40 protein-coding genes (2 of these 40 cut by a window edge) are annotated in these 57,671 nt (G+C 61.1%); 25 read left to right on the forward strand and 15 right to left on the reverse strand.

Features of this window, described 5'->3' with window-relative positions; all coding sequences use genetic code 11:
• The 10 genes from ACQKI2_RS09215 to ACQKI2_RS09260 all read left to right on the forward strand — a co-directional run.
• Window positions 1–635: the 3' portion of an acetyl-CoA C-acyltransferase gene (locus tag ACQKI2_RS09215; RefSeq protein WP_427379404.1), read on the forward strand. It extends 631 nt beyond the left edge of the window; only the last 635 of its 1,266 coding nucleotides appear in the window; its start codon lies off the left edge, out of view; the stop codon is at window positions 633–635.
• A 334-nt stretch (window positions 636–969) separates the two neighbouring features.
• Window positions 970–3,987: a response regulator gene (locus ACQKI2_RS09220; RefSeq protein ID WP_427379527.1), complete on the forward strand. Its 3,018-nt coding sequence runs from the start codon at window positions 970–972 to the stop codon at window positions 3,985–3,987.
• A complete protein-coding gene (locus ACQKI2_RS09225; RefSeq protein ID WP_427379405.1) occupies window positions 3,984–4,847 on the forward strand; it encodes a CheR family methyltransferase in 864 nt (287 codons plus the stop codon). The genes ACQKI2_RS09220 and ACQKI2_RS09225 overlap by 4 nt, the downstream gene beginning before the upstream one ends.
• The gene (locus ACQKI2_RS09230; protein WP_427379406.1) at window positions 4,837–6,672 is read left to right on the forward strand and encodes a response regulator; all 1,836 of its coding nucleotides are present in this window, start codon (window positions 4,837–4,839) and stop codon (window positions 6,670–6,672) included. The genes ACQKI2_RS09225 and ACQKI2_RS09230 overlap by 11 nt, the downstream gene beginning before the upstream one ends.
• 296 nt (window positions 6,673–6,968) lie before the next feature.
• Window positions 6,969–7,601, forward strand: coding sequence for a TetR/AcrR family transcriptional regulator (locus tag ACQKI2_RS09235; RefSeq protein ID WP_427379407.1), 633 nt, complete (start codon window positions 6,969–6,971; stop codon window positions 7,599–7,601).
• A gap of 148 nt (window positions 7,602–7,749) precedes the next feature.
• The gene (locus tag ACQKI2_RS09240; protein WP_427379408.1) at window positions 7,750–10,026 is read left to right on the forward strand and encodes a TonB-dependent receptor; all 2,277 of its coding nucleotides are present in this window, start codon (window positions 7,750–7,752) and stop codon (window positions 10,024–10,026) included.
• Between the two features lie 4 nt (window positions 10,027–10,030).
• Window positions 10,031–11,398 (forward strand): spinster family MFS transporter, encoded by a 1,368-nt coding sequence (locus tag ACQKI2_RS09245; protein WP_427379409.1) that lies wholly within the window; start codon window positions 10,031–10,033, stop codon window positions 11,396–11,398.
• Between the two features lie 5 nt (window positions 11,399–11,403).
• Window positions 11,404–13,041 carry a carboxylesterase/lipase family protein gene (locus tag ACQKI2_RS09250; protein ID WP_427379528.1) on the forward strand — a complete coding sequence of 546 codons (1,638 nt, stop codon included), beginning with the start codon at window positions 11,404–11,406 and terminating at the stop codon, window positions 13,039–13,041.
• Window positions 13,038–14,639 (forward strand): AMP-binding protein, encoded by a 1,602-nt coding sequence (locus tag ACQKI2_RS09255; RefSeq protein ID WP_427379410.1) that lies wholly within the window; start codon window positions 13,038–13,040, stop codon window positions 14,637–14,639. The genes ACQKI2_RS09250 and ACQKI2_RS09255 overlap by 4 nt, the downstream gene beginning before the upstream one ends.
• Window positions 14,640–14,672: 33 nt before the next feature.
• Complete coding sequence (locus ACQKI2_RS09260) at window positions 14,673–17,204, forward strand: FG-GAP-like repeat-containing protein (RefSeq protein WP_427379411.1); 2,532 nt, start codon at window positions 14,673–14,675, stop codon at window positions 17,202–17,204.
• A gap of 85 nt (window positions 17,205–17,289) precedes the next feature.
• Here the strand turns inward: ACQKI2_RS09260 and phnE are convergent, their stop codons facing one another.
• The 3 genes from phnE to ACQKI2_RS09275 are packed head-to-tail and all read right to left on the reverse strand — an operon-like array spanning window position 17,290 to window position 20,002.
• Complete coding sequence (phnE, locus tag ACQKI2_RS09265; RefSeq protein WP_427379412.1) at window positions 17,290–18,300, reverse strand: phosphonate ABC transporter, permease protein PhnE; 1,011 nt, start codon at window positions 18,298–18,300, stop codon at window positions 17,290–17,292.
• Window positions 18,297–19,082 carry a phosphonate ABC transporter ATP-binding protein gene (locus ACQKI2_RS09270; RefSeq protein WP_427379413.1) on the reverse strand — a complete coding sequence of 262 codons (786 nt, stop codon included), beginning with the start codon at window positions 19,080–19,082 and terminating at the stop codon, window positions 18,297–18,299. The genes phnE and ACQKI2_RS09270 overlap by 4 nt, the downstream gene beginning before the upstream one ends.
• On the reverse strand, window positions 19,079–20,002 hold the full coding sequence (locus ACQKI2_RS09275) for a phosphate/phosphite/phosphonate ABC transporter substrate-binding protein (protein ID WP_427379414.1): 924 nt from the start codon (window positions 20,000–20,002) through the stop codon (window positions 19,079–19,081). The genes ACQKI2_RS09270 and ACQKI2_RS09275 overlap by 4 nt, the downstream gene beginning before the upstream one ends.
• Before the next feature lie 203 nt (window positions 20,003–20,205).
• Here ACQKI2_RS09275 and ACQKI2_RS09280 point away from each other — a divergent pair, with 203 nt between their 5' ends.
• Entirely contained in the window at window positions 20,206–21,108 is a 903-nt protein-coding gene (locus ACQKI2_RS09280; RefSeq protein ID WP_427379415.1) for a MurR/RpiR family transcriptional regulator, read from the forward strand.
• Between the two features lie 5 nt (window positions 21,109–21,113).
• Here the strand turns inward: ACQKI2_RS09280 and ACQKI2_RS09285 are convergent, their stop codons facing one another.
• Window positions 21,114–21,881 (reverse strand): HAD-IIA family hydrolase, encoded by a 768-nt coding sequence (locus tag ACQKI2_RS09285; protein WP_427379416.1) that lies wholly within the window; start codon window positions 21,879–21,881, stop codon window positions 21,114–21,116.
• Window positions 21,882–22,109: 228 nt separating this feature from the next.
• On the opposite strand from ACQKI2_RS09285, the gene ACQKI2_RS09290 reads away from it, so the two are divergent.
• Together ACQKI2_RS09290 and ACQKI2_RS09295 are read left to right on the forward strand one after the other, a co-directional pair.
• Complete coding sequence (locus ACQKI2_RS09290; protein ID WP_427379417.1) at window positions 22,110–24,713, forward strand: TonB-dependent receptor plug domain-containing protein; 2,604 nt, start codon at window positions 22,110–22,112, stop codon at window positions 24,711–24,713.
• Between the two features lie 116 nt (window positions 24,714–24,829).
• Window positions 24,830–26,368 carry an alkaline phosphatase D family protein gene (locus tag ACQKI2_RS09295; protein ID WP_427379418.1) on the forward strand — a complete coding sequence of 513 codons (1,539 nt, stop codon included), beginning with the start codon at window positions 24,830–24,832 and terminating at the stop codon, window positions 26,366–26,368.
• Between the two features lie 160 nt (window positions 26,369–26,528).
• On the opposite strand, the gene ACQKI2_RS09300 is transcribed toward ACQKI2_RS09295, so the two are convergent.
• Window positions 26,529–27,842, reverse strand: a complete 1,314-nt coding sequence (locus tag ACQKI2_RS09300; protein WP_427379419.1) for a ferredoxin reductase family protein — start codon at window positions 27,840–27,842, stop codon at window positions 26,529–26,531.
• Window positions 27,843–28,230: 388 nt separating this feature from the next.
• Here ACQKI2_RS09300 and ACQKI2_RS09305 point away from each other — a divergent pair, with 388 nt between their 5' ends.
• Both ACQKI2_RS09305 and ACQKI2_RS09310 read left to right on the forward strand, forming a co-directional pair.
• Entirely contained in the window at window positions 28,231–28,671 is a 441-nt protein-coding gene (locus ACQKI2_RS09305; protein WP_427379529.1) for an HU family DNA-binding protein, read from the forward strand.
• Between the two features lie 249 nt (window positions 28,672–28,920).
• Complete coding sequence (locus ACQKI2_RS09310) at window positions 28,921–29,460, forward strand: ECF-type sigma factor (protein ID WP_427379420.1); 540 nt, start codon at window positions 28,921–28,923, stop codon at window positions 29,458–29,460.
• A gap of 4 nt (window positions 29,461–29,464) precedes the next feature.
• Here the strand turns inward: ACQKI2_RS09310 and ACQKI2_RS09315 are convergent, their stop codons facing one another.
• The 3 genes from ACQKI2_RS09315 to ACQKI2_RS09325 all read right to left on the reverse strand — a co-directional run bounded on the left by ACQKI2_RS09315 (window position 29,465) and on the right by ACQKI2_RS09325 (window position 37,535).
• A complete protein-coding gene (locus ACQKI2_RS09315) occupies window positions 29,465–31,861 on the reverse strand; it encodes a protein kinase domain-containing protein (protein ID WP_427379421.1) in 2,397 nt (798 codons plus the stop codon).
• Between the two features lie 362 nt (window positions 31,862–32,223).
• Entirely contained in the window at window positions 32,224–33,918 is a 1,695-nt protein-coding gene (locus ACQKI2_RS09320) for a class I adenylate-forming enzyme family protein (protein WP_427379422.1), read from the reverse strand.
• Between the two features lie 110 nt (window positions 33,919–34,028).
• Window positions 34,029–37,535 carry an autotransporter outer membrane beta-barrel domain-containing protein gene (locus ACQKI2_RS09325; RefSeq protein ID WP_427379423.1) on the reverse strand — a complete coding sequence of 1,169 codons (3,507 nt, stop codon included), beginning with the start codon at window positions 37,533–37,535 and terminating at the stop codon, window positions 34,029–34,031.
• A 443-nt stretch (window positions 37,536–37,978) separates the two neighbouring features.
• Here ACQKI2_RS09325 and ACQKI2_RS09330 point away from each other — a divergent pair, with 443 nt between their 5' ends.
• The 7 genes from ACQKI2_RS09330 to ACQKI2_RS09360 all read left to right on the forward strand — a co-directional run bounded on the left by ACQKI2_RS09330 (window position 37,979) and on the right by ACQKI2_RS09360 (window position 46,921).
• Window positions 37,979–38,539, forward strand: coding sequence for a DUF2141 domain-containing protein (locus tag ACQKI2_RS09330; RefSeq protein ID WP_427379424.1), 561 nt, complete (start codon window positions 37,979–37,981; stop codon window positions 38,537–38,539).
• Window positions 38,484–39,227 carry a response regulator gene (locus tag ACQKI2_RS09335; protein WP_051612242.1) on the forward strand — a complete coding sequence of 248 codons (744 nt, stop codon included), beginning with the start codon at window positions 38,484–38,486 and terminating at the stop codon, window positions 39,225–39,227. The genes ACQKI2_RS09330 and ACQKI2_RS09335 overlap by 56 nt, the downstream gene beginning before the upstream one ends.
• Window positions 39,224–40,786, forward strand: a complete 1,563-nt coding sequence (locus ACQKI2_RS09340; RefSeq protein ID WP_427379425.1) for a HAMP domain-containing sensor histidine kinase — start codon at window positions 39,224–39,226, stop codon at window positions 40,784–40,786. The genes ACQKI2_RS09335 and ACQKI2_RS09340 overlap by 4 nt, the downstream gene beginning before the upstream one ends.
• A gap of 153 nt (window positions 40,787–40,939) precedes the next feature.
• Window positions 40,940–43,489: an outer membrane protein assembly factor BamA gene (bamA, locus tag ACQKI2_RS09345; RefSeq protein ID WP_427379426.1), complete on the forward strand. Its 2,550-nt coding sequence runs from the start codon at window positions 40,940–40,942 to the stop codon at window positions 43,487–43,489.
• A 98-nt stretch (window positions 43,490–43,587) separates the two neighbouring features.
• Window positions 43,588–44,394 carry an enoyl-CoA hydratase/isomerase family protein gene (locus ACQKI2_RS09350; RefSeq protein WP_427379427.1) on the forward strand — a complete coding sequence of 269 codons (807 nt, stop codon included), beginning with the start codon at window positions 43,588–43,590 and terminating at the stop codon, window positions 44,392–44,394.
• 127 nt (window positions 44,395–44,521) lie between these two features.
• Window positions 44,522–45,646 carry an acyl-CoA dehydrogenase family protein gene (locus ACQKI2_RS09355; RefSeq protein ID WP_427379428.1) on the forward strand — a complete coding sequence of 375 codons (1,125 nt, stop codon included), beginning with the start codon at window positions 44,522–44,524 and terminating at the stop codon, window positions 45,644–45,646.
• Window positions 45,647–45,661: 15 nt separating this feature from the next.
• Window positions 45,662–46,921 (forward strand): acyl-CoA dehydrogenase, encoded by a 1,260-nt coding sequence (locus tag ACQKI2_RS09360; protein WP_427379429.1) that lies wholly within the window; start codon window positions 45,662–45,664, stop codon window positions 46,919–46,921.
• 42 nt (window positions 46,922–46,963) lie between these two features.
• Here the strand turns inward: ACQKI2_RS09360 and ACQKI2_RS09365 are convergent, their stop codons facing one another.
• Window positions 46,964–47,557, reverse strand: coding sequence for a TetR/AcrR family transcriptional regulator (locus ACQKI2_RS09365; protein WP_427379430.1), 594 nt, complete (start codon window positions 47,555–47,557; stop codon window positions 46,964–46,966).
• 90 nt (window positions 47,558–47,647) lie between these two features.
• Here ACQKI2_RS09365 and ACQKI2_RS09370 point away from each other — a divergent pair, with 90 nt between their 5' ends.
• A complete protein-coding gene (locus ACQKI2_RS09370) occupies window positions 47,648–48,484 on the forward strand; it encodes a metal-dependent hydrolase (RefSeq protein ID WP_427379431.1) in 837 nt (278 codons plus the stop codon).
• A 74-nt stretch (window positions 48,485–48,558) separates the two neighbouring features.
• Window positions 48,559–49,110: an NADPH-dependent FMN reductase gene (locus ACQKI2_RS09375; RefSeq protein WP_427379432.1), complete on the forward strand. Its 552-nt coding sequence runs from the start codon at window positions 48,559–48,561 to the stop codon at window positions 49,108–49,110.
• 10 nt (window positions 49,111–49,120) lie between these two features.
• Here the strand turns inward: ACQKI2_RS09375 and ACQKI2_RS09380 are convergent, their stop codons facing one another.
• The 6 genes from ACQKI2_RS09380 to ACQKI2_RS09405 form a co-directional block, all read right to left on the reverse strand.
• Window positions 49,121–50,101, reverse strand: a complete 981-nt coding sequence (locus ACQKI2_RS09380; protein WP_427379433.1) for an NADPH:quinone oxidoreductase family protein — start codon at window positions 50,099–50,101, stop codon at window positions 49,121–49,123.
• 80 nt (window positions 50,102–50,181) lie between these two features.
• Complete coding sequence (locus ACQKI2_RS09385) at window positions 50,182–51,822, reverse strand: MFS transporter (RefSeq protein WP_427379434.1); 1,641 nt, start codon at window positions 51,820–51,822, stop codon at window positions 50,182–50,184.
• Between the two features lie 72 nt (window positions 51,823–51,894).
• On the reverse strand, window positions 51,895–52,221 hold the full coding sequence (locus ACQKI2_RS09390; RefSeq protein ID WP_427379435.1) for an ArsR/SmtB family transcription factor: 327 nt from the start codon (window positions 52,219–52,221) through the stop codon (window positions 51,895–51,897).
• Complete coding sequence (locus ACQKI2_RS09395) at window positions 52,202–55,486, reverse strand: efflux RND transporter permease subunit (RefSeq protein ID WP_427379436.1); 3,285 nt, start codon at window positions 55,484–55,486, stop codon at window positions 52,202–52,204. Before ACQKI2_RS09395 ends, ACQKI2_RS09390 begins: the two co-directional genes overlap by 20 nt.
• Before the next feature lie 6 nt (window positions 55,487–55,492).
• Entirely contained in the window at window positions 55,493–56,485 is a 993-nt protein-coding gene (locus tag ACQKI2_RS09400; RefSeq protein ID WP_427379437.1) for an efflux RND transporter periplasmic adaptor subunit, read from the reverse strand.
• Entirely contained in the window at window positions 56,472–56,831 is a 360-nt protein-coding gene (locus ACQKI2_RS09405; protein ID WP_035594707.1) for a rhodanese-like domain-containing protein, read from the reverse strand. The genes ACQKI2_RS09400 and ACQKI2_RS09405 overlap by 14 nt, the downstream gene beginning before the upstream one ends.
• Window positions 56,832–56,968: 137 nt before the next feature.
• Between ACQKI2_RS09405 and ACQKI2_RS09410 the strand changes: the two genes are divergently transcribed.
• Window positions 56,969–57,671, forward strand: the 5' portion of a protein-coding gene (locus tag ACQKI2_RS09410; protein ID WP_427379438.1) for an NAD(P)/FAD-dependent oxidoreductase. It continues 569 nt past the right edge of the window; 703 of the gene's 1,272 nt are visible here — the first part of the coding sequence; its start codon is at window positions 56,969–56,971; the stop codon falls past the right edge of the window.

Below are 57,671 nucleotides of genomic sequence, written 5' to 3' on the forward strand. Positions count from 1 at the left end.
TTGTCATTCCCGTCGGCGCATTTGCGCGCGATGGTTTTCCGCGGGCGGATACCTCACTGGAGAAGCTCGCGCGGCTCGGGCCGGCATTCGACAAAACCAGCGGCCAGGGGACGCTGACGGCGGGCAACTCCTCACCCCTGACCGACGGGGCCGCAGCAATCTGGGTGGCGACCGATGCCGGCCTTGGCAGGCTCCCCGCCGCGACCCCAAGGGTAAAACTGGTTGATTACGAGGTAACGTCGATCGATCTGCACAATGAGGGTTTGCTGATGGCCCCGGCTTACGGAGTGCCACGTCTCCTTGCGCGCAACGGCCTCAAATACTCGGATATTGATCTCTGGGAAATCCATGAGGCGTTTGCCGCTCAGGTGCTGTTCCATATCAAGGCCTGGGAAGATGCAGCATTCCGGACGTCGAAAGCCGGAGTTGAGGCTGATCCGGGAGCCTTCCCTGTAGACCGCATGAACCCTACCGGCGGCAGCCTTGCGCTCGGCCATCCTTTTGGCGCGACGGGCGCGCGCATTCTCAGCCAGGCTGTCAAGGAGCTTGCCGGAATGGGCAAGGGCACACGCGCTATAGTCAGCATCTGCGCCGATGGCGGGCAGGGGACGATGGCCCTGCTTGAGGCAGGCTGATACGCCCGCTTACAGAAAACATGCGTCAAGGCTGAACCGCCACTCACCCGATCAGCACCGCCCCCGAAAATTTTAGATATAGCCCGGGAACCGGGAGCAGACTTCTGCGTTTAATCTCGCGTTTAATAAATATTTGCATGGGGTCATTTCAGATTTTTTCCTTACTTTTCAGGACCGTGCCGGCGAGTCTGGTGTGGCGGAAGGGGTGGATGGGCTGAGCCACCGGCAATTTAATCAGGATGGGCCGGTGCAGATTTTACCTGAAGACCGCAGACAATTTGGCGCTTTGGCGGGGATCTTCGCATGCCTTGCCGGTGTCTTCATTCTGGATCTGATGACCCCGCTGGGGTTCGCTGTATGGATTCTGTACCTCCTCCCACTGCTGCTCGCTTTTCGCGGCAATGAGCCCACGGCGCCCGTAGTTGTGGCCGCCATCGTGTGGGTCGCTCTGGCAACGGGTTATTATCTGGGCGCCGATGGCATCAATCCGGAGATTGCCGGGATAAACCGGCTCATGGCTGCCGTCATCGTGGCCGGCGTTGCGCTTGCCGGCAGGGCCTTGATACAGGGCCGCAACCGCTTGAGGGATGCCGACTGGGTGCAGAAGGGCGAAGTGGACATTGCCCGCGCCGTTCAGGGAGACCTGACGCCCCGCGCCCTCAGTAACCAGGCACTTGAAGTCCTCGGCGCGCGTCTGGGTGTCCGGGCGGCCGTCATCTATGAGTGCGGAGCGAGAGGCCTTGAGCGCGTGGCCGTCTGGGGCGCCAATGCCGATGCGCTGCCCGAAGTGGTCCGGCCGGGCACGGGACATCTCTGGCGTGCCGTCAGTGAAGAGCGGTTAATCGAGATCGAAGCGACCCCCGAAACGGCGCTTGGTTGGATGTCCGGACTGATGCAGGGCCGGGCCGCCTACAGCGCCCTGGTGCCCCTGCACGATGACAGCCAGATCAATGCGGTCCTTGAGCTCGGCATGGACAGAGCACTTACCGAGCGGGATCGCCGGATGCTGGAGCGTGTCGCCGAAAAGGTCGGTATTGCATTCCGGTCGGCGCTTTACCGGTCCCAGTTGCAGGAATTGTTGGAGGAAACCCGCCGCCAGTCCGAGGAGCTTCGCAGCCATGGCGAGGAACTCGCCGCGACCAATGAGGAGCTGGAAGAGCAGACCCAGGCGCTGAAGGAAAGCCAGCGTATGCTGGAGGAGCAGCAGTCCGAGCTGGAGGAGCAGAACGCCCAGCTGGAAAGCCAGACGCAGGAATTGGAAGAACAGCGCGATGCGCTGGTCCGCTCGCGCCAGGCGCTGGCCGAACAGTCGGAAACCTTGGCGCGCGAGAGCCGTTACAAGTCTGAATTCGTGGCGAACATGTCCCACGAACTGCGCACCCCGCTGAATGCCCTCCTGATCATGTCGCGTCTGCTCGCCGAAAATCGCGGTGGGACGCTGACCGAGGAACAGATCCGTTGGGCCCAGACAATCGAAAGCTCCGGAAAGGACCTTCTCGCCCTCATTAATGACATTCTGGATCTCTCGAAGATTGAAGCCGGCCGGATGGACCTCTCCCTCACCGAGGTCGATCCGCAAATGGTGGCAAGGAAACTGGTGCGCGGCTTTGAGGCGCAGGCGAGGTCAAAGGGGCTCAGTATTGCCGCGGAAGTCGCCGCCGATGTTGGTGTGCTGCATACGGATGAAATTCGACTGGAACAGGTGCTTCGTAACTTCCTGTCGAATGCCCTCAAATTCACCGAAAAGGGCAGGGTGACGCTCGCTGTGCGCGCCCAGGGCGGGGATATCGCCTTCTCGGTGAAAGATACCGGCATCGGTATCGCGCAGACACAGCAGGATACTATTTTTGAGGCTTTCCGTCAGGCTGATGGGACAATTTCCCGCCGCTACGGGGGCACCGGTCTGGGCCTGTCCATTTCCCGGGAACTTGCCGATCTGCTCGGCGGCAAGATTACGCTGGACAGCACGCCTGGCAAGGGCAGCACCTTTACCGTGACCGTCCCGCGGAACATGGCCGCTCAGGCCAGTGCGGCCCCCGAAGTAGTGCCGCCGCCGTTACGTGAGGGGATCGCGAATGGTCCGGCCAAGGAAATACCTGATGGCGGTGTCCCGTTGCATGCGCTTGCTGGGCTGGAGGATGACCGGGCACGCCTTGGCGAAGGTGACCGGGTCATGCTGGCGGTGGAGGACGATCCGGCCTTTGCGCGGGTCTTGTATGAACTGGCGCATGAGCTGAAATTCAAATGCATTTGCGTTGGCCGGGCAGATGATGCGATCCGGGCTGCGCGGAAATACCTGCCACAGGCTATTGTGCTGGATGTCGGCCTCCCTGACCATTCTGGCCTGACAGTTTTGGACCAGCTGAAGCGCGACCTGGCTACGCGGCACATCCCCGTTCACATGGTATCGGCCGACGACTACACCCATGAAGCGCTTTCGCAAGGCGCCATCAGCTATATGCTGAAACCCGTCCAGCGCGCAGATCTGTCCCAGGCGATGCAGAAGCTGGAGCGGCGCCTTGAGCAGAGAATGCGCAGTGTGCTGATCGTGGAAGATGATGAAATTCAACTTGAGGGGCTCCAGGCGCTGCTCGGCAATGACGGTGTTGAGACCGTGGGCGCGACAACGGCCGCAGAAGCCCTGACCGCGTTCCGTGAGCGCAATTTTGATTGCATCGTCCTCGACATGACGCTGCCAGATGCCACCGGGCTCGACCTGCTCGAAAAGCTGGCCAGCGATGATGATACGAGCTTTCCGCCCGTGATCATCTATACCGCCCGCACGCTCAGTGAGGCGGAGGAGCAGCGGCTGCGCCGATACTCCAAATCCATCATTATCAAGGGGGCAAAATCACCCGAACGCTTGATTGATGAAGTGACGCTGTTCCTGCATCAGGTGGTGTCGGATCTGCCGGCCAAGCAGAGGGAAATGCTGGCCGCCTCGCTCAACCGGGACGCGCTCCTGGAAGGGCGCCGCATCCTTGTCGTTGAGGACGATATTCGCAATGTTTATGCGCTTACCGGCATATTTGAGCCGCATGGAGCGACTGTCCAGATCGCACGCAATGGCCGCGAGGCGCTGGATGTCCTTGGGCGGATCGCTGATGGCGCGCAGCCACGGGTAGACCTCGTGCTGATGGATGTGATGATGCCGGAAATGGATGGCCTCACCGCCACCCGCGAAATCCGCAAGATTGACCGGTGGAAATCCCTGCCGATCATCATGCTGACGGCCAAGGCGATGGCCGACGACGAAAACCAATGCCTTGCCGCCGGCGCAAATGATTATCTGCCCAAGCCGGTGGATGTCGATAGGCTTCTCTCATTGACCCGTGTGTGGATGCCCCGATGACGACTGCGGCGATTACTTCCGCATCGGTGGAAATGGTCGAACTGGACCTGTTCCTCGAAGCTCTTTTCCGACGATACCATTACGACTTCAGGTCGTATTCGCGGGCCTCGTTGCAGCGCCGGGCGGAGGTCGCCTGTATGCGTCTCAATTGCGCAACCCTGTCCGACCTGCAGCGCCGTCTTTTGCATGAGCCTGAGGTGCTGCCGGAGGTGATAGACGCAATGACGGTTCAGGTTAGCGCCCTGTTCCGCGATCCTGAATTCTATCTGGCCCTGCGGCAGGGTGTGATCCCCTATCTGCGCACTTTTCCCTCGATCAAGGTATGGGTCGCGGGCTGCGCGGATGGGGAGGAGCTCTATTCGCTCGCCATCCTCTTTCGGGAAGAAGGCCTGTTCGAACGGACCGTGTTCTACGCCACGGAAATCAATCGCCGTGCGTTGGCGAAGGCGGAGACGGGTGTTTACGACATAAGCCGGATGACGGAGTTTTCCCAGAACTATCAGCAATCGGGCGGGCGCTCCTCACTGTCGGATTACTACACTGCCGGGTACGGCCGCGCTGTGTTCGACCGCACTTTGCGCAGCCGGACGGTTTTTACAGAGCATAATCTGGCGACGGATCAGGTTTTCTCGGAAGTCCATCTCGTATCCTGCCGGAATGTTCTCATCTATTTCGATAATGCGCTTCAGGAACGGGCGATTGGCCTGTTTGCAGAGTCTCTTGCGCGGGGGGGATTCCTTGGTCTCGGTGCGCATGAGACATTGAGATTTTCCGGCCACGCACAGGCCTTCATCCCATTTGACGAGACCCAGCGCATCTGGCGCCGCACTGCCGTTCAGGAGGTAAACCATGCCCGATAGAGCCATCCGCTTCCTGATCGTCGATGATATGACCGAGAATCTGATGGCGCTGGAAGCCCTGCTCCGCCGGGATGGGCTGGAGGTCCATCAGGCGCAGTCAGCTGCGGAGGCGCTGGAACTTCTGCATGTCAATGATTATGCCCTCGTGCTTCTCGACGTGCATATGCCGGAGACGGACGGTTATGAACTGGCAGAACTGATGCGCGGGGCAGAGCGGACGCGCCTTGTGCCGATCATTTTTGTGACTGCTGTGGAAAAGGACGAAACACGCCGTTTCAGAGGCTATGAGGCCGGCGCCGTCGATTTTATCTTCAAGCCGATTGATCCTGTTATTCTGAAGTCGAAGGCAGAAGTTTTCTTCCGAATTGGTCAACAGGCCCGCGATCTTGCAAAGCAGCGCGATGAAATGCGCGCCATCGCCCAGCACCGGGACCAGGCAATGGCCCGGCTGAAGGCGCATACGGATAATTCTCCGCTCGGCTTTGTCGAATTGGATGGCGGCCTGGTGATGCGAAGCTGGTCACAGGGCGCGGAACGGATATTCAGCCGGCTTGCGCGCGATATGCTTGGTCAGACCCTTGAGGCGAGCGGATGGCTTCCGGCCGAAGCCACGACAGTGTTGAAGGGGTGGGTCGATGAGCACAGCGACTCTGATCGCTCGCTGCGACATAGCCTCGAGGTGGTTGCGAGAACGGCTGATGGCCGTGAAGTGACCTGCGAGGTTTATGGATCTGTGCTGATTGAGGCGGATGGGCGCCATCGCTCGCTGAGCCTGCAAGTGCTCGATATCACCGCGCGGCGGCAGGCCGAGGAAGTACGCTCGCTGCTCATCGGCGAGCTTAATCACCGGATCAAGAATACCCTCGCCAATGTTCAGGCGATTGCGCGTCAGACGTTGCGCCAGTCCGCAGATCTTGCGGAGTTCGACCGCAGCTTTTCAGGGCGGCTCCAGGCCCTCGCGCGCGCGCACTCAATCTTGTCAGACGCAACCTGGTCGAGCGCGCCTCTGGATGATCTTATTGAAGACCATATCCGTGCTGGCACGCTCGCGGCTGACCGCCTGCGCCGCACGGGCCCGCGGGTCGAAATTTCTCCTGAAAATATGCTCCGTATGGCGCTCACTCTGCATGAGCTGACCACCAATGCGCAGAAATATGGTGCTCTCTCGGTGCCTGGCGGCGAGATTCATCTCGACTGGGCGCTGGAAGGAGAGGGGCTTGTGCTGCGGTGGCAGGAAAAGGGTGGCCCGCCCGTGACGGCGCCTGCCCGCACGGGGTTTGGTCTGACGTTGATTGCGTCCAGTGCCGGGGGCGAGGAAGGAACCGTTGCCGCCGAATGGAGCCGCGAAGGTGTCAAATGGACCATCCGTCTCCTGAGGGGTGTCTCACCCCTTAAGGGCTCCCCAGCGGCGGCCCGGCCTGATTCCGCCGTGGCCGTTGCCGCCGGGGCGGAGTTGGCCGGTCTCCACGTCCTAGTGGTCGAGGACGAGCCGCTGGTTGTGCTCGACCTGACACATGAAATTGAGGATGCGGGCGCGGAAGTGGTCGCTGTCGCAAGAACGCTTTCCGAGGCCCTTGATACCGCCAGTGGGGACGGAATAGATCTGGCTATCCTTGACGGTAATCTCCGCGGCGAGAAGGTGGACGCCGTCGCAGAACTGCTGGCAGGGCGCGATATCCCGTTCTGCTTTGTGTCCGGCTATGGCCCTGAGCATCTTCCGAGTGCCTTCCGCTCCGTTCCGGTCATACAGAAGCCATTTAGTTCAGCGGGTCTGCGCGCCGTCTTGCGCCGCTTGGCGAAGCCTCGGGAAGCTCAGGTGGCCTGATAGGCTTCCGGGACCTCGATCCATGGGCTGCTAGCGCGAGCGAAACCCGGATCAAGGTGACGGAAACTGAGGCGTGGAGGCTGTGTTTTCGTAAATCGGCTTCAACATAGACCCGCTTGATTTTCCTTACGGATACGTGGGTAATCAGATGGAGAAACCTGATACGTGCAGGTGCAGCCCTGTCGGCCAGACATCCGGGCGGCCCCTGTTCCTGTTGAACTGACGCCGGAGAAGGCATGACATCCGAAACTAAAAAGCCACCAAGACGGTCGAAGAAGGCCGAGCAAAGAGCAGAGATGACCGAACAGATTCTCGATGCTGCCGAGTATCTGTTTTCCATCCACGGTCTGCATGGTGTCACGCTTCGGGATGTCGCCAAACGTGTTGGCGTCCACCACAGCCTGCTGAACTATTACTTCACCGACAAGCGCGAGCTGTTTGACGAGGTATTCAAACGGCGCGCCGAAGTGACCCGGTCGCTGCGTATGAAGGCGCTGGACGAATATGAGGCCTCTTGTGGCGGAAAGCCGACTGTGGAGGGCGCGCTGCGGGCGTTCCTGGATACTGACCTGGATCTCTACATCCAGGGCGGGGAAGGCTGGCAGAACTTTGCCAGCCTTGGCGCTCAGGTGGCCAATACGCCGCTCGGCGCCGAACTGTTCGACGAACATTTCGACGAGTTGGTGCTGCGCCTGGTGGGCATTCTCAAGCAAGCGCTTCCGGAGTGCGATGATGTGGATATCTTCTGGGGCTATCACTTTGTCACCGGCGGATTGATGCTCACCCTGGCCCGGACCGGCCGGATTGACCGCTTGTCGGGCGGGCTGTGCAAGTCCGATGACTTCGCGGCAGTCAAAGAGCGGATGGCCCGTTTCATGGCGGCGGGCTTCATCGACATCTGCAGACAGTCGGCCGCTTCGCGCAGCTGACGGCGGTGTCGGAGCGCTCGCAAGATGAATGGTTGGACCGGCTTGAAAATAATATTCACTCACGGGTGAGTGAATATTGACAGTGCGCCCGGAATGGCGCACCAAACTCCCAAGCGCCCATCAACGAGGCGCCTCAGGGAGGATCATCATGAAGATCAGAATTCTCGCTTCCGCGAGCGCGGCGGCCGTTCTTTCCATGCTCGGAGGCGCAGGCGCCCAGGAAGCCGAGCAGGCACCCGTCCGGTCAGAAGAGCCGGAGGCGCAGCGTAGCCTCGACAAGGTGGTGGTTACGGCCACCCGGCGTGAGGAAAGCCTGCAGGACGTACCCCTCAGTGTGACCGCCTACCAACAGGAAGCGCTGACCGAGAAGGGGATTGTCAGCTATGATGGCCTTGCCCGCGAAACACCCGGCGTTGTGATCAACCAGCCGACCGCCAACTTCAACAACTTCACGACCCGTGGCATCGCCACCAATGGCTATGGCGCCAATCTCCAGGCGGCCACCGCCATCTATATTGATGAACTCCCGATTTCGTCGAACGGCAACTCGACCATCCTTGACCCCACACTCTACGATGTGGAGCGTGTGGAAATCCTGCGCGGTCCGCAGGGCACGCTGTTTGGCGCGAACTCGCTGTCCGGTGCTGTCCGCATCCTGACGAAAAAACCCAACACCAAAGAATTCGAAGCTTCCGCCCTGGTTGATTATGGCCTGACAGACGGCGACGCCTTCCGCCAGCGCTATAACGGCATGGTCAACATCCCGCTGGCTGAAGATAAGCTGGGCCTGCGCGTCGTTGGCTTCTACCGCGATGAGGAGGGCTGGGTCGATAATATCGGCACCGGAATCGAAGGCGCCAACTCGCTGACCTCCTATGGCGGCCGCGCCATCCTGCGCTGGGAACCGACCGACGCGCTCGATATGCAGCTGATGGTTATCCATGAAAACAGCCAGCCGGATGATTCCGGGCTGACCAATCCGAACCGCGGAGAGTTTGTCCGCCTGACGGACCAGCCGGACCTTTTCCAGTCTGATTTCACCACTTACAATTTCGCGCTCGACTATGATTTCGGCTTCGCCAACTTCACCAGTTCATCGACTTACTCGAACATCGACGGGAAATTCATCGTCGACCTGGCCGGCACGTTCGGCCAGCTGATTCCGTTCGCTCTGGATGCGGTCGGTTATGATGAGACGTTCGTGCAGGAGGTCCGCCTTGCTTCGGCAGATGGCGGCAACTGGGACTGGATCATTGGCGGCTTCTATTTCAACAAGCGCCGCGACATTACCTATGACTACCGCTCGTCTCAGGAATTCCTTGATACACGCGGTCTAACCGGCCTGCCGGATGAATACTACCTCCGCTTCACCAGCTATTTCGACCAGTTCGAAACAGCGGGCTTCGGCGAGCTCACCTACCGCTTCTCGGACCAGTTCTGGGTGACCGGCGGCGCGCGCTACACTACGACTTCCGTGCAGAGCTTCACCAATGAAGGCGGCTATAACAGCAACTATCTGGCGCTCGCCCTGGGCGGAGCCACCAATGTTCCGATCACGGTGTTTCCTGTCGCCGCGGTGGAAGGCCTGAAGGTCGAAGGTGACAAGCTCTCTTACAAGCTCAGTGCTTCCTACAAGCCTGTCGATAATGTCACGACCTATGCGTCCATCTCGACCGGCTTCCGCTCTCCGGTGGCCAACGCACGCGCCGGCGCTGTCAGTATCGTCGACCCGAGTGATCTGGTCATCCCGAATGGCGCAGACTCCGATTCGCTGACGAACTATGAAATCGGTGCGAAAGGCTACTGGCTGAACGGCAAGCTGGCGGCAAATGTCGCGGCCTACTACATCGACTGGCAGGACATCCAAGTTCAGGCAAACCGCCTGTCGGACCAGGTTCAGTTCGCCACCAATATCGGCGGCGCGGTCAGCAAGGGCCTTGAGTTTGAAATCGCTGCTTATCCGGCGCAGAATTTCAGCTTCTTCCTCAACGGATCGCTGAACGATTCCGAAGTCACCGACGTGACGCCGACAGAGGCTGCCATGTCGGGCGCCGAAGAAGGCATCTCGCTTTCCTTCCCGACCTTCCAGGGTTCCGCCACGGTCCGCTATGACTGGAGGATGGGGGGCGACACCGATGCGTTCGCTGCGGCAACTGCGGCTTATGTCGGCGATTTCCCGGGCATGTTCCCGAACGTGCCGGGCAACCCGAACGTTGTCGCGCCAACCTTCGACTATACGGATGCCTACACGGTCGTGAACCTTCAGGCCGGTATGTCGCGCGACCAGTGGAAAGCTGTAGCCTATATTGAGAACCTTCTGGACGACAGTTCCATCACCTATGTGCATCCGGAGGCGTTTCTCGATGGCCGTTATGCAAGGCTCCGTCCACGGACAGTTGGTGTCCGTCTGAGCTATGAGTTCTGAGCCGATGTCCAGCCCCGACAGTGCGGTACAGGCCGCCTCCCCGCCCGGAACCGCTGTCCCGCCGGCCGCGCCTTATGCGCGGCCGGATGGGAAGGCCTGGTTCGTTCTCGCCGTTCTGTGTTTTGTCTATGTGCTGAACTTTCTGGACCGGCAGATCATTTCCATCCTTGCCAAGCCCATTCAGGATGAACTCGGCATCACGGACGGTCAGCTGGGCCGCATAACCGGCCTCTACTTTGCGCTGGTCTATTGCATCCTGGGCATTCCTGTCGCCTGGATTGCAGACCGCACGAACCGGGTGAAAGTGCTGTCGGTTGCCTGCGCCATCTGGAGCGCAGCAACGCTTTTCTGTGGCCTGGCGCGCAGCTATCCGCAATTGGTGGTGGGCCGGCTGGCGGTCGGCGTTGGAGAGGCGGGCGGCGTGCCGCCATCCTATGCCATTATCTCGGACTATTTCCCTCCGGGGCGGCGCGGAACAGCGCTGGCCTTGTTCAATTTCGGGCCCCCTATCGGCATGGCGCTTGGTGTGGCGTTCGGCGCCTCTATGGCGGCGGCATTTGACTGGCGCATCGCGTTCATCTCGCTCGGCATGGTGGGAATAACCACCGCGCTCTTCGTGTATTTCTTCGTGCCTGAGCCGGAAAAGGGAAGGCTTGATGCCCCGCCATCTGCACCGGCCCTTGAGCCATCAGTAGGCAAAATACCTTCTGCGGGCTCTGGCTTCTGGAGCACGATGCGGATGTTCTTTACACGGCCGGTTTTGATCCTCACGGCGTTGGCCAGCGGCGCTATCCAGTTTGTCACCTATGCCACGCTGAACTTCACGACGCTGTTCCTGATGCGCGAGAAGGGCATGACGCTGCAGGAACTGGCACTGTACTATTCGATCCTGCTCGGGGTCGGGGTTGCTGCGGGCATGTATGTATCTGGTTGGCTGGTCGACCGGTTTGGCCAAAAGTCAAAAGTTGCCTATGCGCTGGTGCCGGCTATTGGTTTGGCGGCGGCCATCCCCTTTTTCCTCGGCTTCGTCTGGGCGCCTGGCTGGCCGCTTGCGCTGCTGTTCCTGATCGGGCCGACTTTCTTCAACTATTTCTATCTCTCGCCAGCCGTCACCCTGGTGCAGGAAGAGGTCCGCCCGGATCAGCGCGTGCTGTCCGGCGCGCTGCTCCTGCTGATCATGAACCTTATCGGCCTCGGTCTTGGGCCGACCTATCTCGGCATGGCGAGTGACATGTTCAGGGCGGAAAATCCGGAAAACTCACTTCAATTGGCATTCTACACACTGACTCCATTTTACGTCCTGGCGGTCATCCTGTTTCTCTGGCTGGCCCACGCGATCCGGAAGGAAGAAGCCCAGAGGGTAAAGTCATGACGCGCATGAGTTCTATTCTTGCAGGCCTCACGGCCATGTTTCTGGCTACCGCGTGTGCAACGCAGGCGGGGGCCGCTGGTCCTGTCATCAGCGCTCCGGCTGGCATGATATCGGGAACTGTGTCGGGAGATGTCGTTGTCTACAAAGGTATTCCGTATGCGGAAGCGCCTGTCGGGGAGTTCCGCTGGAAGCCACCTGTTCCTGCCGCCCCCTTCGAGACGGTGTTTGCAGCCTCTGACTTCGGTCCGGCCTGCATCCAGCCGCGCCCCAGAGAAGGCAGCATTTATGCCAATCCGCCCGAAACGGTGAGCGAAGACTGCCTGACACTCAACATCTGGGCGCCGGCAGACGCCGCATCTGCGCCTGTGATGGTGTGGATACACGGCGGCTCTCTCACCGCGGGTTACTCGGGTGAACCCCTCTATGACGGAACAGCCCTGGCTGAGGCTGGCGTGGTGCTGGTGTCGATCAACTACCGGCTGGGCGTGCTGGGGTATCTCGCGCACCCGGAACTCAGCGCCGAATCGCCTGAGGGTGTGTCCGGCAATTACGGCCTGCTGGATCAGATCGAGACGCTGCGTTGGGTCCAGCGCAATATTGCAGCCTTTGGCGGGGATCCAGGGAATGTCACGGTTGCTGGCGAGTCTGCCGGGGCGCTGAGCGTGATGTATCTCATGGCGGCGCCGGATGCCCGGGGACTTTTTCACAAGGCGATTGCCCAAAGCGCCTATCTCATTCCGACGCCTGAATTGAAGACGGCGCGATATGGTCATTTCGCGGCGGAGGATGTGGGCAGCTACATTGCCCAGGCCACTGGCGCAAACGATCTTGCCGGTCTTCGCGCGCTGGATGGCGAAATCTTGACGGCCGCAGCGGCGGTAGCAGGGTATGCGCCCTGGGGCACAGTTGATGGCAAAATCCTGAAACGGCAACTCGTTGATACATTTGATGCCGGCGAGCAGGCTGGCGTGCCCATTCTTGCCGGGTTCAACAGCGGGGAAATCCGGTCCATGCGGTTCCTGATGTTACCCGTGCCGGTAAGCGAAGAGGTGTATGAGGAGGCCATCCGTGAGCGGTATGGGGATCTGGCCGATGCGTATCTTCGGCTTTATCCGTCCTCAGATCTTGTAGAATCTGCTCTCGCGGCACCGCGCGATGCGCTCTATGGTTGGACGGCCACACGGCTCGTGCGGGATCAGGCTGCACTTGGCGAAGCGGCCTATCTTTATCATTTCGATCATGACTATCCGGCCGCATCGGCGCTGGATCTGAAAGGGTTCCATGCCGCCGAGATTCCCTATGCGTTCGGAACTCTCCGGAAGACGCCGCGTTTCTGGCCCGAAATACCTGAAACCGCAGAAGAGCAGGCGCTTTCCGATGCCATGCTTGGCTATTGGGTTTCATTCGCGCGGGACGGCCAGCCTGCAGTGGAAGGCGCTCCAGAATGGCACCCCTTTGCGCCCGGCAAGGCGTATATGAGCTTTGCTGGCTCGCCCCAGCCCGCCAGCGATCTCGATCCAGGCATGTTCGACCTGCATGAGACCGTCATGTGCCGGCAGCGCGCGGAAGGGCTGCAGCTGTGGAGTTGGAATATCGGCGTGAAGGCACCTGTCATCCCGCCCGCAGGAAATGACTGCCCATGAATATAGACAGTATGCAGGCCTATGACCTGACCCTTGATAAATTCCTCACCCATGCCGCCAAATGGCATCCGGACACGGAGCTTGTCACGGCTGGAGATACGCCAGGTGTGGCGAGTGACAGGGCCGGCTATGCCGCGCTGGAATCGCGGTGCCGGGCCGTTTCAGGCCTCTTGTCTCGCTTGGGCGTGAAGCCCGCAGATCGTGTGGCGACGCTTGCCTGGAATACGCGGGCGCATGTCGAGGCATGGTACGGTATCATGGGAATGGGGGCCGTGTGTCATACGCTGAACCCGCGCCTGACCGCCGACCATCTTGCCGCGATGGTGACCCAGTCTGAAGCCCAGATACTGATCGTGGACGGCGATCTTGTGCCCTTGGCCCGCCAAGTGGCCGAGCGGGTGCCCGGGATCAGGCAGATACTGGTCATCAATACGCCTGAGGCGGAGGAAAGCCCGGAAGCAGGCCGCGCAACGGTCGCGTTATTGGAGACGCTGCTGGCCGAAGGAGCGAACGAGCCAATGGCCTGGGGGGACTTTCCCGAAACTGCGCTCTCGGGCCTCTGCTTTACTTCCGGCACAACTGGGGCGCCCAAAGGCGTCGCCTACACTCATCGTTCCAGCTATCTCCATACGCTCCGTGTCCTGCAGGCCGACGTCATGGCGATTACGGCGCAAGATGCTGTGCTCGCCATGGTTCCGATGTTTCATGCCAATGCCTGGGGGCTGCCTTTTGCGGCCCCTGCGGTGGGCGCCAAACTCGTCCTCCCGGGCCGGCGCAGTGACGGCGCCAGCTTGGCCCGGCTTATCAGTGAAGAAAGGGTGACCCTCGCTGTCGGCGTGCCCACCGTCTGGCTGGGGCTGATGGATTATCTGGATGAAACAGGCCTGAAGCTGCCCTCCCTGAAGCGGATCATTGTGGGCGGCGCGCCCATGCCGCCCGCGTTGATGGAGCGGCTGGAGCAGGGGCTGGGCATAGTAGTTCAGACAAGCTGGGGAATGACGGAGCTTTCTCCGCTCGGTGTGATCATGCCGCCAGATGCGCCCTTGCGCTCTCCCGAGTTCTCCGGGCGCCCTGCCATCGGCATGGATCTCCTCCTTACGGATGCCAGCGGGACCCCTCTGCCACAGCAACGCGGCGCCGAAGGGCATCTCAAAGTGCGCGGCCCATCTGTGGTGGAGCGGTATCTTGGACAGGACCAGTCTGCTGCCGGTGATGACGGATGGTTCCCAACCGGCGATCTGGCGCGGATTGATGAAGACGGACATCTTATCATCACCGGGCGTGCCAAGGATCTTATTAAATCTGGCGGAGAGTGGATAAACCCTGCGGAAATAGAAGCAATCATCAGCGCATTGCCGGAAGTGTCACTCGCCGCAGTGATTGGCCAGCCGCATCCCAAATGGGGCGAGCGTCCGCATCTGATCGTCGAGCTCCGCAACGACAAGGAGATAGACGATGATACACTTCTGGCGCCGCTCGAAGGAAAAGTGGCAAGCTGGTGGATTCCTGATACCGTGATCCGTCTGTCCTCAATGCCACTGGCTGCCACAGGCAAGATCGACAAACAGAAGCTCAGGGCGGACTTCGGAGTCTTGTAGGCTGACATTCTGTGAGCAAAAGGAAACTGGCCGATGAAATTTATCTCCAGTCTGGCATCCGCCGCCCTACTTCTCGCAGCCTGCACGACCAGCCCGGCTGGTCTCAAGGATAACCCGCTTCCGGAAACCCTTCCGGGCTGCCCTCAGGCCATCGCTTATTCGCAAGCTCATCGCGGCCTTTCCGTCCTTGTACTGCAAAATGGAGATGTCGTCTGCAGCACGGGTGGGGCAAGCATTGAAACCCCGTATGAGCTATGGTCCGGAACGAAGAGTTTCGTGGGCGTCATGGCGGCTGCTGCAGTTCAGGACGGTTTGCTGTCCCTGGATGAACTCGCCGCAGACACATTGCCGGAATGGGCCGATGACCCGGTTAAGTCTCGCGTCACGCTGCGGCAAATCCTCTGGATGGTGGAGGGGCAACCCAGCGAGATCGGGAATCCGCCAGGATATGCCGGCGCGGTTGACGTTGGCTTCAACGCGGCGCCGGGAGATCAGTTCCAGTACGGCCCCGTGCCCATGCAGCTTTTCGGTGAGATCATGCGCCGCAAGCTTCTGGCCGCGGGGTTGGACGCAGATCCGCTCGCCTATTTTGACCAGCGTATCCTTGGCCCCCTTGGCATAACCGGCTATCGCTGGCGGCAAGGCACAGATGGATATCCGCTGATGCCACAGGGTGCCCTTCTGTCCGCGCGTGAATGGTCCGTGTTCGGTGAATTCGTTCTTCGCGGCGGCTATAGCCCGGATGGGACGCTGCTTGTTGCCCCGGATGCTTTCGCCGAAATGTTCGAGGGAAGCGAAACCAACCCAGCCTACGGACTGACCTGGTGGCTGGGGCGTCCGTCGTCATCTCCTGATCCGGTAACGCGCGGGTCCGACCTCCGCCAGCACCTTGACCGGTTGCCGCCTGATCTTGTCCTCGCTTCGGGGGCGGGCGGACAGCGTCTTTATCTCATCCCCTCGCGCGGCCTGGTGATCGTGCGGCAGGCGGACCTTGACTTTGAAGCGCTCCGGGCCGGGCAGGGCTCGGACTGGAAGGACACAGAGTTTCTGAGCCTGTTGCTGGGCGACACCGAGACGCCCAGGCCACCCCCAAACGTCGCCGAAACGATGACACAGGCCCGATCGCCCGATGGCCACTTCATCAGCTGGCGCGAACATCTGATTGATGCGGAAGATGTGAATGGCGGTGTGGCCATTCGCGGCGGCGACGGGCTTGCGATGGCTGACCTTGATCGTGACGGAAAGGCAGACATCGTGTCGGTGCATGAGGATTCCGGACATGTCCGCATTGCCTTTGCCGGCACGGGTCCGCAGGACTGGCATCTGGTGACGCTGGGCGAAGGCGCCATGGTGGCCGCCGTGGAAGATGTCGCAATCGGCGATCTGAACGGGGATGGCTGGCCCGACATCCTGGCGGCGTGCGAAGAAGGCCACCTCATCTACTTCGAAAATCCCGGTGCGCAGGCGCGCTCATTGACCTGGGCCTCAATCATCCCGGAGGTAACCACGGGACGAGGCTCCTGGCTGCGCGTGTTCCTGGCTGATCTGAACGGAGATGGCCAGCTTGACGTTACCGCAGCAAACAAGGGTGGCACAAATATAATTGCCCCTGAAGACCAGGGGCGCATCGAGAGCACCACCTCATTGTTCCTGCTGGATGGCCCGCCTCTGGAACAGGGCTCATGGCGCGAGCAGGTTCTCCTCAGCGATGAAATCGCCAACACCGCCCAGCCTATAGATGTCGATGGGGATGGCGATCTGGATGTACTCGCTGCAGCCCGGAACCGGCAGGAAATGTTTATCCTGGAGAACCGGTCGATGCGTACCGATGGCACCCTCGATATGGCCGTACACAGAATTAATATCAGAGCCGGATTTGACGTTCCGAGCGGATGGGAGGCGCGTGCCAACGCCTTTCAGTCCGACTGGGCCGACCTTGACGGCGATGGCCGGCTGGATCTGGTCGTAAATGTCCTCGAGACGGCGCCAGACACACCGGTGCACATAGGTCTGGCCTGGCTGAAGCAACCTGAATCCCTCAGCCATCCCTGGATCATGCAACGTATCGGCGATGTGATGCCGGACTGGATAGCCGGTCTCACCCTGGCGGACATTGATGGCGATGGATACCTGGATGTCATCGCGGGCGGATATTCGGGGCTGAACATTCTAGCCGGCACATTCTCCGGCGCTCCTCGGCTGATGGATGATCCTGAGGCGACACCCTCGGATACGCTTGGACGGATGGCCTGGTTCCAAAATCCGGGAGCGGAGGAGGGCGCCTGGACACGGCATGACATCTCTCGCCGGGTGCGCGGCATGTATGACGCATGGATCGCCGTCGATATGGATGGAGATGGGGATCTGGACTTTATCTCGACGCGCGGCAATAGCGGCGCGCTGGATGGCGTGTTCTGGATAGAGCAGGTGCGCAGTCCTTCGCCGGCCCGGAGTTTCACACCGGCCCGCCCCGTGGACAGCCAGGAAATGCCCCTGCCGCCAGAGAACTGGCTAAAGCAGTACCGGCGCGGTCAAACATACAGGCCAGCAGACAATACGGACTGATCCTTGGCCAGATAACCCTCGCTATCGGGCAAAGCCAAAATGAAGCTCGTCTCCGTTGCCGCAGAAACGCGCACGTCATACGGTTTCAGATCAGACGGCGGCGAACCTGGCTGGCGAATGCATCCAGGGCGAGCACCGTGGCGAATATTACCAGAAGGATAGTTCCCACATGCCCGTATTGCAGCATGTCAAACCTTCCCTTCAGCTCTTGCCCGATGCCGCCTGCGCCGACGATCCCAATAACTGTCGCCATACGGATATTCCGGTCTACGACATAAAGGGTGAGCGCCACGAATGAGGGAACGACGTTTGGCAGGACTGCCAGGCGGAGGACCGTTAGACGGCTTGCGCCGAGTGCGGCCAGGGCTTCCTGGGGGCGTATGTCGGCGGTCTCCACATCGTCTGCATAGAACTTTCCCAGAAATCCGACGCTGTGAAGCGTGAGGGCAAGAATGCCCGCAACAGGGCCGAAGCCGAACAGAAGCACCAGAAACAGCGCGCTCACGAGTTCCGGGATGGTCCGTAAAAGCGAAACAAGGGAGCGTGCAGCCGTGCGGACCATGGGGTGGGGTGTAAAGTTGCGCGCGGCGAGCGGCATCAGGCAGAGGCTGGCAAGCATCGCGAAAAGGCTCGCCCAGATTGCCATCTCTATGGATTGGAGCATCTTTCCGCAGACATAGAGCAGATAACCAAATGGCTGCACTAGATATCGCTCTGTAATATCGCGCGTCTCTATTTCGAGGGTTTCAGGGTTCAGCGCCGTTTCGTGCCGCGTCACCTCTTCAATGCGCGAGGGCCAGGCGCGCGGTTCACTGCCCGCCTCAAGGGGCGTTCGCTCGTCCATCACTAGCGGGAACATCTTGTCCTCGATCGAGGCAAGCCCGCGCCCAATCTGGGAGCTGTCAGACCCCGAGCCGAGACTGGCTGCAACAAACTCCTGCACATTGCGTACAAAGACGTTGAGCTCCACGCGCGGCGCAGACCATACCAAAAACGCAAAGCACGCCAGAACGGCCAGCAGTGTCTGGCTGCCATAGACCGGCTTTAACCGCCATGCCTCGGGCGGGCGAAGATCGCCGGCAGCATTCTGGGTCATGCTGTAACGCTCCGCTTAAGGATCGGTTCGGGCGCGTGAGGGCTGATGGAAAGGGCGTGCGGGGCGCCGTCAAACTCTTTATGCCCGGTCTTGATAACCACAATCCGGTCTGCAAATTCATGTGCCAGGTCCGTCTGGTGCAGCGAACAGAGCACTGCCGCGCCGCGTTCCTTTGCCGTTCGCCGCAGAAGGGCAATGATGTCGCGTGAAGTTGCCGGATCGAGGCTTGCAACGGGTTCATCCGCCAGGATGATAGCGGGTTTTCCCATCAAAGCTCTTGCGATGCCCACACGCTGCCGCTGGCCGCCGGAAAGCTCGCGCGCCCGGCGGTTTACATGGCTTTCGTCAAGGCCCACTTCGGCCAGCAACCGGCACGCTTCAGCTTTCACAGCCGGGGGATAGAGCCGCAGCATCAGCCGCCAGAGCGGCAGTTCGCCTGCCAGGCCGGCCATGACATTCTGGGCCGAGCTTAACCGGTCGATCAGCCCATGGTCCTGATGCACCATTCCCAGTTTGCGCTGGATCTGCCGGCGTGTGGCTGAGGTGAGCGGGGTGCCCTGCAACGAGATCTGACCGGAAGTGGCAGGCACCAATCCGGAGATAAGCCGTAACAGCGTCGATTTCCCCGAGCCTGACGGGCCAAGAATGACGCAGAACTCACCCGCGCGGAGATCCAGATCAATCCCCTGAAGCGCAATTATGCCGTTATAGGCTGCACTTACGCCCGAAAGACTAAGTATGGCCGGGTTCAGGCTGGGGCCGGTGTTTCGCGCGTCCGTCACCGGTAAGTGCCCGCGCGCCGCACCAAGGCGGCCGTAAACACGCTATCCACACCTGCTACGGGCCGAAAGGCGGTTTCAAAATCATCATCCGTGATCGTAATATCGTACTGGTCGACCCGTTTTCCGCCATATCCGCGAATATCATCGGCAGATATGCCGGGTTGTTCATGCAGAGCGCCAAGGGCGGCGCGCAGTCTGGACTTTACGGCCGGCGGCAGCGCTTTGGCCGACACCATCGGAGGGTTGGGAATAGGGGCTGAGCGTCCCACGATCCGGAAGCGGGAAGCTTCAATCGCGCCCGAATTTGCCGCGCGTTCGAACGATATGAACGACGCAGCAGCGCCATCCACCAGGCCGTTGTCCAAAGCAACAAGTCCGCTGGTGTGGCTATCCCCGATGCGCACCTGAGAGAGATCCTTCCGCGGATCAATGCCGGCGTCCAGAAGTATGCCGATGGGAAAGACAAAGCTGCTCGCCGATTGTGGCGGACCGAATGCCACGGATCGGCCGCGCAGATCCGCCGCGCTGGAGATACCACTGTCTTTCAGCGCAAAAATCCCCGCAAAATAGGTCGCGCTGCCATTGGTGGATTCCACGGCCAGCAACTCGGCGCATCCGCGATCACGGGCCTCACGATAGGATGTCGGGCCAAGCCAGGCGACGTCTGCAAGTCCCGTGCACACTGCTTCGATCGCCGCCGCATAGCTCTGGCCGACGCGCACACGGAAGTGCAGTCCGCTTGTCTTGGTCAGCGCATTGAACAAGGGAAGGAAATCCGCCCGGGTGCCGTCTTCCGTGCCGCCATCGGCTGGGATCAGGATGACTTCCAGCGGTTGGCGGGCGCTGCCATCCCTCGCCTGGGCCAGCGCGGGGAGCGTTCCCAACATCCAGATGCATAGCAAAGCCGCAATGATGCGCATGGCTAACCCCTTTTTACGTCCATCCGCAGGCTAGCGGCTCGCCGCAACAATAATGTGACGTGACGGGAAAATTTCAGGGTTGTTTGTGAATTTTATTCAATTCTGCCTGTGCTAGATTTTATTTTCCCGCAAAGTGCGGCAGACGGGTCTTTTCGGGCAGCGGGCGCCCGGCATAACACCCGCATGTGTTCAGGGAGCAGGCAATGAAGAAAAAAGAGACGCAGTCCAAAAGCGCCCCCGGCGCAAGGAAGGACACGGCAGTTGTTAGCAATGTCCTGAGCCGCATCCGCATCCGGCAGGCGTCCTTGGGTCCCAGTACGAGTTCCATTGCCGAGTTTGTGCTCAACAACCCGCGCCGCGTTGTCGGTATGTCGGTCACCGAACTTGCCGCTGAGACGGGGGCCAGTGATGGCAGTGTCGTCAATTTCTGCCGCCAACTCGGCCTGACCGGATTTCAGCAACTGAAGCTCAGCCTGGCGCAAGATACCGTTCAGCCGGTGCAGTTCATACAGGAGGATCTCCAGCGGGGAGACGATACCGGAACCATATGCCGCAAAATGTTTCATGCCGGCATTCAGGCGCTGCGCGATACGCTGTCGGTGGTGGACGCGGACGCGATTGATCAGGCTGTGCAGGCAATTCGGGCGGCCGACCGGATCGAAATCTATGGAATCGGGTCCTCCGCGCCGATAGCGGAAGACGCACAATACCGTATGCTGCGTATCGGAATCGATGCGCGCGTTGTGGTGGACAGCCATATTCAGGCCATCAGCGCCTCACGTACCGGCCCGAATGTCGCTGTGCTGACCATATCGCACTCCGGCGCAACGCATGAAACCCTTTCCGCCACCCGCCTGGCGCATGAGGCCGGCGCAAAAACCATTGTCATTACGAACTTCGCCAATTCCCCCATTCAGGCTTATGCCGACATCAAACTCTACACGATGTCGAAGGAAACCCGCTTCCGTACTGAAGCCATGACCAGCCGGATCGCGCAGCTTTGCGTCATCGATACGCTGATTGCGGCCCTTGCTATGGCGGATTACGACCATGCCACCGAAACGCTTCGAGAAACCTTCGATGTCCTTTCAATCAAGCGCTTCTGAGGGGTTCAGATCAGCCTGGCGAAGAATTCCTGCGGGGTCGGCGCAACCAGAAGGCAGGGCATTCCTATCCCAACGGCGCCTTCAATGTCGGTATCCGGGTTATCCCCCAGCATCACGGTGCGGTGAGGGGAGGTGCCGATGATCCGGCACGCTTCACGGAAAAAGCCCTCGCTCGGTTTGCCAATAATCTCGGTCTCGGCCTGAGACAGATCGACCGCCGCTTCAAGGGCGGCGTGAAAAGCGCCGGTCTCAAGCCGGATACGTGCATTGGCGCCCCGGTGCGAGCCATCCGGATTGGCGACGATGAGTTTTGCGCCACCGGCCAGGCAGTTTGCCGCGCGTTCCAGTGCGGCATAGGTCACCCGTGTATCCCGCATCAGGATGACGACATGTGCTTCCTCTCGCACAACCTCAATGCCTGAGCGTTGAGCCAGGGCCTTCATGGCGGGGCTGCCGATGATTATGGCCCGTTTGAGCCCCAGATCCCGCGCCCGCTTTATCGCAAACATACCAGCCAGCAGGATGCGCTCCGGAGGCAGTTCAATGCCGGATTTGTCCAGAATGGCGCGCATTTCGTCTGGGGTATGGGTGGAATTGTTCGACACAATTGCCAGCCGTTTCTGATGAGCGCGCAGAAATGCTGCAGCTTCAGGAACCAGAACATTGTCTATTGCGCAGCACCCATCCCAATCCAGAAGAAATCCGTCAGCGGACTTTATGAGTGATTTGGGGTCCCGGCTGCGCAGCTCTTCAAGGGAAATAACATTCTTCATGCGCGGCGGCTTAGACGAAATGAAAATAATTCAAAAGATAGAAAATTATATGTGAGTGAATTTTATATATGAATTACACAAAGTTCACCGGCGCGTCACATTCACCCGCTACCCGGCCCCTGCGCAGAACTGATTGCGCGCAAAGCTATTGCGGTTGCCCGGTCAGGCCGGCGCAACCTGAACCTCGGAGGGGTGACGGTGAGATACGATCTGAAAAAGAGACTGTTGTTGAGTGTTGGGGCCGCACTGGTCTCGGCCAGCTTCGCGGCGCCTGTGATGGCGCAGTCCGAAGTTGCGGAAGATGATGAGGCCCGCCTCAGCACGGTGCTGGTCGAGGGCCGCCGAGTGGACCAGGCAACGCCGATGGCGATTGATCTCGTGCAGTTCGGCAACCAGGTTCAGCTGATCGACGCACAGAAGATTGAAACGGGCGGCTTCACGAACTTTGGGGAAGCGGCAGCGGGTCTGATCCGCGGCGCAAACATTGGTTACTCACCCGATGAGGGCGAATTCACCATCCGTATTGATGGTGGTACGGACCGTGACACGCTGCTTTTGGTTGATGGCGTTCCGTATTTCGACCGTTCCAGCCCGTCAGAAGATCTGTGGCCAGCTACCGCTATCGACCCCCGTATGATCGACAGCGTTGAGGTCTATCGCGGTGGTCAGTCGTTGTATTTCGGCTCAAACGGCGGCCTCGGTGTGGTCAGTGTAAAGACGAAAGAACCTGACGGCACCAAAAAAGGCCAGATCGGCGTCTACGCCGGTTCATTCAAGACCCGTGAAATCTATGGCAATGTGTCGATGCCCATCGACTCCGAAGGCAAGCACAGCTTCCTGGTGTATGGCCGGTCCTATCACTCTGACGCGCACGAGCTTTTCGATGTCTCCGCCTATGGCGATAACGTCCTCGCTCTTGGCGGGTTCCAACCTTACCCCTATGACTTCAACAGCATCGGCGCGAAATATCTCTGGAAGATCGATGCGAGCTCAGAACTGCGCCTGGGCGCAAGTTTCTCCACCATCGACTTCCACGACTCTTTCCCGAACTCGACCATCTACACACCCAACTTCACCGAGTTCCCGATCTATACGGCGAACTACAAGAAGTCCTTTTCGGACAATTTCCGGATCGAGGTCGACTCTCACTGGCAGAAGCCACAGCTGAAAAACCACGAAGTGCTGGCCCGCATCTGCCGTACGCCGCGCCTGCAGGATCTGCCGGCAGACGTGCGCGCTATCGCTGCGGCTCAAGGGATCACCAGCTTCACAACGGCAGCACAATACGAAGCCTTTGCCGCCACCGTACCGAACCTCTCGGCCGGCTGCGTGACAAATCCCTACGGAACCACAAGCGGCGCGGCCACGAGCGCGAAGAATGGCTGGATGGTGAACCAGGACCCCAGCAGCCCGTATTTCGGTCAGCCCTACGGCACCATCCAGAACCCGTTCCCGATCGGCGCGCCTATCGGATACGTGATCGAGACGACCACCTCCTTTGGGGACAACACACCGGTCAAGGGCTGGGGGTCAACGGATAACCGCCGCTCCGGTTACATTGACTATGGGATCAATGCCCGCGGCACCTACCGCCTCAACGACCTTGTCGAAGTTGTTGGCGGTGTTCAGTACACTGCCTATGAAGATGCGTCCGACGACTCTTTCGGGGTCAAAGATGTGAAGGTCACATCGACTGGCCTCTATGGCGATCTGCGTCTCAGCCTGCCGGTTCTGGAAGGCCTCAACGGCTCCTTCGCTGTCCGCCAGGATTTCAATGAGGGTTTTGATGATGAGATGATCTACAAGATCGGCGTTCGTCAGAACCTGCCGGCCGGCATTTATGCCCGCGCCAGCGGTGGCACATCCTACTCGGCGCCCAAGATCGACGAGATCGGCGCCTACGGGGCCAACCAAAACCTCAACCCCGGCCTTGAGCCGCAATCGGTCGAAGCATTGAATGCCGGCGTCGGCATGGACGGCTCGTTCCGGGGCGGCACCTTCAACATTGAGCTGGGATACTTCAAAACCGACATCAAGAACCAGTTTGGTACGCGGTCGGTTGAATCGGTTTGCACACAATATGCGGGCAACCCGTTTGGCCTCGACATCATCAACCGGAACCGGGAAAGCATCGTGCCGCCTGACTCCTTCTGCGCAACGGCGGCCAGCCGTGGCCTCGACGGATCGGAGGTTGTGGCTGTCAACACCCTGGACATCCAGGAAATCGAAGGCTTCACAGTCGATCTCGCCTTCGACTATGGCCCGTTCTCCGGCGACGTGTCCTACACCATGATGGACTCCCTAGAGACCAACCCGGTATTTGGTCTCCCGGCCCGTCTGGATGGGACAACAGCAAACCTGGGCTTCGTGACGCCCGGCCCGGCAGGGTCGCAGGAGAAACGCCAGTCCGGCGAACGCCCGGAATGGACCGTCTCTGCCCTGTTGACCTACAAGCCGACCGATCAGTGGGTCTTCGCGCTCAACCCGCGCTTTCAGGGGCCGGAATGGGCCTATGCGCCGACAACAGCAGCCCGTCTCGTGGACGCCGATGGCAACCGCGTGGTCGATGATGTCAACTTCGGCAACTATTTCGTCCTCAACGGGTCCATCCAGTACTTCTTCGGCAAGGACCACGAGCACCGCATTCTCATTCGTGGCGTGAACCTCCTCGATGAGGGCTATTATGAGCGCTACTCCGGCGGTGCCAGCCTGACGCTGGACCGCGCTGTGGTCCGCGGTGAGGTTGGCGTCAATGACAGCGCTTACTACCGCCAGTATGGCTGGAACGGCAAACCGCGCTCTGCCTGGATCCAGTACGAGTACCGCTTCTGATCTGCGTGATGGCGGCGATCATGTCGAGCCGCCATCCGCCGTTGCCGGCCAGTGGCTTTCCCCGGGCTGCTGGCCGGTCCTCTGCTCGCATCTCTTCCATTCAGGAGAAATCACGCATGTTTTCCCGCAGGTCGTTTATTGCGCTTACCGGTGCTGCTACTGCCGCAGTGGCGTCCCAGCGCAGCTTCGCTGACAGTTCATCTGTCTACTTCACGCTCGGCATTGCCTCGGGCACTCCGCGCCCCGAGAGTGTCATCCTCTGGACGCGGCTTGCGCCCGATCCCCTGAGGGGCGGTGGTATGCCGCCCGGCCGCGCCGAAGTCCGCGTGCGCGTTGCCCGCGACCCTGCCATGCGCGATGTCATCCGCGACGAAATGGTAGCCACGTCCGACGCCAAGGCCCACTCGGTCCATTACAAATGCGAAGGCCTCGAACCTGGCCGGGAATACTGGTACCAATTCAGCTACAATGATGAAGATACCGTCATAGGGCGCACACGGACGACAAACCCCAGTGATGACCAGGCTCGCATCGCGCTGGCCTACTGCCAGCACTATGAAGCCGGCTACTACGCTGCCTATCGCGATTTGGCTGAGTGGATGCCTGATCTCGTCATCCACACGGGTGACTATATCTATGAGGGCGGCGTCGGCACGCTCGGCTCTTATATGCGGGACGTTGGCGCCGGCGAACGGCGCCTGTTCGAAACCGTACGCCTCCACAATGGCCCGGAAATCGTTACGCTCTGGGACTACCGCAACCGCTACGCCCTCTACAAAACCGATCCCCATCTGCAGGCCGCGCATGCCATCGCGCCCTGGATCGTCGCCATGGATGACCATGAGATCGACAATAACTGGGCTGGCGCCATCCCTCAGGATCCCGAAAAGCAGACCGGTCTGGAGTTCCGCGTTCGCAAGCTCGCCGCATTCCAAGCCTATTACGAGCATATGCCGATCGAGACGCCGCCTTGGGTCAAGGGCACCGAATCCGGGCTGCTGATGCACGGTGCCTTCCGCCTTGGCCCGGCGCAGGTCCACCTGCTGGACACCCGCCAGTTCCGGACCGACCAGCCCTGCAGCGATGGCCGCAAGGCCTATTGCGAGGAAGCCAACGATCCTGCTCAAACCATGATGGGCAAGGCGCAGGAAGAATGGCTGCACACGGAACTGAAACGTTCCGGCGCCGCGTTCAACCTGATTGCCACGCAGGTGTGGTTCACGCCCTATCGCTACAATGCGCCGCCTGAGGCACCTGTTACCAATCTTGACAGTTGGGATGGTTACCCGCTCGCCCGTCAGAGGCTGGCAGACATGCTGGCCACCGGCGTGAAGAACCCGGTCTTCCTCACCGGCGACTGGCACACTGCCATGGCGTCGACGCTCTACCAGACGCCGTTCGATACGCGCTCGAAGCGTATCGGCCACGAACTGGTTGGCAGTTCCATTTCCTCAGGCTGCCCCTGGGCGCGTGATATGGAAGTGATGCGTGAGGCAAACCCTCATGTGTCCCATCTGAATGGCAAACAGCGCGGGTATCTGCGTGTCACGGTCAGCAAAAAGGATTGCGCAGGCGATTTCCGGGTCGTCGAAGATGCCGGCCGCTCGGATTCCCGTGTGTATACGGACGTAGAGATCCGCACCCGGGACATCTGATCCAATCCCCGGAAAAACAAAGGCTGGCCGGAACCTTTCGGGCCAGCCTTTTTCTTTGCGCGCAACATCAGTTGACCGCAAAGGCAAACAGCAGGGCCAGCAGAACGGTCCAGAGAAGGAGGAGGGCGGCGATCAGAGTGGCCAGGATGGGGCGCATGTTTCACACCAGGTCGAAGATTTCAGAATTTATGCGCCAGAGCGGCACACCCATGGCCAGCAGCGCGGCGCGGGCGGCATCCGTCATGGGCGGCGGGCCACACAACATATGAGACCAGGCGCGCGTCTCTTCCGTCAGGTGCCGCTCAAGAATTTCCTGGTCCAGGAACCCGCTTTCGCCGTCCCAGTCTTCCGGCGGTTTTTCCAGCACATGGACCACCTTCAGATACATGTCGCGCGCCAGTGCCTCCAGTTCCTCCCGTAAGGTCACCTCGCTCCATTCCTTGTTGGCGTAAAACAGGATTACCTCGCGTGTGTCGCCGCGTGCCCTCATGGACCTGAGATTGGCAATCATGGGCGTAATTCCGATGCCCCCGGCGATCATCACAAAGCCGCTGGTCGCCGCTTCCATGTCTATGGAAAATGCTCCGTATGGGCCATCAATCCATGCCGGTGTTCCCGGCTGAGCCTTGATGACCTCGCCGGTGAAATCCCCCAGCGGCTTGATGGAAAGAGACACGGCCGGGTCGTCTTCCGGTGCATTGGAAATCGTGAAAGGGTGTTCGCGCAGGCCGAAGGGGGAATTGCCAATGGTCAGCCAAGCAAACTGCCCTGGCATCCAGCCTTTGAGCGCCTTGCCCCGCGGCTCCAGAACCAGCGTGTGAACGCCCCCGCGTTCGGGAATGTTCTTGACGACTTGCCAGGGGTTCCGCGTCTGACGCCACGGCCGGATCACGCGCACCCAGACAAGCAGCAGAAGCCAGCCCGCGCTTGCGCCAAAGATCATCGCGCGCTTGTCCGCCGCCGCTGTAAAATGCCCAACGCCGAGCACATGCGCAATGGCGGCGGCAAAGGCGATGATTGCCAGCGCCACGTGCATTGTGCGCCACCAGCCATATTCGATGCCCAGCCGTTTGCGGAATTCAGAGGTGATCACCAGCAGCGCAAACGCCAAAAGCGCAACGCGCCCCAGGGTAAGCTCCCAGCGTGCCGTGAGCGGATTAAGGTCACCCAGCGCTGGCTCGAACCAGATGTACAGAATGCCGAAATGAGCCAGCATCAGGGCCAGCGCGCCCATCGCCATGTAGCGATGAAACAGGTAGACAATATCAATGCCGAAGGGCTGTACCATACCCCGGAAGCGGGCGGTCAGAACAAATTGCAGACCGGCCACGGCCAGTGCCCCAAAACCAAGACCCTTTGAGAAATCCCATAACACGCTAGTCCCCGGCGCGCGTTGGCCAGATATCAGTATAAGGAATGGAACAGCCAGAATGCAGAAGGCTGCGATGACCCAGAAGGCAGCGCGCTTTTTCATGGAAGCATGGACGTGTCTGGCATCATCAGTGCCAAACGCGCCGGAGCCCAGATGGTTCCACTCTAGGCAGGTGGCCGGACGCTAACCTGGCGCTAAGTTGTTCCGATGGGAAATATAGTCCGCCTAGAGAAGTATTTCTGGTGTCGGCGCCGCCTGCGGGCATGTGTTGTCTCGCGCAACCGTAATCTTGGGGGGCTCTGTTCCGCGGCAATTTTGTGCAATAATAAGCGAAAACCAGCCGTTTTGCGCCACTTGCGCAGTTCTTGTGGTGGCGATATGCGATCAATCCACGTCGAATCGAGTGTATCTGAAAGAGTTTAAAGCAGACGAAAACCCTGTGTTAAGGCTGCTGCTGTATCAACCGACCTACTTACTGAAGGAAACAGAAATGGCCGTTAAACCGACCACCGCCAAGAAAACCCCGGCTGCCAAAGTCGCGGTGAAAAAAGCTCCTGCCAAGAAAGAAACGGCAGTCAAGAAGCCTGCTGTGAAAGCGGCTCCCAAGGCCGCCCCGGCGAAAAAAGTTGTTGCAAAGAAGGCAGCTACCCCTGAAGTGCTGACCCTGAAGCACATCGCCGCAGAGCTTTCTGAGGCACATGAAATGCCGAAAAAGCAGGCTGAACTCGTCGTGAGCGACTTCATCGACCGCATGGGCGGCCACCTGAAAAAGGGCAAGAAGCTGCGCATTTCAGGCCTCGGCATCCTGCAGGTTCGTGCCCGCCCGGCACGTAAAGGCCGCAACCCGGCAACCGGCGAAACCATCAAGATCAAGGCGTCCAAGAAAGTTGCTTTCCGCCCGTCGAAAGATCTCAAGGACCGCGTTCTCTAAGCAGCGTTTGTCCTGAATGGAAACGCCCGGCCCGCGCCTTGCTGGCCGGGCGTTTTCGTTTGGGGCAGTTGCAAAAACAGTAAGCGGAGTAATCTGGAGGGGCGGCTCCGCGCCGCCTGCTGCGCGGGTTACAGCCATTTTCGAAGTCTATCCAGGTTACCGGTTGTCCCTGCCTGCCCGGGCCGTTAGGTTGGCGCGGAGATCGCGAAAGGGTGGTTCGTGCTGGGATCAGGGCCGGAATCTGGGAATGTGCCAGGTGAAGAAGAGGTTCAGCGCCTGATCGACGCCCTCTATCCGGAGCTGAAGCGAACGGCAGCGGCCCTTGGCCGGCGGGCGGGCTCGCCTGAAACGCTCCGCTCCACGGTTCTGGTGAATGAAGTGTTCCTGAAGCTGCGCCGGTCGGGGGGATATGCAGATGAGAAACACTTTCTGCGAACGGCGGCGCTGGCGATGCGCCAGATTCTCGTAAATCATGCGAAAGCGCGGCTGGCGGCAAAGCGGGGCGGCGGCAGGCTGGACCCGCTGGACGAGAATATGCCGGTCTATTGGGAGAGTGACGAGCGGCTGGTGGAGTTGAGCAGCGCGCTCGATCAGTTGGCGGAGGTTTCACCTCGCCTGGCAGAACTCGTGCAATACCGCTTTTTTGCCGGCTATTCCGAAGCCGAAACCGCCGCTCTGATGGGCGTTACCGATCGCACTGTGCGGCGTGACTGGGTGAAGGCAAAGGCTCTGCTGATGATGTACATTGAGGGGGAGGAACTCCCGCCCGCATCTGATACGCCCGGTTGAGCCGTCACAGCCCATATTTCTCCCGCACGCCGTCTGCCGCCTGCTGCAGGCGCGCGCCCGATGGGCCAAGGGCAGGCAAATCCGTCTCCGCGCGCGCCAGGGCTGCCCTTGCCTGATCCGGCTTTCCGGCATCGGCTAGTGCACGGCCATGGGCGATGTTGGCCATGGCGCGAGCGGCAGGGTTTTCTCCTGCCAGCTTCACGGCTTGTTCCGCTCGCGTTTCACCGCTGGCCCCATTGGCGACTTCGGCTTCAGACAGACCCGATAGCGCCGCCACATGCAGTAATGATCCCGGCCCGGAGTATCGCGCGGCCATATCGACTGCCTCGGCAAGCAGGGGCCCGGCCTCGGCAGGGCGTTCCAGCTGCAGCAAAACCTTGCCATAATTGTTCAGCAGCGCTGCGGTGGCCGCAGAGGGTCCAAACAGGTTGCGCCGCAGGCGCAGCGCCTCGGCAAACAGCGGCGCAGCAACCTCAGCGCGGCCCTGAAGCATTTCGACAGCGGCAAGATTATTGGCGGTGTTCAAGGCATCTGGGGTCTCGGAGAGGCCGGTTGTGCGCCATATTTCGCGCGCGGCTTCCATTGCCTGCCGCGCCCCGTCCAGATCGCCCATCGTCTGCAGGGTCACGCCCAGATTGTTCTGGAAGATGCCCGCCTGCCGGTTCGTCGATCCATGCAGCGCGATATGATCGGCCAGCGCCGTCTCCAGTAACCGGGCGGCGGCTGCCGGGTCAGTGACGCGCAGCATCTGTGCTTCCACCAGGCGGCTGTCAATCAGCCGTATACGCCATTTCGACGGATCGCCATTCCAGAATGCCTGTGCCTGTTTCAGAAGGTCTGCCGCTTCGTCCATGCCGCCCGTACGCACCAGCGCCTGGGCAAGGTCAAACCGCGCGAGCGCCAGCGTGTCGGGCGGCGCGCCGGCTTCTTCTCCCGTCAGGATCAGCGTCCGGAGAACGGAGATCGCCTCTTCATAGTCGCCCAGAAAGAAATAGAGCTCTCCCAAAGCGTGGAGCAGGGGCGCGGCTTCGGCGGGATTGTTCACATATTGCTGGCGGATGCGGCTGGTGGCGCGCTTGAGCACTTCGCGGCCCGTGGCGTCGGTCCCGCCCGCTTCGGCGCTCTCGCCCAGCAGCAGGTAAAGAGACTGGCGCACAGCGTCGCCGCGCGTCTCTTCAGCCATCGCCGCGTCACGCGCGGCGATGGCTTCGTTGCGCTGCCACAATGTGGTGACGAGTCCTGCGGAGAGGCTCAGCATAATGGCCGCCGCCGCCGCAACCGGCCATCGCCATTGCCACAGCTGCCGCTTCAGGCGGTATCCCTTCTCGCTGGCGCGCGCTTCCACGCCGTCCCCGCTGAGCACCCGCCGCAGGTCTTCGGCCAGCGCCTCCAGGGCGGCGTAGCGATCCCCCGGCGGCTTGCGCAGCGCCTTCTGCAACACGGCGTTGAGGTCGGCAACTTGCCGGGCGCGGGCTGCCGCCAGCGCCGGCGAGGCTGCAGCATTCAGCGGCGCAGGCACTGTGTCCAGAATACGCCCCACACCAAGCGCCACCGGAACGCCCTCAAGACTGATCGGCGGCTTGCCCGTCATCAACTCATACAGCAGCGCAGCGGCCCCATAGACATCGCAAGGCGGGCCAACTGGCTCACCGGTCAGCAACTCGGGCGCCGCATAAGGCGCTGACAACGGCAGCAACCCCTCTGTGCGCGCGCTGAGGTCCATCTGTTTGGCAATGCCAAAGTCTATCACCCGGGCGCGGCCGCTCGCGTCAATCAGCACATTCGCCGGCTTGAGATCGCGGTGCAGCACCAGCGCCTTGTGAGCGAAGGCAACCGCCTCGATCGCCTCAAGCGCCTTGTTGATGCGCGTGGAGAAATCGGCCGCATGGTCCCGGCACCAGATATCAATCGGCCCGCCTTCAATCCGCTCTATCACCATCCAGGGCTGGCCCCCGGCATCAACCCCGCCATCATAGACGCGCGCGAGGCCGGGATGGTCCAGCCGCGCCAGAATCTGCCGCTCCGCCTCAAACCGCCACCGGCTCTCGTCCGACCCCTCAGGCAGGCGCTTCAGCGCGCCATGCTGCTCAAATCCGCTGTCCTGCCGGGATACCGCATAGACCGCGCCCATGCCGCCCCGGCCGATAAGCCCATCAATGCGCCAGGCGCCCACACGTTGTCCAAGATTGTCCGGAACTGTCCGGATCTGTCCCTCAAAGGGCAGGCGGGTTTCCAGAAAGTCTGCGCTTTTTTGCATTCGCTGCAGCATTTTGCGCGCCGAGCGGCGCAGGTCTTCGTCGCCACGGGTTTGCGCGTCGATGAAGTCCAGCCGGGCCTCTTCGGGCTGCTCCAGCGCCTCGTCCAGAAGGGCCGAGAGGCGTTTCCACTGTGCTGCATCCATGGATGGCGGCTCCCCGTCTTCCCCCGCCAAATTGACCGGAACCCACCGCGACGCGCAAGACCAGACCCACCGGAACCTCGCCCGCGAACCTTTTTCGCCTCGCATGTCCGCTTTTTCGCTCGAACGCTGTTTTCAACAACAGATGCCTTCCTGCGGGCGTCTGGAGAGCCAATCATTGTGGGTGGCCCTCTTCTTCGGTTCTGTTCTTGTGCTGGCTGGAATTGGCGGCCTCACGCCGTCAATGGGGACGCACGCGCAAGAGGGACCACAGAAACCGGAGACAGGCCCACCGGCCTGGCCGAATGGCGCTGCCGCCGCCTCGTTCCCGCGCCTGAAACGCGGCGCGCGGCGGCGGCAGCGAGTTAGGCGGATACCTTGGGGGCCAGCTTGTCGCGCAGTTCCCGCTTGAGGAACTTGCCGCTCGCATTGCGGGGCAGGGGCTCATCCAGCATCCAGACATAGCGGGGCACCTTGTGCTTGGCCATGATCGCGGCGCAATGTTCGCGCACGGCCTCGGCGCTCAGCGCTTCGCCCGGCTTGGCCACCACGGCGACGCCCACTTCTTCGCCCAGCCGGTCATCGGGCACACCGAATACGCAGCATTCCGCAACGCCATTGTGGCGATAGATCGAGGATTCCACTTCGGCGCAATAGATGTTCTCCCCGCCGCGCAGCACCATATCCTTCTTGCGGTCCACGATGAAGATGAAGCCATCCTCGTCGATGCGCGCCACATCGCCGGTGTGCAGCCAGCCATCCGTGATGCTTGCCGCAGTCGCCTCCGGCCGGTTGATATAGCCCTTGATGACGGATGATCCGCGTACCCACAGTTCTCCCACTTCGCCGGGGCCAACCGTCTTGCCATTGTCATCGACGCATTTGGCCTCAAAGCTCGGCATGGCCGGCCCCGCGCTGTCGGGCTTGTCAACGAAGAAGTCGCCGGAAACCGAGGTGATGATCCCGCAGGTCTCCGTCATGCCATAGCCGGTGGAAGGCCGCGCCGTGGCCACCTGCTTTTCGATCTTCAGCACCAGGTCTGGCGGCACCTGCGCGCCGCCCCCGGCCAGCGCCAGCAGGCTGGACGTATCGGCCTTCTCGAAGTCCGGATGATTGATCAGTTCACGGGCCATCACCGGCACGCCGCTCATGCTGCTGACACGTTCCTTCTCGATGATGCGCAGCGCCTCGCCCGCTTCCCAGCGATACATCAGCACCAGTTTGCCGCCGGCCGCCGTGGTGGCATAGGCGCCGCAATTATTGGCGGTGACATGGAACAGCGGCGTCGTGATAAGGGTCACGGGGATTGGCGGCTCGGCCGGCGGGGCCACGCCTGTTGCCCGTTCTACCGCCAGCGCCGAAGATGCGCCTGCAAACAGCATATTGAAGAGGTTCGACACACAGCCCCGATGGGTCAGCTGCGCACCTTTCGGAAAGCCGGTTGTGCCGGAGGTATAGAAGATGCAGGCATCGGAATCCGGATCAACGGTCACGTCCGGCAGCGCCCCGCCATGCGTGTTCACCACAGACCAGTCAATCAACCCCGCTGGCATGTCCGGAATGCGCACGCCCACCAGCTGCAGTCCTTTCACCATGTCCGGTTTTTCCTGAACCCGCGCCAGACGCTCCGCATCAAGGAACAGCACCTTGGGCGCGGAGTCCGAAAGGCCATAATCCATCTCTTCGGTCGTCCACCAGGCGTTCATGCCCACCACGGTGATGCCGACGGCAAGACACGCCCAGTAGATCAGCATCCATTCAGGGTAGTTGCGCATGGCAATGGCCACCCGGTCGCCCGGTTTCACGCCCTGCGCGAGCAGCCAGTTGGCCGTGGAGTTCGTAATCTCGTGCGCCTGTCCATAGGTCAGCCGCTCGTCCTGATAAACAAGGTAGGGCCGGTCGGCAAATTGCAGAGTTGAGAGCCAGACTTCCCGCACGCTGGGCGGTGCATTCTTGTAGGTGCGGATGCGATTGCCGAGGATTTCCGCCTCGATCACCTCGAACGCGCCTCCGGGGCCGGTCAGTTCTTCACGCGCCTTCAGCAGCTCGGCATAATGCATGGTCTCTCCCCAAAATCCTGTTTTGATAGTTTTGGGGGATCATACACACTCCGAAAACCGAAGGAACATTGACGCGACGGGAAGGGCTGCAGAGCCTGCCCGCGCAGGCCTCAGAACCGCAAGACGCCCGACGCGCCGATATAATGGACGGCCCCCGCCTCGGAGAGTTCCACATCATAAGAGGCCCGCGCCGTGAAGATGCTGGAACTGCTGTTGAACGAGAACCCCGCGATCAGCGCGTCCCCGAACTCTTCCTCAGACCGGACGAGGAAAGTCTCTTCCCCGTTAAGGAAACGTGCGGTCGCTTCGTAAGGCGTTTCCAGCAATTCATGCCGCGCGCCGATCCGGGCTTCGGGGAAGATGCGGTAGAGGCCGTTTTCCACGGTCCAGTCGGCGCCAATCGCCAGGATCGCGGAGGCGGATGCCCGCTCCGTGTCAGCGTCGCTGAGTTCAAGCGCGAGCCCCGAAGTGCGTAGCGCCTTTTCCTTGTAACCGTCCTGATGGAGGCGGAAATAGTCAACCGAGATCTCGGGCCGCGCATAGAAGGCGCCCGCCTTGAACTGATGCCCGGCGGAGGCCGTGCCGGCAAAGCTGTATCCGCCCCAGTCCCCGCTCATGGAATCAGAGATGTCCTGCTTGTCCAGAACGTCTGCGCTGTCCAGGAAGCTGTCAGCCTCGCCGGAGATAATATTCAGCTCCCGCAGGCTGCTGAAATTCACGCTGGAAGCTTGCGCCGCGCCGCGCAGGAAGGTCGTGTTCCATTTTTTCAGGCCGTACACGCCCAGCCCCGTGCTGGAAGTATTGACTGGATTGTTGCCGCCCGTCTTCTCTTCATACCGCCCGGAATTGAAGCTCATCATCACGCCGAATGCGTCCAGAGACTGGATCGGAATGTCCAACCCGCCCGTGAACCCAAAGCCTGTGCCATTGTAACCCGGCATGTTGTCGGTTGTCTTGATGTCGGTGAACGTCACGCTTTCCTGCACCCAGGCTTTCATGCCCTTGCCCGGCGAGTTGGCCAGCAGGTTCATCTGGTCGGCCATCGCTCCGAATGTCGAGGTTGTCTGTGCCCGCAGGAAGCGAGTCGAAGCGTCTGTCCGCGACGGCAGCAACTGGTCGTAGGCCTGAAAGAAGGCCCCCTCGCTGGAGATGCCGGCAAACGCTTCGCTCAGCGTGTCGGAGGTGCCAAACAGTTCCAGCACAGCGTCGAAAGCAGCCGTCTGGTTAATGTCGAGGCCGAGTTCTTCAGTGGTTTTCAGCCGGTAGACGAGGTTCAACTGATCGCGTGCGCCTTCGATCAGGTTCAGTTCGGTCTGATAGATGTAAGGTGTGTCCGCGACCAGGGAAACGTCCCCGGAGGCAAGATCGGCAACGATACCGACGGCATCCACGATAGTGAACGTTCCCGCCGAATCCGACACGCCAGCAAACACTGGTGAAATCAGAACGCCATTTGTCAGCGACGCGGTGCCGCTCACCGTGAAGACAGGCGCAGCCTGCACGCCGTCATCATCAATCTCCAGAATAAGGGTCGCGCCATTGCCGATCACGAGATTGGAAAGGGTCAGCGCCGTCCCGTCGCTCAGCTGCGCGCGCGAGGCGTCCAGAGTAAAGGAGAGGTCGCTGGCCGTGTTGGAAATCAGACCGGCATAGGTCGATCCGCCCGCAATCAAGAAGTCGGACGTGCCGGTATTGCTGAAATCAATATCGCCTGTGAGGGTCGATTTGTTCAGTAGACGGACCAATGCGCCGTCACCACCGAAGCTGACATCGCCCGTGATTGCAGTGTTGCTGGAGTTGAATTCGTTTGTGCCGCCGCCAAAATCCACATCCCCGGTCAACGTGCCCGCTTCCAGCTTCAACAGGTCGTCGCCGCTGCCGAAGAAGATATTGCCGGTGATCGAAGGATCGAGCGTATCCAGCGAATTGATCACATCATCGCCGTTGGCGTCATAGGTCGCTTCGCGCTCATACTGGCGCAGCGTCACGCCGGTGGTATTCGCCCGCAGGTCAAAGGCCGTTGCATCGCTTCGCGTGGTCAGGCTCACCCCGTCATTCAGATAGGTCGCTGTGATGGTGCCTGTGTTGGTGATCGTGTCCAGCGTTCCGGACAGGTCGCGCACCGTGATCACCTCACCTGCATTGCCCGTAGAGCGCGCAAGCAATGTTCCAGAGTTCACAAGCGAGGTGAGGCTGGCGGTTTCCCCAATCTCAAGCGCAATCGCATTGGCCGCTGTCTCCGTTGAGATCAGCGCCTGGATGGTGCCCTGGTTATTCAAGGTAGGGGTTACGACATTGGCCCCCAGCTGGATGGCCGTGGCATTGGCCTCATTGGCAGAAGCGGAGATGGTGCCGGTATTCTCGATACCGCCCGTGATGATCACCGAATGGCCGGTGCTGGCAGAGCCTTCGATCAGCAGGGCCGTGCCGTCAAAGCCCACATTGGTGCCAACCCCGGAAATCGCGCCGCGATTGATCAGGCCGTAGTCATACGCAAACTGCGCCAGCACTTCGTCCGTGTCATCATCATCATCGTCGTCAAGCGTGTCACGAACGGTTTCCAGAACCGTGCCCAGAACCAGATCTTCGCTTGCTGGTCCGTTCCAGTCGGCGCTGATCAACAGGGCTGGCGCAGAGCCATAGCTGGTGATGCTGCCGGTTGAGCGGTTTTCGTTGAAGTCTTCGATCGTGTCCTTGGTCTCGTCATCATCCTCGTCATCACTGAGGTCAGGATCGGGCGCCGCGCCGTTGATCAGCAGGCCCTGGCCGAGGCTGCCGCCAACCACAAAAGCCGGGCCGCCCGTGAGGAGTTCATCCGCGTCAAGCCGGTCTTCCAGGGCGGTTGTCGAACTCGTGACCAGCGCCGGCGCAACGTAGTTGGTGGTCGCACTATATACGAAACCGGTCGAAACAACGCTCCCGTTGACGGCCACAGCGCCCGTGGCGCCGCTATCGAGCCGTACGCCGGTCGCATTTTCTCCTTTTGCGCTGACGGACCCGCCAATGGTCACATCGCCGTCCACGAGCCCGGTGGCCGTGATGCCTTGCGCATTGTCGCCGGTAACGCTGATGCTGCCCTGGGTTCTCAGATTGCCATTTAGTGGGCTCAGCAGCAGAAGCCCCGCAGAATCGTTGCCCTCAACCTGTATATACGACCCAGACTGCAGGTGGATGGAACCCTCCATCGCCGCGCCCTGGCCCAGCAGGATGCCTGTCCGGTTGGTGCCGATGGCGAGGGGGCCGTCGTCATCGTCATCATCATCGGTGTCGTCGCGGGTATAGTCCTCGATCAGCTGCACGGTGCCACTGATGGTAAGGTTGCTCTGCACGCCGGGCTCGATACTGATCCCCACCGTATTATCGGAATCCTCGATCAGGATCGTGCCATCCACTACCACATCATTGTCGGAGTCGATGGTCACGGCGGTGAAGCCCGGCGTGTCGGCCACCTCGATCGCACCGTCATCGGTGATCGTCAGGTCATCGGGCGCGCCGGCATTCACCGTGGAGGTTCTCACCGCCGCCGTGGTGGTTGTCTTGATCTCCGCCGCACGGGCGCCTGCAACAATGGCAATGGAAGAAACGCTGAGAATAAGGATCTTGCGAAACAGGGGCATCAACAATCAGGTCCGTTAGATTTCAGGGGGTCCCCCTCGGAGGGGGTGGGGGGAAACGCCGAGCTGTAGCTCCAGGGGGAGAAGGAGTGCAGAACGGTCGAAACCTCCGAGGGGAACATCAGACAGGCACGAGGAGTGGGGGAGTGCGCTCTGTCTGAGCCTTGGTTCTATCCTCGGGCTCACTGCAAATGTGTGCCGCGAAACGGGGCGCGGCAGGCCTGATTGTGGCGGAGCGACACAACTTGTCAGGCAAGATGCCGGAGGCGGGCAAACGACTGACAAGCTTTATGCTTTGTAATGTCAGGTGGTGCCGCCGGGATGTCCGGAAGCGTCCGGAATTGTCTGGCGCATGAGCCGGCCGTGTCACGAATTTGAGCCGCCGCGGCAAACTCCCGACACCTCTTGGCGCCAGACAGCCAGGGTCAGATGAACAGGCCTGAACCATGAACACCCCTTCCGGAGGCTCCATCCTTTTCGCTGGCGGGCACAGTCTTTCGCCAGAAGTTTTCGGCTTCGGGGACATCCGCCTGCTGGTGCGCAATGGTGAACGCGGCTGGCAGGGTGGCCCTATCGCCGTCTGCCTATGGGAGGGAGGCGATGGTTTCCCCTGGCAACCCCGGCTGGCCAGGCGAACCGCAACGATCGATCCGGCTTCGGGGCAGAAGTCCGTGGTGTTCATGGGGCTGCGTCCCGGGCGATACGCTGTGACCGCCTTTGCCGACAGGCACCAGAAAGGGCGTTTGGGGCGCTCGCTTTTCGGCTGGCCTTCGGTGCCTGTTTTCCTTTCCGGATCAATGCTCTGGCAGCGGAACATGCGTTTCGACGACTACGCCCAGCGCATTAGCCAAAGCACAATCCTGGAGCTCAGGCTCGCACATGCCGAACTCAGCTTTGGCAGAACCAGTAAAGGGGATAAGAACAATGACCGCAACAATAGACCAAGACAGAATGCAAACCCCACCGGAACAGTCCGCCGACCTGCCGCGCCTGCTCATCGTCGATGACGACTGGAACATCCGCGACAGCCTGAAACGTTTTTTCCAGTCTCAGGGTTTCGATGCGGATGTGGCTGAAAACGCCGTTGCGGCACGCCGCAAGATACATGAACGCGCGCCGGATCTGGTCATCCTCGACATCATGATGCCGGGCGAAGACGGCCTCAGCCTCTGCCGCAGCATCGCCGAACTCAAGACCATTCCGATCATCCTCGTAAGTGCTAAATCCGAAGAGATCGACCGCATCATCGGCCTGGAAATCGGGGCTGACGATTATGTCGCCAAGCCGTTCCATCCCAGGGAGCTGCTTGCGCGCGTGCGCGCCGTTCTGCGCCGGCTGGAAGCCAGTATGAGCGTTCAGTCTGGCGATGATGGCAAGCAGTTCTTTGAGTTTGACCGCTGGGTACTCGATATCCCCAAACGCCGCCTGCGCCGCGATGATGGCATGGTCGTACCGCTCAGTGCCACGGAGTTCCAGCTCCTGCTTGTCTTCCTGAAAAATCCCCGCGTCGTGCTCTCGCGGGAGCGTATCCTTGATCTCACCCGGATCAGCGATTCCGACGTGTTCGACCGCAGCGTCGACAGCCAGATCAGCCGCTTCCGCCGCAAGATCGAGATTGATCCGCGCGAACCCAAGATCATCACGACTGTCTGGGGCGGCGGCTACATGCTCGACGCTGACGTGCGCCGCCTATGAAACGCTTGTTTGCCGATACCCTGCTGACCCGGTCGATCCTGATCGTGGTGGCAGCCCTTATTGTTGCTCAGCTCATTGCCATCGTCACCTTCAAGCTGATTGCCGAAAACGTGTTCATTGCCATGCAACGCGCGGCGCAGGTTGAAGTGGCGACCGATATTCTTGTCCTGGCCAGTCAGCAGCCGGACGAAGCCGCCTTTGTTGAGGCTGTGTCGGGGCATGCGAATGTCCTGTTCGTGCGGAGCGAGGATCGTGCCATGGGGGGCAGAGAGGACGAGATCGGCCAGGAAGTCAGACGCCACTGGCTTGCTTCCGGGCAGGGGGCAGGAAAAGTAACCGCCTTCCGCATCAGTGGTGGGCATGACGGCCCGCCGACAAGATTTCCCCGGTTGGATCCGGGGGAGCGCCCCGCGAGGGGGCCAGGCATGGGGGAGGGCGGTCTGCCGCCTTCGAGGACCCCGGAAGCGGGCCCCATTCCACGCGCCGACGCCGGGCAAGAGCCGGAGGGAAGGCCCCCGAATGCACCCCAAAATGCCCCGATCAATGGCGGGCCGGGCCCCGGCTATCGCGCGCCGATGGGATTCGACCGCGTGGAAGGGAGGATTGGCTTCCCCTCAAGGCTGCTCAATATTTCGGTGGAGTATGAGCCGGGCAACTGGGTCAACGTGCTGGCCACATCGGGCGCCGACCGGGGGCCTCCGATCCAGCCTTTCATTTTCGTTTTGTCCATGTCGCTGCTCGCCGTTGCCATTGCCGCAGGTCTGGCGGCCGGCTGGATTTATCGCCCGCTGGAAGACCTGGCGCGCGCGTCCAAAGCGCTCGGCCGGGGCGAAAAACACATGCCGCTGCCGGTTTCCGGCCCGCGAGACCTGCGCAACGTGATGCAGGCGTTCAACACCATGGCCACACGGCTTGAGGCGACCCTGCAGTCCCAGAAGGATGTTCTGGTCGCCATCGGGCACGATCTGCGCACGCCGCTCACCGCAATGCGGATACGCGCCGCCATGATCGAGGACGAAGCCGAGCGCGAAAAGATGGAACGGGCGCTGGATGAACTTCAGAGCCTTACAGAAGCGGCCCTGCAAGCTGGAACCTCCAGTTTGCGAACGGATGAAAAGCTGATGACCGACCTCGGCGCGTTGGTCGAAAGCCTCAGCGAAGATCTGCGCGACATCGGCCAGCCGGTCACCTTCAGTGAGCCAGACCAGCGCTTCGTCGTCCGCGCCTGGCCGGAAGACCTCACCCGCGCCTTACGAAATATTATAATGAACGCTGTGCGCTATGGTGAGCGGGCGCGAGTCCATCTGGAGGACAGGGGCAGCGAATGCGCGGTGATCATCGACGATGATGGCCCCGGCATTCCGGAAGCGCAGATGGAGGCTGTCTTTGAACCGCTGGTTCGCCTTGAAAAATCAAGGAATACTGCAACCGGTGGCCATGGGCTGGGCCTTCACATTTCGCGCAATATCATTCTCGCGCATGGCGGTCATATCGAGCTTGCCAATCGCCCGGAAGGCGGTTGCCGCGCCACGGTAACCCTGCCGTTCAGCATGTCCTAGTGAGGGCAAAGCCAGATTGTGGCGCGCTGCCACAGTCTGGCGCATCTGCGGCAAAACCAGGCCAGCCCTGGCGGGATATGCACGCCAGACAGCCCGGCGATACCGGTTTTCCGGATCCGATGGGATATGCTTCCAGCCAGGAACTGACTGCCCGTGAAAAACAAGCTTCTGAGCCTGACGGCGCTTTGCCGTGTTCCTTTCATTGCCTCCCTCAGCCTCGGCGCCGTCCTTCAGCCAGTGCTCGTCCCGGCCGCTCTGGCCCAGGAAGATCTGCTCGAAGGTACGGTCCGCACGATCCTTGTTGAGGGCAACCAGCGGATCGAGGCGCGCACCATCCAGTCTTATCTGCTGTTCGAGCCGGGAGACAGCTTCAACGCCGAGCGCATTGACCTCTCGCTGAAGACACTCTTCGCAACCGGTCTGTTTGCGGATGTTGCCATAGACCGGCGGGGCAATGATGTCGTCGTGCGGGTTGTGGAAAATCCCATCGTTAACCGCATCTCGTTTGAGGGAAACAAGGCCCTCAAGGAAGACAAGCTCCGGGAAGAGATCCAGATTGCGCCGCGCAGTCCGTTTACGGCGGCGCGGGTGAGTTCGGACGTCAACCGCATGATCGAACTCTACCGGCGCTCGGGCCGCTTTTCCGCGCGTATCCGGCCTGAATACAAAACTTTGTCCCAGAACCGGGTGGATGTTGTTTTCGTTATCGAGGAGGGGCCGACCAGCGGCGTGCGCGGCATCAACTTCATCGGCAACAAGGAATTTTCAGACGCCCGCCTCCGCAGCGAAATCGTCACCCGGCAGTCCCGCCCCTGGCGTTTTTTCAGTTCCAACGACAACTACGATTCCTCCCGTATGGAATATGACCGCGAGAAGCTTCGCGAGTTCTATCTCGACAAGGGCTATTATGATTTCCGCGTTGCCTCTGCGGTGGCGGAAATGGCGCCGGGGAAGAATGACTTCTTCATCACCTACACAGTGGACGAAGGCGTGCCGTACACATTCGGCGAGATCAAGGTTGAAACCTCGCTGGCAAAACTTGATGCGGGGGCCCTGCAGCGGCTTGTGCCGATGGCAGACACCGACCCCTTCCGCGGCAAGATGATCGAGCAGACGATTGACTCGCTCACCTACGCGGCCGGTGTAGCCGGCTACGCCTTCGTGGATATCCGCCCCATCGTGAAGGCAGACCCTCAAACCCGGCGTGTGGACATCACATTCGTCGTCGATGAAGGCCCGCGCGTCTATATCGAACGGGTCAACATCGTCGGCAATACTCAGACGCTGGACCGTATCATCCGCCGGGAATTGCGCATTGCTGACGGCGATGCATTCAACCGGGTACTGATTGACCGCTCCCGGAACCGCGCCCGCGCGCTTGGTTTCTTCAAGAATGTGACCGTTGAAGAAACCCCCGGCAGCGCGCCGGACAAGACCGAAGTGACCTACACTGTCGAGGAACAGTCCACCGGCGAGCTGTCCTTCTCCGCGGGCTTTTCGTCTACGGACAGTTTCCTGTTTGATGTCGGGCTCTCGCAGGCCAACCTGCTCGGCACAGGGCGCTCTGCGGGCCTCGATCTGTCGCTCAGCCAGCGCCAGCAGATCGCCTCCTTCCGCTTCACCGAGCCGCGCTTCATGGACCGTACCATGTCTGCCGGTCTGATGGGATGGCTGTCGAGCTATGACTATACCGACGTGTCCTCCTATGAATCGACCTCTTATGGCGCTGGTCTCAACATGGCCTTTCCGGTGGCTGACCGCACCCAGCTGGGGCTGCGATACCGGCTGCAATATGACAGCGTGAACATCACAGATCAGAACATCGTCATCGACACTGAGGGGAACCTGGTGTCCACAACCGTGCGCGATGCGGACGGCACTGTCCGCTCGCCGGTGCCCGGTGACATCACCGATCCCGACCAGTTGGTGGTTGATGTCTGCGACATCCGTTATCGCTTCCGCAGCTCCAGCTGTACCAGCGAGACCGAAGGCATTTCCTCCATTCTCGGTTATTCGCTGACCTGGGATGGCACCAATGATCCGATCGAGCCGACGCGCGGGATGAACATGCAGTTCAGCCAGGATGTTGCCGGCCTGGGCGGCGATGTGCAGACTCTGCGCACGGAAGCCAGCGCCACGGGCTATTACGGTCTTACATCCGCCCTGCGCGCTTCGCTGCGCCTGTCCGCCGGCCATATCCAGCCATGGGGCGATGACATGACCGTGCGGATCAACAACCGCTTCTTCCGGGGCGGTTCCAACTTCCGTGGCTTCGATGTGGCCGGCATCGGCCCGCGCCAGGTCGTGCGCTATTATGATCCCGATACGGGCGAACAGGTGGGTATGGAAAGAGGGTCGGCGCTCGGCGGGAATTTCTATTATCAGGGCACGTTCGAGCTGACCGTGCCAAATTTCCTTCCCGAAGAGTATGGCATCAAGAGCGCCTTCTTCGTCGATGCGGGCGGCCTCGGCAGCCTCTATGATCAGGATATCGTCGCCCCCATCACCTATACGGATTCCACCACCGGCTATGACGCCATTCAGTATACGGAGACAGACGCCGCCTTCCGCGCGGCCACTGGGCTCAGCGTGATGTGGGACTCCCCGTTCGGGCCGCTCCGCTTCGACTTTTCTCAGGTACTCCGCGCCGAAGACTATGACAAGAAAGAGACCTTCCGCTTCTCCACCACCACGCGGTTCTAGGCAGGCTTCCACTACGGCATGGTTCCCCGGCGTCCGGTCTGGACGCCGTACGCGGGCGGCGCTTCACTCTCCCTGAAACCAGCAAGGGAGACAGGCTGATGACCAAGCAATACCACGCGCTGATCCTCGATCAGCAGGGCGCCGTGCTGCGCATCACGATGAACCGGCCAGAAGCCCTGAACACCCTGAACATGCAGATGGTCAGCGAGTTGCGCGAGGTATTCCAGAACCTTTACTATGACCGCTCGGTCCGCGTGGTGATCCTGGAAGGCGCTGGCCGGGCCTTCTGCGCGGGGCTGGACCTGAAGGAATCTTCCAGCCGTCAGGGCGGTGGCGCCCGCCGCACGCCGGAGCAGGGCCTTGATGGTCAGCGTGCGATTGCTGAAATTTATGTCGCCATGCGCCGCTGCCCTCAGCCGATCATCTCCATCGTCCAGGGCTCGGCCGCCGGCGGCGGCTTTGCCCTCGCCCTTGCTTCCGACATCCGTATTCTTAGCGAAGACGCGCGGATGAACGCCGCTTTCATCCGCATCGGCCTTTCGGCCTGCGATATGGGCGTCTCCTATTTCCTGCCGCGCATGATCGGCATGTCTCTGGCGAGCGAATACATGCTGACAGGCCGCTTCATTACGGCCGAGCGCGCGATGCAAATCGGTCTTGCCAACCGCGTCGTGCCGCATACGGAGGTGCGCAAGGAGGCGGAGGCTTTCGCCGAGGACATGCTCCACGCCACCCCCCTCGGTCTGCGCCTGACCAAGGATGGCCTCAACCAGGCCGTGGATGCCGGCGGGCTGGAAGCGGCCATGGCGATTGAGGACCGCAACCAGATCCTCACCTCCACAGACCCCAATTTTGCCGAGGGCATCGCCGCCTTCTTCGAAAAGCGAAAGCCGAACTATTCCTGAGGCGCCTGTCTCTGCGGCATGGGTTGACCTGCCGCAGGGAGCGTCCTGAAACTCGCAGCAATCATAAAATCGGGAGAAGGCGCGAGGCTGTGGAAGGCCTGCGCCTGTCAGAAACTGGAGGCCTTTCGTGAACCTGGATTTCTCGGACGAACAGAAGCAATTGCGCGAACAGGTGCGCCGCTTTCTGAGCGAGAACTGCACATCTGAAACCGTCCGCGCCATTCTTGAAGGCCCGGAAAGCTACGACAAAAATCTCTATCAGGGCCTTGCCGAACTGGGTGTTCTGGGCGCGGCCATCCCTGAGGAATATGGCGGCGTGGGCCTTGGCCATCTGGAACTGTGCGTCGTTGCTGAGGAACTTGGCCGCGTTCTGGCGCCGGTGCCGGTCTCCTCCTCGATTTACCTCACCGCTGAATTCCTGATGCTGGCGGGCTCGGAAAAGCAGAAGGAAATTTGGCTGCCGAAGCTTGCCTCCGGGGAAGCCATTGGCGCCTTCGCCTATGCCGAAGGGCAAGGCCGCATGTCGCCCGCCAAGATTAAGGCAACCGTCTCCGGCGGTAAGCTGAAAGGTACCAAATCCCCCGTCGCCGATGGAGACGTTGCCAATATTGCCGTGGTCGCCGCGAAGAATGAGAAGGGGCAGGTCTCCCTCTATCTCGTCGATCTCTCCGGCAGCGGCGTCTCCAGAGAAACGCTGGAGTCAATTGACCCCACCCGCAGCCAGGCCCGCCTTACCTTTGACGGCGCGCCGGCAGAACTTCTCGGCACCGAAGGTGATGGCTGGCACATTGCTACCCAGGTGCTCGACCGGGCGGCCGTTCTCATGGCCTTCGAACAGGTTGGCGGCGCAGACCGCTCCCTTGAAATCGCTCGCGACTATGCGCTGGAGCGTATGGCCTTCGGCCGCCCCATCGGCTCGTTCCAGGCGATCAAGCATATCCTCGCGGATATGTATGTTTCCGCCACGCTCGCCCGTTCCAACTGCTATTATGGCGCCTGGGCGCTGAACTCCGGCGCCGCCGAATTCCCGGTCGCCGCCGCCACAGCCCGCGTCTCGGCCACCACGGCGTTCCAGCACTGCGCCAAGAACAACATCCAGGCGCATGGCGGCATGGGCTTCACCTGGGCGTTCGACTGCCATCTCTATTATCGCCGGTCCAACGCGCTGGCTGTCGCACTCGGCTCGCTGTCGGCCTGGGAAAGCCAGCTGATCGAACGCATGAGCGCCGGCAACGCCGAAACGGCCGCATAAGGGGAGGAAAGTGACATGGATTTCAAAGATACAGCTGAAGAAGCCGCCTTCCGCGCCGAAGTCCGCGCCTGGATCGACGCCAACGCGCCCAAGCACCTGCTTGAAGAGCTAAAGAATGCCAGCTTCGCCTCCAACGGCGTGGTGAGCGAAGACCCCATCGCTGCCGGCAAGGCTTGGCAGAAGAAGAAGGCAGAGGCCGGCTGGGCCTGTCTTCACTGGCCAAAGGAATATGGCGGCGGCGCGCGCACCCCTATTGAGCGCGTGATCTGGGGCCAGGAAGAAGGTCCGTATGCAGCGCTTACCGGCGTCTTCACCATCGGCCACGGCATGTGTGGCCCCACGGTGATGTCCTGGGCCAGCGAAGAGCATAAGCGCAAGCTGCTGCCCCCGCTCGCCAGCGGCGAAACCGTCTGGTGCCAGCTTTTCTCAGAGCCCGCCAGCGGCTCAGACCTCGCCGGCCTGCGCACCCGCGCTGTGAAAGCCGATGATGGTTCGGGCGACTGGATCATCAACGGCCAGAAAATCTGGACCAGCGGCGCGCAATACTCCGATTGGGGCCTCCTGATCACCCGCACCAACCCCGATGTGCCCAAGCACAAGGGCCTCACCATGTTCTTCCTCGACATGAAAAGCCCCGGCGTGGAAGTGCGCCCCATCAAGCAGGCCAATGGACAGTCGAGCTTCAACGAAGTCTACTTCACAGACGTTCGCATTCCCGATTCCCAGCGCCTTGGCGAAGTAGGGCAGGGCTGGGAAGTCTCGCTCACCACCCTGATGAACGAGCGCCTCTCGATCGGCTCGGGCATGTCCACCGGCTTCCCGGAACTCTTCCGCTTCTGCATGGAAGCCGAAATTGACGGCGAACCCGCTGTGAAGGATTCGGGCGTCCGCTCGAAACTCGCCCAGTTCGCGGTCAAGCAGAGCGGCCTGAAATACACCGGCATGCGCGCCATTTCCGCTCTGTCGAAGGGCGAGATCCCCGGCCCGGAAAACTCCATCGGCAAGCTCGTCGCTGGCGCCACCATGCAGGAACTCTCCATGTTCGCGCTCGATCTTCAGGGAGAAGCGGGCGTGCTGTGGAATGAGGAAAGCCCGCAGCAGGGCCGCTTCCAGGCCATGCTGATGCGCTCTCCCGCCACCCGCATCGAAGGCGGATCGGACGAAATCCTGCGCAACATCATCGGCGAGCGCGTCCTCGGCCTGCCGGGTGACATCCGCGTCGATAAGGATGTTCCGTTCAAGGACATCCCGACGAGCGGCCGCAAGAAAAAGTAATCACCGGTGCTGCCCTGCCTGCGTCAATGGCGGGCGGGGCAGTCATCCCTTGCTGAAATCGGATTCCAGCAGCTTCACGGCAATCTGCCGGGCCCGGTCTGACGGCTTGCCCAGCAGTTCGCCCAGTGTCGGCCCGAACAGGCCCACCCCAATGGCCAGGATCACGCTGATGAGGATGGAATCCTCCAGCTGCGATTCGGAAAGCTCCGGCTGATTGATCTTCTGGCGGATGATCATCTGAACCGCCTCGCGTACCGTCCGCAGCCTGCGGGACTCGTCCGTCAGCTCCAGCCAGGCGGCCAGCCGCGCAGCCCCCTTGCTTTCAAACGCATCAAACAGCTTCTGGATCGCGATGCCTCGCGCCGCCTTCGGGTCTGCCGGCAGGTCCATCTCCATAAGGCCGCTCACCAGTTCGCCAATCATCTTTTCCATCAGCGCGCTCTGCACGCCGTCAATAGTGCCGAAGTGATGCAGCACGGTGGCATTGGCAACGCCTGCTGCTTTGGCCACGTCCACCAGCCGCAGCGATTGCGGCCCCTGTGCCACGAGCAAATTCTCGGCCGCGATCAGGATGTTCTCGCGCGAAGCTTCCGGTGACCGGCGGATCCTGGGCGTCTTGGTCTTGTCTATTGACATTTTTGTCAGTAACTGCCATTCTTAATCATCAAGGTAGAAGCTTACGAGCTAACTGCCGCTCCTGTCAGCAATATTTGCGAGGCTCGCTTGATGAAACGCTCTCCTGAAGATGTGACCATCCACCCCCGCGACATCCGCTTCAACGTTGAGCCGGCCAGGTCCGGCTACTGGATGGATGGTGATCCGGTGGCCACCGCCATCATGAACACCCTTTCGCTGACCTTCCCGGATGGCGAGCGCCTCTTCATTGACGCCGTGCGCGCTTACAAGGACCAGCTTGACGGCAAGCTCGCTCAGGATGTGAAGGATTTCATCGCTCAGGAGGCCATCCACTCGCGCGAGCATCACCTGCTGAACAAGGTCATCGACCGCAGCAAGTATCCCATCGACCGTGTAGACGCAGCCATCCGGTCACGGATCGCCTTCTCCCGCGAAGGCGGCCCGATGCGTATGCTGATCGCTACCATCTGCCTTGAGCATTTCACCGCTATGCTCGCCGATATGCGCGTGCTGCATACTGATATGTTCAGCAAGACCGATCCCGAGATTGAGCGCATGTGGCGCTGGCACGCCATGGAAGAGACTGAGCATAAGGCCGTCACCTATGATGTCTTTATGGAGGTGACCAAGGGATGGTCGCCCTTCAAACGTTATTTCCGACGCTGCATGGCAATGGCGCTCATCAGCTATTTCTTCACCCGGAATATCGCCACCTATTCCACCTGGATGCTGGAGGCCGACGGCTACACGCCTGAAGAGGCAGAGAAAGCCGTAAAGAGCTTCCTCTGGAAAAAACCCGGCTTCTTCGCCCGCGGCTGGAAAGTCTGGATCAGCTGGTTCAAACCGGGCTTCCACCCCTGGGACCATGACAACCGGGCGCTGATGGACGAATGGCGCAGCGAGTTTGATCTGGTCGCTGCCGAGTAAGCGCGCGTCCGGGCGGGTGACGCGCCCGCCCGTTGCGGTATACCCTGATGGCAACAGCTTCAGGAGTATCCGTCATGACCCGTATTCTCGGCCTCGCTGGCAGTCTGCGCAAGGCGTCCTTCAATGCCGGTCTTCTCCGCGCTGCCGAACGTCTGATGCCCGATGGCACGACGCTTGATGCGCGCACGCTTCATGGCGTCCCGCTTTATGATGGAGATGTGGAGGCCACCGAAGGCGTCCCGCTCGCTGTCGCTGCGCTGAAACAGGCCCTCGCCGACAGTGATGGCCTGCTGCTCGTCAGTCCGGAATATAACAACGGCATCCCCGGTGTCTTCAAGAACGCCATCGACTGGATGAGCCGCCCGCCCGGCGGAACGGGCCTTTTCAAGGGAAAGCCCGTGGCGGTCATCGGCGCCTCGCCCGGCAGCTTCGGCACAATGCTGTCGCAGGCTGCCTGGCTTCCCGTCCTGCGCACGCTCGGCACGCGCCACTGGTCGGAAGGCCGCCTCATGGTTTCCCGCGCCGGAAGCCTGTTTGATGCAGAGGGCAATCTGACAGACGATGAAACCCGCAAACGCCTGGCAGATTTTCTCGCAGGCTTCGCAGACTTCGTGAGTGAAGGCTGAGCCGCCCGGCTCAGCCCTCCGCCACGTTCAGCACCACCTTGCCCATGCCTTGCCCGGACAGGGCAAACACCATCGCCTCGCCAAACTCCGCAAACGGATAGGTTCGACCCACCGGCGGTTTGATTTTGCCTGCGCCCGCCCATTGGGCCAGTTGGTGCAGGTCGCCAATCGCGCGCTTGGTCTCGTATTGCAGATACTGGCGCACGTCCACGCCCAGAAGGGCCGCGCCCTTCATCAGGGTAAGGTTTGAGGGCAGGGCAGGGATCGGCCCTCCAACAAAGCCGACCACCAGATGCCGCCCACGCCAGGCAAGCGAGCGGAAAGCCGGCTCGAACAGGGGCCCGCAAACCGGATCAAGGATCACATTCGGCCCCTTGCCTTCGGCCAGAGTCTTCAGCCGGTCGCGCCATCCCTCCGGGGACGTATCAATCGCCAGGTCGGCGCCATGGGCCAGCGCAAACGCCCGCTTCTCTTCCGTCGACGCCGCCGCGATCACCCGCGCGCCCAGCGCCTTGGCCACCTGAATGCCCGCAGAGCCAACGCCCCCGGCCGCGCCGAACACTAGCACCGTCTCGCCTTCGGCCACGGCGCCCCGGTCCTTCAGGGCATGCATCGCGGTGATATAGTTCAGCGGCAGGCTCGCCCCTTCGGCAAAGCTCAGCGCATCCGGCAACTTCACCACCATCGGCGCGGCGGCCACAGCGTATTCGGCAAAGCCCTTCGCGGTCATCGTCATCACGCGGTCGCCCGGCGCCACATGGCTCACGCCCTCGCCCACGGCTTCCACTGTTCCGGCCACTTCCTGGCCCGGCGTGTGCGGCAGGGGCGGCTTCACCTGATACCGCCCCAGCGCCACCAGCGAGTCGACATAGCCTACCCCGCACGCGGCCACCTTGATGCGCACCTGGCCTGGCCCGGCCACAGGCATGTCCACATCCTTCAGGCGGTAGCTTTCAAGGGACTCCAGCGTATCGGCGACGGCAGCTTTCATCGGTCAATCTCTCCTTCAGGGTCTGCTCCCGTCAAAGCATGGCAGGGCGCGCATTGGCCATACCCGACGAAGGGGAAACTTCAGGCAGGCCGCGTCGGATCGCTGGAGGTCGGTGAGGCGAGTTCCGGATCATAGGTCACGCTCGTCACCTGCCGTTCCAGCATCCGGTGCACTTCCGGCGGCCAGCTGCCTTGGTGCAGGGATTTGATGATATTGTTGCTCACATCATCGGCATGGGTGCGCCGCTCATTGTGCAGCACATAGTCCAGCCAGCGGGCAAAGCTGTATTGCTCTACCCAGATTTCGGCATCCCCCAGGTCCCGTACCAGCGACCAGGCCCGCGCGCCATCGCGCAGGTGAATGCGCCGCCGCTCGTTCATCGTGGCCAGGAAGCGGGGAATATCCGCCTCGCGAATGCGATACTTCGCCGAAACATGCACCGGCCCGCTGCGTGGCTCCACCGGCACCTGCGTTTCCGGCGCGCGCCAGCGGCCCGTCAGGTCAAGGTTGAGTTCGTCCACCTGCGGCAGGCGCAGGAACAGCCCCGCAAACAGGCTGATGGATTGCACCGCCGCCATGGTCAGCAGCGCGGCGGTTACCCCATGGCTCTCCGCCAGCTGCCCGGTGATCCAGCTTCCCACCGCCATCGCCCCGAACACGGCCATCTGGTAGAGCGACAGGGCCCGGCCTACCACCCAGCGCGGCGCGGCCATCTGCACCGTCACATTCATCGTCGCCATCGACAGCAGCCAGCCCGATCCGCAGATCACGAGGCCAAACACCGTCAGCGGCAGCCAGCGGCTCAGTGCCACGATAATAACGCCGGAAATGATCGCGCAGATCGTCATCCGCAATACGGTCTCGGCGGTAAACTTCCGGCGCAGGCGGCTGTTGGAAAGCGCGCCGATCACCGCGCCGATGCCGAAGGCACCGGAGAGGATGCCGAAGGTGATCGCGCCCCCGCCCACCAGATCCTGCGCCACCAGCGGCAGCAGGGAAAGCGCCGCGCTCGCCGCAATGCCGAACAGGGCTGCCCGCGCCATCACCTGCCGGATCGGCGGCGACATCGACACATAGCGCACCCCCGCGCCAATCGCAGTGCGCAGGTCTTCCTTCAGCGCAGGTTTGGCAGGCTTCTCCGGCTTCCACGCCAGCAGCACATAGATGATCCCGACATAACTCACCACATTCACGGCAAAGGCTGCGGCTGCGCCTGCGGCGGCCACGATGGCCCCGCCCAGCGCCGGGCCCGCCGTGCGCGCAATGTTGAAACCCAGGCTGTTCATCGCCACGGCGGCGGCAATCGTCTGGCGGGGCACGATATCGCCCACCGTCGCCTGCCAGGAGGGCGCGTTCAGCGCCGTCCCGCAGCCCAGGAGGAAAGTGAAGGTCAGCAGCAGCCAGGGGCTCAGCCCACCCATGAAGGCAAATACGCAAAGCACCGCCGAAACCGCAAACATGTAGAACTGCGAAACCAGCATCACGGTCCGGCGCGGAAAGTTGTCCGCAATCGCGCCAGACAGCAGCGACAGGATCATGATCGGCAAGGTCACCGAGGCCTGCACCAGCGCGATCTGTGTCTCGCTGCCGCCCAGCTGAACCATCAGCCAGGCCGCACCGACGCTCTGGATCAGCCCGCCAAATTGCGAGGCGATGTTTGCCACCCAGATGCGTTTGTAGAGCGGTATGGAAAAGGGGTTGGGGGCCGGCGCGTCAATCATCGGAAACAATCTGGATCAATTGTCCGATGGTGGAAGTGATTGTCCCCCGGCGCAAGGGTCAGAGGCCAGCCCTCATCCCTTCGCGCCGTAAAACCCGCAGAGCGTGGCGATAATGTCCTGCGCGATGCCGGGGCGGCAGCAATAGTAGATCGTCTGCGCGTCCCGCCGGCTCTGGACGAGGCCCGCCGCCCGCAGCTTGGCCAGATGCTGGGACACGGCAGACTGGCTCTGCCCGGTCAGTTCGGCCAGCTGGTTCACCGGCAATTCCCCCCCGGCCAGCGCGCACATGATCTTCAGGCGGGTCTCGCTGGCCATCGCCTTCATCACTTCGGCCGCCTCCTGAACGCGGCCCGAAACGAGGGTCAGCGCCTCGTCCTTCTTACGTCTGCTGAGGGGCACCTTCAGTGTCTCCTGTGTCCGAAACTGTCCGGATTTGTCCATCATCTGTCCGTTCCGGGCGCCAGTCTGGCCCGCGAATGGCCACATAAATCGCCGGAATAACCAATACTGTCAGGGCAGTAGACGAGGCGAGCCCGAACAGAAGCGAAATTGCCAGCCCCTGAAAAATCGGGTCTGTCAAAATCACCGCCGCACCGATCATGGCGGCCAGCGCCGTCAGCACGATCGGTTTGAACCGGATTGCGCCTGCCTCCAGCAACACTTCCTTCAAAGGCTTCTCGGCGTCTGTTGTGTGGCGAATAAAGTCCACCAGTAGGATGGAGTTCCTCACGATAATCCCGGCGAGCGCAATGAAGCCGATCATCGAAGTCGCTGTAAAGGCAGCCCCAAACAGCCAGTGCCCGATCATGATGCCGATCAGGGTGAGGGGGACAGGCGTGAGGATAATCAGCGGCACCCGGAAGGTGCCAAACTGGCCGACCACCAGGATATAGATCCCCAGCAGCGCCACGCCGAATGCCATGCCCATGTCCCGGAAGGTCACATATGTCACCTCCCATTCCCCATCCCACAGCAGCGTTGTGCTCGTCTCGTCAGCCGGTTGCCCATAGAGGCTCACCGCTGGCATCTGCAGGCCCTCCGAGGCCCAGTCGAACGCCTTTATCCGGTCCTGAACCTCGAACATTCCGTAGATCGGCGCTTCGTAACGCCCGGCCAGTTCACCCATCACCATGTCGGCAAAATGCCCGTCCCGCCGGAAGATCGTGGCGGAGCCCGCCTCCTCCCGCACCTCAACCAGTTCGCCGAGTTCGATGGGAACGGCATCTGTCCCGGCCAGCTGGCGAGGCACGGGAATGGCGGCCATCTCCTGGGTCCAGCTGCGCTGAGACCGGGGGAGATAGACACGGATATTCAGCGGATCACGGCCTTCCCCGCGCGGGCTCACGCCCACGGTCTGGCCGCCAAACGCCATGCCGATGGCGTCCAGGATATCCTGCTGCAGAACTCCCGCATCCGCTGCGGCCGGCTCATCAATCCCGAAGGTCAGCCGCGGTGCCCGGTCACCCATGGAGTTGTCCACATCCACGATGAAATCGGTTTCCTCGAAGAACCGCTCGATAATCGCAGCCGTCTGACGGCGCGCTTCGGGCGTGGGGCCATATATCTCCGCCATCAGGGTAGAGATCACCGGCGGACCCGGCGGCACCTCTACCACCTTCACCTTTGCCCCTTCGGGCAGCGGCACAGCCAGAAGCCGCTCACGCAGATCGAGCGCAATGTCATGGCTCGCCCGCTTGCGGTGTTCCTTCGCCGTCAGGTTCACCTGAAGATCGCCCAGTTCCGGGCTTGCGCGCAGGAAGTAATGGCGCACGAGGCCGTTGAAATTGAACGGCGCAGCCGTGCCCGCATAGGCCTGGATCGTTGTGATCTCCCCAACGGGACCAATGGCATCTGCCAGCGCAAACAGAGCGCGTTCAGTGTCCTCCAGCGCCGCGCCTTCGGGCAGGTCCACGATCACCTGTATCTCGGACTTGTTATCGAAAGGCAGCAGCTTCACCGGCACCGCCTTTGTGGCAAACAGCGTCAGCGACAGGAGTGTCGCCACACCGACAAGCCCGAGGAAAATCCAGGCATTGCGTTTCGACGCCACGATCGGCGCGGCCACCCGTCCATAAAACCGGCTGAGGCGCGTCTCGCTGTGCACGCCGTCATGCGCGCCATGCAGCGGCGCCTTGCCGGCAATCTTCATCATCAGCCAGGGCGCAATCCCCACCGCTACGAAGAAGGAGAACAGCATCGCCGCCGAGGCGTTCGCCGGGATGGGCGCCATATAGGGCCCCATCAGTCCGGACACGAACATCATCGGCAGAAGCGCAGCAATCACGGTCAGCGTGGCGATGATGGTGGGGTTGCCAACCTCGGAAACCGCCTCAATGGCCGCCTGAATGCGGGTACGCCCATCTTTCATGGCCCAGTGACGGGCAATATTCTCAATGATCACGATCGCATCGTCCACCAGTATCCCGATGGAGAAGATCAGCGCAAACAGGCTCACCCGGTTGATGGTGTAGCCCATCATCAGCGAGGCGAAGAGGGTCAGCAGGATGGTCGTCGGAATGACGATCAGCGTCACCAGCGCCTCGCGCCAGCCAATGCTGAACGCGATCAGGACGACAATGGAAATGGTTGCAAGGCCAAGGTGGAACAGAAGTTCGTTGGCCTTGTGGTTGGCCGTTTCGCCATAGTCGCGGGTCACCTCGACATGAATACCCTCCGGGATCAGATTGCCCTTCAAGGCTTCTACCCGGTGGATGATTGCTTCCGAAACGACCACGGCGTTGGCGCCCGGCCGCTTGGCCAGCGACACGGTAACCGCCGGCGCAGCGCTGAAGGTTCCGTCCTCGCCATGCAGCATTGTCCATACGCGCGCGTCCGTTTCCGCGCCGGTTACCTTCACATTCGCCACATCGCTCAGATATACGACACGCCCGCCTGCGCCCCGGATTTGCAGCCGCTCCAGTTCGTGTACGGCATTGATGCGGTCACCCGCCTGGACGATCAGGGAGTTGCCATCCTGATGCGCCCGGCCAGAGGGCAGGGCCGCCGCGGCGTTCTGCACGCTCTGCACCAGGTTTTGCAGGGACACCCCCTGCGCCGAAAGTGCCTGGATATCCGGCTCGACGCGAAGCTCCAGAGGGCGCCCGCCGATCACATCGGTGATGCCGACATCCGTGACCTTCATCAGCTCATTGCGCAGTTCATCCGCCAGCATCCGCAGCGCGGTATCGTTCCACACATCACCCGTCGAGGCATCGGGAGAAATCGTCAGCGTCACGATCGGAACGTCATTGATCCCGCGCCCCACCACCAGCGGCATCGGCACGTCATAAGGAATGGAATCAAGGTTTGCCCGGATCTTTTCATGCACGCGCAGGATCGCATTGTCCGCATCGGTGCCGACATCGAACCGGGCGGTCACCATCGCGGCGTCATCCTGGGTCTGGGAGTAGACATGGTCGACATCCGGCAGCGCCAGAATGATGCTCTCCAGCGGCTTGGTCACCTGTTCCACAGCATCCGCAGCCTTAAGGCCGGGCGCGGACACCAGGATATCCACCATGGGCACGGAAATCTGCGGTTCTTCCTCCCGCGGAATGGTCAGCAGGGCGATCAGGCCGACAGCCAGCGCAGTCAGCAGGAAAAGCGGCGTCAACGGCGACCGGATGGTCGACCGTGTAATGGAGCCCGAAAGGTCCGGTTTCATCTGCTTCTATTCCGGTTTCTGGATTTTATCGCCGGGCCGCAGCCCCGAGAGAATTTCATACTGGCCCGTATCGTCCACCAGTGGCGCGGCGAGCGCGACAGGTGCGTCCACAAAGCGCTCCCCCACGGCCACGCGCACAAAGTCCACCCCGAAGCGGGTCGAGACATATTCCTTCGGAATGCGGATCGCCCGGCGCTCGCCCACAGGGGCGAGAACATCCACGCGCTCCCCGAACAGCGCTGTCAGTCCACCTTGCACCGTTGCATCGGCAATGACCGACCCCTGACGAAGTTCGGGATAGACCCGCACAATCGTGGCCGTGCGGATATCATCCGAGCGGGACGGCAGGCGCAGCGAGATCGTCTCGCCTTCGGAAATCGTGGCGGCATGGCGTTCTGGCAGAGCAAGCCGCACGATACCGTTCACGGTGGCAAAACTGGCAAGAACCTCACCGGGAGACACCACTGAGCCCTGCACCACACTCACATCGGTCACATGCGCGTCTGCCGGTGCCAGAATGCGGCCTTCGGCTTCGCGGGCGGAGAGGGCGCGGCGTTCGGCTTCTGTTGAAGCCAGGCTGCGCCGCAGCACGTCCAGTGCTGTGCGTTCCTCGTCCAGCCGGGCCTTTGGATAAAATCCGCGCGCGAGCAATCCCTCGTTCCGCGTCAGGTCTTCCTCGGACTGGCGGATCTGGGATTTCAGCCCCTCGATCCGGGAAGAGAGCGAGGCCAGCTGCGGGGCGAGGGTGTCATCCGTCACAACGGCGACCACTTCGCCAGCCTTGACGATCTGCCCCTCCACAACGTTCAGCCGTATCACCACGCCTTGCAGGCGCGAGCGTGCCGTTGCCGTGTCACCCGCTTCAATGCGCGCGATCACGGGGCGATAGTCCACGACAATCGATTCCTCGACGGTCAGCGTCTGGGCACTCGCCTGGCCCGAAATGGCCAGCGCGGCGATGGCTGAAACAAAAAGTGTTCGCATCTCAGTAACGGCCATGATCCTCGACCGCTCCGGTCGCTGGGTTGATGGAAACGCAAGGCAGTCCGGCAGATTTCCAGGCGCCGATACCGCCAGCCATATGGGCCGCTTCTGCGCCGGTTTCGGCCAGAAACTTGTCGAGGGCCATGCGCGAGCGTTTGCCCGATCCGCACTGGAAAACGATCTGGCGGCCCGGATTTGCGGGAATTGCCCGGGCGTCGAAGGTTGATAGCGGATGGAGCAGGGCGCCGTGGATGCGCTGGTTTGCAAATTCGGCAGGCTCGCGAACATCGATCAGCAGCACGTCTCCGCGTTTCAGCGCGTCAAACACCGCTTTGGGATCAAGGTCTCTCGGGTCGCTCATCATTGGTCTCCGTAAGCAGGCTTTCGGGATGGTTTGTCACAACCTCAATTTTCCCTCTTGAGCCATAAGCAATAATACGTATTTTATAAAACAATAAAATACAATTATCTTTTAAATCAAGATGGGAGCGCAGGAAAATGGCTAAAATCGTCGTTCTGGGGGCCGGCCTTGGCGGTGTCATCGCCGCGTATGAAATCCGTCACGCGATCGGGCGGGAAAATAGCGTGACCGTGATCAACGAGACGGACTTCTATCAGTTCGTTCCCTCAAATCCCTGGGTTCTCGTCGGTTGGCGTGAGCGCAAGGATATTGTCGTCGATCTTGCCGGTCCGATGAAGAAGCGGAACATTGATCTTATCGTCGGCAAGGCAGAGCGGGTTGCACCGGAAGCCAAACGTGTCCGCCTCAGTGATGGCCGGTTTGTCGATTATGACTATCTCGTCATTGCAACAGGTCCAGAGCTTGCCTTCGACGAGATCGAAGGGCTCGGGCCAGGTGGGTTCACCCAATCCGTCTGCCATATCGACCATGCCACCGCGGCCCACACGGCGTTCGAGAAGTTCTGTCAGGATCCCGGCCCGGTCATCGTCGGCGCGGTTCAGGGCGCGTCTTGCTACGGGCCCGCCTATGAAACCCTGATGATCATCGAGACAGAACTCCGGAAACGGAAGATCCGCGACCGCGTCCCGATGACCTTCGTAACCTCTGAGCCCTATATCGGCCATCTGGGCCTGGATGGTGTCGGCGATACCAAGGGCCTCCTGGAAAGCGAAATGCGCGAGCGCCACATCAAGTGGATCACCAATGCGCGCGTCGTGAAGGCCGAGGCCGGCAAGATGA

The organism is Hyphomonas sp. NPDC076881 (assembly GCF_050269995.1).
Lineage (GTDB): Bacteria > Pseudomonadota > Alphaproteobacteria > Caulobacterales > Hyphomonadaceae > Hyphomonas.

What these genes read in the sequence shown, in the direction of transcription:
- ACQKI2_RS09220 (WP_427379527.1), top strand. Translation starts at nt 970, where the DNA reads ATGACCCCGCTGGGGTTCGCTGTATGGATTCTGTACCTCCTCCCACTG.
- ACQKI2_RS09225 (WP_427379405.1), top strand. Translation starts at nt 3,984, where the DNA reads ATGACGACTGCGGCGATTACTTCCGCATCGGTGGAAATGGTCGAACTG.
- ACQKI2_RS09230 (WP_427379406.1), top strand. Translation starts at nt 4,837, where the DNA reads ATGCCCGATAGAGCCATCCGCTTCCTGATCGTCGATGATATGACCGAG.
- ACQKI2_RS09235 (WP_427379407.1), top strand. Translation starts at nt 6,969, where the DNA reads ATGACCGAACAGATTCTCGATGCTGCCGAGTATCTGTTTTCCATCCAC.
- ACQKI2_RS09240 (WP_427379408.1), top strand. Translation starts at nt 7,750, where the DNA reads ATGAAGATCAGAATTCTCGCTTCCGCGAGCGCGGCGGCCGTTCTTTCC.
- ACQKI2_RS09245 (WP_427379409.1), top strand. Translation starts at nt 10,031, where the DNA reads ATGTCCAGCCCCGACAGTGCGGTACAGGCCGCCTCCCCGCCCGGAACC.
- ACQKI2_RS09250 (WP_427379528.1), top strand. Translation starts at nt 11,404, where the DNA reads ATGAGTTCTATTCTTGCAGGCCTCACGGCCATGTTTCTGGCTACCGCG.
- ACQKI2_RS09255 (WP_427379410.1), top strand. Translation starts at nt 13,038, where the DNA reads ATGAATATAGACAGTATGCAGGCCTATGACCTGACCCTTGATAAATTC.
- ACQKI2_RS09260 (WP_427379411.1), top strand. Translation starts at nt 14,673, where the DNA reads ATGAAATTTATCTCCAGTCTGGCATCCGCCGCCCTACTTCTCGCAGCC.
- phnE (WP_427379412.1), bottom strand. Translation starts at nt 18,300, where the DNA reads ATGACCCAGAATGCTGCCGGCGATCTTCGCCCGCCCGAGGCATGGCGG.
- ACQKI2_RS09275 (WP_427379414.1), bottom strand. Translation starts at nt 20,002, where the DNA reads ATGCGCATCATTGCGGCTTTGCTATGCATCTGGATGTTGGGAACGCTC.
- ACQKI2_RS09280 (WP_427379415.1), top strand. Translation starts at nt 20,206, where the DNA reads ATGAAGAAAAAAGAGACGCAGTCCAAAAGCGCCCCCGGCGCAAGGAAG.
- ACQKI2_RS09285 (WP_427379416.1), bottom strand. Translation starts at nt 21,881, where the DNA reads ATGAAGAATGTTATTTCCCTTGAAGAGCTGCGCAGCCGGGACCCCAAA.
- ACQKI2_RS09295 (WP_427379418.1), top strand. Translation starts at nt 24,830, where the DNA reads ATGTTTTCCCGCAGGTCGTTTATTGCGCTTACCGGTGCTGCTACTGCC.
- ACQKI2_RS09300 (WP_427379419.1), bottom strand. Translation starts at nt 27,842, where the DNA reads ATGAAAAAGCGCGCTGCCTTCTGGGTCATCGCAGCCTTCTGCATTCTG.
- ACQKI2_RS09305 (WP_427379529.1), top strand. Translation starts at nt 28,231, where the DNA reads ATGGCCGTTAAACCGACCACCGCCAAGAAAACCCCGGCTGCCAAAGTC.
- ACQKI2_RS09315 (WP_427379421.1), bottom strand. Translation starts at nt 31,861, where the DNA reads ATGGATGCAGCACAGTGGAAACGCCTCTCGGCCCTTCTGGACGAGGCG.
- ACQKI2_RS09320 (WP_427379422.1), bottom strand. Translation starts at nt 33,918, where the DNA reads ATGCATTATGCCGAGCTGCTGAAGGCGCGTGAAGAACTGACCGGCCCC.
- ACQKI2_RS09325 (WP_427379423.1), bottom strand. Translation starts at nt 37,535, where the DNA reads ATGCCCCTGTTTCGCAAGATCCTTATTCTCAGCGTTTCTTCCATTGCC.
- ACQKI2_RS09330 (WP_427379424.1), top strand. Translation starts at nt 37,979, where the DNA reads ATGAACACCCCTTCCGGAGGCTCCATCCTTTTCGCTGGCGGGCACAGT.
- ACQKI2_RS09335 (WP_051612242.1), top strand. Translation starts at nt 38,484, where the DNA reads ATGCAAACCCCACCGGAACAGTCCGCCGACCTGCCGCGCCTGCTCATC.
- ACQKI2_RS09340 (WP_427379425.1), top strand. Translation starts at nt 39,224, where the DNA reads ATGAAACGCTTGTTTGCCGATACCCTGCTGACCCGGTCGATCCTGATC.
- ACQKI2_RS09350 (WP_427379427.1), top strand. Translation starts at nt 43,588, where the DNA reads ATGACCAAGCAATACCACGCGCTGATCCTCGATCAGCAGGGCGCCGTG.
- ACQKI2_RS09360 (WP_427379429.1), top strand. Translation starts at nt 45,662, where the DNA reads ATGGATTTCAAAGATACAGCTGAAGAAGCCGCCTTCCGCGCCGAAGTC.
- ACQKI2_RS09365 (WP_427379430.1), bottom strand. Translation starts at nt 47,557, where the DNA reads ATGTCAATAGACAAGACCAAGACGCCCAGGATCCGCCGGTCACCGGAA.
- ACQKI2_RS09370 (WP_427379431.1), top strand. Translation starts at nt 47,648, where the DNA reads ATGAAACGCTCTCCTGAAGATGTGACCATCCACCCCCGCGACATCCGC.
- ACQKI2_RS09375 (WP_427379432.1), top strand. Translation starts at nt 48,559, where the DNA reads ATGACCCGTATTCTCGGCCTCGCTGGCAGTCTGCGCAAGGCGTCCTTC.
- ACQKI2_RS09380 (WP_427379433.1), bottom strand. Translation starts at nt 50,101, where the DNA reads ATGAAAGCTGCCGTCGCCGATACGCTGGAGTCCCTTGAAAGCTACCGC.
- ACQKI2_RS09385 (WP_427379434.1), bottom strand. Translation starts at nt 51,822, where the DNA reads ATGATTGACGCGCCGGCCCCCAACCCCTTTTCCATACCGCTCTACAAA.
- ACQKI2_RS09395 (WP_427379436.1), bottom strand. Translation starts at nt 55,486, where the DNA reads ATGAAACCGGACCTTTCGGGCTCCATTACACGGTCGACCATCCGGTCG.
- ACQKI2_RS09400 (WP_427379437.1), bottom strand. Translation starts at nt 56,485, where the DNA reads ATGGCCGTTACTGAGATGCGAACACTTTTTGTTTCAGCCATCGCCGCG.
- ACQKI2_RS09405 (WP_035594707.1), bottom strand. Translation starts at nt 56,831, where the DNA reads ATGAGCGACCCGAGAGACCTTGATCCCAAAGCGGTGTTTGACGCGCTG.